Annotated in this window: 40 protein-coding genes, 1 pseudogene and 2 riboswitches (1 of these 43 running past the window's edge); of the genes and pseudogenes, 27 read left to right on the top strand and 14 right to left on the bottom strand. The window is 64.1% G+C overall.

Going from position 1 to position 50237, the window contains the following annotated elements:
• From VNT00_RS12140 to VNT00_RS12115, 6 genes are all read right to left on the bottom strand, one after another.
• Window positions 1–391, bottom strand: a 391-nt coding sequence (locus tag VNT00_RS12140) for an FAA hydrolase family protein (protein ID WP_491700832.1), incomplete at its 3' end; no start/stop codon positions are given.
• 14 nt (window positions 392–405) lie between these two features.
• On the bottom strand, window positions 406–819 hold the full coding sequence (locus tag VNT00_RS12135) for a 5-carboxymethyl-2-hydroxymuconate Delta-isomerase (protein ID WP_325587792.1): 414 nt from the start codon (window positions 817–819) through the stop codon (window positions 406–408).
• A gap of 9 nt (window positions 820–828) precedes the next feature.
• Window positions 829–1704 (bottom strand): 3,4-dihydroxyphenylacetate 2,3-dioxygenase, encoded by an 876-nt coding sequence (gene hpaD / locus VNT00_RS12130; RefSeq protein WP_325587790.1) that lies wholly within the window; start codon window positions 1702–1704, stop codon window positions 829–831.
• Window positions 1705–1748: 44 nt separating this feature from the next.
• The gene (hpaE, locus tag VNT00_RS12125) at window positions 1749–3206 is read right to left on the bottom strand and encodes a 5-carboxymethyl-2-hydroxymuconate semialdehyde dehydrogenase (protein ID WP_325587807.1); all 1458 of its coding nucleotides are present in this window, start codon (window positions 3204–3206) and stop codon (window positions 1749–1751) included.
• Between the two features lie 11 nt (window positions 3207–3217).
• Window positions 3218–3985 (bottom strand): fumarylacetoacetate hydrolase family protein, encoded by a 768-nt coding sequence (locus VNT00_RS12120; protein ID WP_325587788.1) that lies wholly within the window; start codon window positions 3983–3985, stop codon window positions 3218–3220.
• Window positions 3982–4659 carry a fumarylacetoacetate hydrolase family protein gene (locus VNT00_RS12115; protein ID WP_325587786.1) on the bottom strand — a complete coding sequence of 226 codons (678 nt, stop codon included), beginning with the start codon at window positions 4657–4659 and terminating at the stop codon, window positions 3982–3984. The genes VNT00_RS12120 and VNT00_RS12115 overlap by 4 nt, the downstream gene beginning before the upstream one ends.
• 198 nt (window positions 4660–4857) lie before the next feature.
• On the opposite strand from VNT00_RS12115, the gene hpaR reads away from it, so the two are divergent.
• From hpaR to hpaC, 4 genes are all read left to right on the top strand, one after another.
• A complete protein-coding gene (gene hpaR / locus VNT00_RS12110) occupies window positions 4858–5415 on the top strand; it encodes a homoprotocatechuate degradation operon regulator HpaR (RefSeq protein ID WP_325587784.1) in 558 nt (185 codons plus the stop codon).
• Entirely contained in the window at window positions 5415–6329 is a 915-nt protein-coding gene (gene hpaA, locus VNT00_RS12105) for a 4-hydroxyphenylacetate catabolism regulatory protein HpaA (protein WP_325587783.1), read from the top strand. Before hpaR ends, hpaA begins: the two co-directional genes overlap by 1 nt.
• A gap of 99 nt (window positions 6330–6428) precedes the next feature.
• Window positions 6429–8018 carry a 4-hydroxyphenylacetate 3-monooxygenase, oxygenase component gene (gene hpaB / locus VNT00_RS12100; protein WP_325587781.1) on the top strand — a complete coding sequence of 530 codons (1590 nt, stop codon included), beginning with the start codon at window positions 6429–6431 and terminating at the stop codon, window positions 8016–8018.
• A gap of 36 nt (window positions 8019–8054) precedes the next feature.
• Window positions 8055–8588: a 4-hydroxyphenylacetate 3-monooxygenase, reductase component gene (gene hpaC, locus VNT00_RS12095; RefSeq protein ID WP_325587779.1), complete on the top strand. Its 534-nt coding sequence runs from the start codon at window positions 8055–8057 to the stop codon at window positions 8586–8588.
• Between the two features lie 172 nt (window positions 8589–8760).
• On the opposite strand, the gene VNT00_RS12090 is transcribed toward hpaC, so the two are convergent.
• Window positions 8761–9702, bottom strand: coding sequence for a cation diffusion facilitator family transporter (locus VNT00_RS12090; protein WP_414650928.1), 942 nt, complete (start codon window positions 9700–9702; stop codon window positions 8761–8763).
• A gap of 122 nt (window positions 9703–9824) precedes the next feature.
• On the opposite strand from VNT00_RS12090, the gene kch reads away from it, so the two are divergent.
• Window positions 9825–11036 (top strand): voltage-gated potassium channel protein, encoded by a 1212-nt coding sequence (kch, locus tag VNT00_RS12085; RefSeq protein WP_325587777.1) that lies wholly within the window; start codon window positions 9825–9827, stop codon window positions 11034–11036.
• On the opposite strand, the gene metG is transcribed toward kch, so the two are convergent.
• Both metG and VNT00_RS12075 read right to left on the bottom strand, forming a co-directional pair.
• On the bottom strand, window positions 11029–13098 hold the full coding sequence (gene metG, locus VNT00_RS12080) for a methionine--tRNA ligase (RefSeq protein WP_325587775.1): 2070 nt from the start codon (window positions 13096–13098) through the stop codon (window positions 11029–11031). The genes kch and metG overlap by 8 nt on opposite strands.
• 161 nt (window positions 13099–13259) lie before the next feature.
• On the bottom strand, window positions 13260–13508 hold the full coding sequence (locus tag VNT00_RS12075; RefSeq protein ID WP_325587773.1) for a hypothetical protein: 249 nt from the start codon (window positions 13506–13508) through the stop codon (window positions 13260–13262).
• A 92-nt stretch (window positions 13509–13600) separates the two neighbouring features.
• On the opposite strand from VNT00_RS12075, the gene apbC reads away from it, so the two are divergent.
• The 9 genes from apbC to gcvP all read left to right on the top strand — a co-directional run bounded on the left by apbC (window position 13601) and on the right by gcvP (window position 29378).
• Window positions 13601–14683 (top strand): iron-sulfur cluster carrier protein ApbC, encoded by a 1083-nt coding sequence (apbC, locus tag VNT00_RS12070; RefSeq protein WP_325587771.1) that lies wholly within the window; start codon window positions 13601–13603, stop codon window positions 14681–14683.
• A 7-nt stretch (window positions 14684–14690) separates the two neighbouring features.
• Window positions 14691–16466: an autotransporter assembly complex protein TamA gene (locus VNT00_RS12065; protein ID WP_325587769.1), complete on the top strand. Its 1776-nt coding sequence runs from the start codon at window positions 14691–14693 to the stop codon at window positions 16464–16466.
• Window positions 16463–20311, top strand: coding sequence for a translocation/assembly module TamB domain-containing protein (locus VNT00_RS12060; protein WP_325587767.1), 3849 nt, complete (start codon window positions 16463–16465; stop codon window positions 20309–20311). The genes VNT00_RS12065 and VNT00_RS12060 overlap by 4 nt, the downstream gene beginning before the upstream one ends.
• An 84-nt stretch (window positions 20312–20395) precedes the next feature.
• The gene (gene dcd / locus VNT00_RS12055) at window positions 20396–20962 is read left to right on the top strand and encodes a dCTP deaminase (RefSeq protein ID WP_325587765.1); all 567 of its coding nucleotides are present in this window, start codon (window positions 20396–20398) and stop codon (window positions 20960–20962) included.
• Between the two features lie 31 nt (window positions 20963–20993).
• Window positions 20994–23255, top strand: coding sequence for an arginine/lysine/ornithine decarboxylase (locus tag VNT00_RS12050; RefSeq protein WP_325587763.1), 2262 nt, complete (start codon window positions 20994–20996; stop codon window positions 23253–23255).
• Window positions 23256–23278: 23 nt separating this feature from the next.
• Window positions 23279–24562 (top strand): BaiN/RdsA family NAD(P)/FAD-dependent oxidoreductase, encoded by a 1284-nt coding sequence (locus tag VNT00_RS12045; protein WP_325587761.1) that lies wholly within the window; start codon window positions 23279–23281, stop codon window positions 24560–24562.
• Window positions 24563–24621: 59 nt separating this feature from the next.
• A riboswitch (glycine riboswitch) is annotated at window positions 24622–24708 on the top strand.
• A gap of 15 nt (window positions 24709–24723) precedes the next feature.
• Window positions 24724–24837: riboswitch (glycine riboswitch) on the top strand.
• Between the two features lie 51 nt (window positions 24838–24888).
• The gene (gene gcvT, locus VNT00_RS12040; RefSeq protein ID WP_325587759.1) at window positions 24889–25983 is read left to right on the top strand and encodes a glycine cleavage system aminomethyltransferase GcvT; all 1095 of its coding nucleotides are present in this window, start codon (window positions 24889–24891) and stop codon (window positions 25981–25983) included.
• A gap of 53 nt (window positions 25984–26036) precedes the next feature.
• Entirely contained in the window at window positions 26037–26417 is a 381-nt protein-coding gene (gcvH, locus tag VNT00_RS12035) for a glycine cleavage system protein GcvH (RefSeq protein WP_325587758.1), read from the top strand.
• Window positions 26418–26495: 78 nt separating this feature from the next.
• A complete protein-coding gene (gene gcvP, locus VNT00_RS12030; RefSeq protein WP_325587757.1) occupies window positions 26496–29378 on the top strand; it encodes an aminomethyl-transferring glycine dehydrogenase in 2883 nt (960 codons plus the stop codon).
• A gap of 116 nt (window positions 29379–29494) precedes the next feature.
• Here the strand turns inward: gcvP and aptA are convergent, their stop codons facing one another.
• From aptA to VNT00_RS12010, 4 genes are all read right to left on the bottom strand, one after another.
• The gene (aptA, locus tag VNT00_RS12025) at window positions 29495–30823 is read right to left on the bottom strand and encodes an omega-aminotransferase AptA (RefSeq protein ID WP_491700831.1); all 1329 of its coding nucleotides are present in this window, start codon (window positions 30821–30823) and stop codon (window positions 29495–29497) included.
• 31 nt (window positions 30824–30854) lie between these two features.
• Window positions 30855–31352, bottom strand: a complete 498-nt coding sequence (locus VNT00_RS12020; RefSeq protein ID WP_325587755.1) for a dihydrofolate reductase — start codon at window positions 31350–31352, stop codon at window positions 30855–30857.
• Window positions 31353–31420: 68 nt separating this feature from the next.
• A complete protein-coding gene (locus VNT00_RS12015) occupies window positions 31421–32215 on the bottom strand; it encodes a thymidylate synthase (RefSeq protein ID WP_325587753.1) in 795 nt (264 codons plus the stop codon).
• Between the two features lie 42 nt (window positions 32216–32257).
• Window positions 32258–32695 carry an OsmC family protein gene (locus tag VNT00_RS12010; protein WP_325587751.1) on the bottom strand — a complete coding sequence of 146 codons (438 nt, stop codon included), beginning with the start codon at window positions 32693–32695 and terminating at the stop codon, window positions 32258–32260.
• A gap of 230 nt (window positions 32696–32925) precedes the next feature.
• Between VNT00_RS12010 and coq7 the strand changes: the two genes are divergently transcribed.
• The 10 genes and pseudogenes from coq7 (at window position 32926) to VNT00_RS11960 (ending at window position 45659) form a co-directional block, all read left to right on the top strand.
• Window positions 32926–33558 carry a 2-polyprenyl-3-methyl-6-methoxy-1,4-benzoquinone monooxygenase gene (gene coq7, locus VNT00_RS12005; RefSeq protein ID WP_325587749.1) on the top strand — a complete coding sequence of 211 codons (633 nt, stop codon included), beginning with the start codon at window positions 32926–32928 and terminating at the stop codon, window positions 33556–33558.
• A 429-nt stretch (window positions 33559–33987) separates the two neighbouring features.
• On the top strand, window positions 33988–35130 hold the full coding sequence (locus VNT00_RS12000; protein ID WP_325587748.1) for an MraY family glycosyltransferase: 1143 nt from the start codon (window positions 33988–33990) through the stop codon (window positions 35128–35130).
• Between the two features lie 78 nt (window positions 35131–35208).
• On the top strand, window positions 35209–36483 hold the full coding sequence (tviB, locus tag VNT00_RS11995) for a Vi polysaccharide biosynthesis UDP-N-acetylglucosamine C-6 dehydrogenase TviB (RefSeq protein ID WP_325587746.1): 1275 nt from the start codon (window positions 35209–35211) through the stop codon (window positions 36481–36483).
• A 27-nt stretch (window positions 36484–36510) separates the two neighbouring features.
• Entirely contained in the window at window positions 36511–37536 is a 1026-nt protein-coding gene (locus VNT00_RS11990) for an SDR family oxidoreductase (protein WP_325587744.1), read from the top strand.
• A gap of 58 nt (window positions 37537–37594) precedes the next feature.
• Window positions 37595–38887: a murein biosynthesis integral membrane protein MurJ gene (murJ, locus tag VNT00_RS11985; protein ID WP_414650930.1), complete on the top strand. Its 1293-nt coding sequence runs from the start codon at window positions 37595–37597 to the stop codon at window positions 38885–38887.
• Between the two features lie 35 nt (window positions 38888–38922).
• Window positions 38923–40059 (top strand): glycosyltransferase family 4 protein, encoded by a 1137-nt coding sequence (locus VNT00_RS11980; protein WP_414650927.1) that lies wholly within the window; start codon window positions 38923–38925, stop codon window positions 40057–40059.
• 59 nt (window positions 40060–40118) lie between these two features.
• The gene (asnB, locus tag VNT00_RS11975) at window positions 40119–42047 is read left to right on the top strand and encodes an asparagine synthase (glutamine-hydrolyzing) (protein WP_325587740.1); all 1929 of its coding nucleotides are present in this window, start codon (window positions 40119–40121) and stop codon (window positions 42045–42047) included.
• On the top strand, window positions 42044–43189 hold the full coding sequence (locus VNT00_RS11970) for a glycosyltransferase family 4 protein (RefSeq protein ID WP_325587738.1): 1146 nt from the start codon (window positions 42044–42046) through the stop codon (window positions 43187–43189). The genes asnB and VNT00_RS11970 overlap by 4 nt, the downstream gene beginning before the upstream one ends.
• Before the next feature lie 73 nt (window positions 43190–43262).
• A pseudogene (locus tag VNT00_RS11965) lies at window positions 43263–44285 on the top strand (glycosyltransferase family 4 protein); the annotation flags it as partial.
• 222 nt (window positions 44286–44507) lie between these two features.
• Window positions 44508–45659 (top strand): glycosyltransferase family 4 protein, encoded by a 1152-nt coding sequence (locus VNT00_RS11960; RefSeq protein ID WP_414650929.1) that lies wholly within the window; start codon window positions 44508–44510, stop codon window positions 45657–45659.
• On the opposite strand, the gene VNT00_RS11955 is transcribed toward VNT00_RS11960, so the two are convergent.
• Window positions 45648–47039, bottom strand: coding sequence for a phosphomannomutase/phosphoglucomutase (locus VNT00_RS11955; protein WP_325587736.1), 1392 nt, complete (start codon window positions 47037–47039; stop codon window positions 45648–45650). The two genes, VNT00_RS11960 and VNT00_RS11955, sit on opposite strands and share 12 nt — an antisense overlap.
• Window positions 47040–47264: 225 nt before the next feature.
• Here VNT00_RS11955 and VNT00_RS11950 point away from each other — a divergent pair, with 225 nt between their 5' ends.
• The 3 genes in view from VNT00_RS11950 to VNT00_RS11940 are tightly spaced (at most 19 nt apart) and all read left to right on the top strand, a layout consistent with a single transcriptional unit that may run on beyond the window.
• A complete protein-coding gene (locus tag VNT00_RS11950) occupies window positions 47265–48683 on the top strand; it encodes an FAD-binding oxidoreductase (RefSeq protein WP_325587734.1) in 1419 nt (472 codons plus the stop codon).
• A gap of 1 nt (window position 48684) precedes the next feature.
• On the top strand, window positions 48685–49380 hold the full coding sequence (locus VNT00_RS11945; RefSeq protein WP_325587732.1) for a response regulator transcription factor: 696 nt from the start codon (window positions 48685–48687) through the stop codon (window positions 49378–49380).
• A gap of 19 nt (window positions 49381–49399) precedes the next feature.
• On the top strand, window positions 49400–50237 hold the 5' portion of the coding sequence (locus VNT00_RS11940; protein ID WP_325587730.1) for a sensor histidine kinase. 485 nt of this gene lie beyond the right edge of the window; 838 of the gene's 1323 nt are visible here — the first part of the coding sequence; the start codon lies at window positions 49400–49402; its stop codon lies beyond the right edge, outside the window.

Raw genomic sequence — 50237 nt, 5'->3', positions numbered from 1 at the left:
TGGCGGCCAGCACGTCGAATATCGTAATGCCGGGCCCTTTGAGCGGCTTGCCGAGAACGAAGGCCAGCTCCACCTCGACGCGCGGGGCGATGAAGCGCGAGAACGGAATATCGCTGCCCTGTTCGAAGAACATGTCGTCCAGCAGCGGGGCGTAGTCGGGTTCGTCGATTTGCGACGACTGCTGCATGGCGCGGGAGGTCAGGCCTATTTTGCGGCCCTTGACCACGCGGCCTTCGGCCAGCCGCAGCTTGACCCATTCGCGTTGTATGGCGTAGCCGTCCTCGATGGTCATCTCGGGGTGGGCCTGGGAAAAATGGCGCACCTGGGTGCGGGTTTTTTCGGCCTGGTTCAGTTGCTGGGCGAGGGCCTTGACGGTGCTTTCAGGGAGCATGTTTTCTTCCGGTGTTATTTTTGCTCGGCGGCCCGGAACCGGGCGTGCAGATTGTTGTGCTTCCAGGTGCCTGTTTCGCTGAACTCGGAGATTTCCAGCGACAGCGCCAGGCCCTGCTGTTCGTAGAGCGGGGCGAAGTGCTCTTTCATGATTTCGAACAGAGCGTCGCCGGTGGATTTCTTGGTTTGCTCGCTGCGCCCGGCGGCGATTTTCAGGGCGCCGTGCACGAAGGCGCCTTCCTGGCTGCCGTCGCCGATGCAGTAGTCCTCGGCCGGCAGGGCGCGCACGCGGATGCCGCCGATGGGGTAGACGATCTTGCCGTCGTCGGTGCGCTGGGCGACGAGGCAGCGCGCCAGCTTGCCGCAAAGCGCCTTCATGTCGCTTTTCCGGCGGATGTCGGCGGAGTATTCAAGAGTAAGGTGGGGCATGGCGTGCTCCTAGGCGTTGACGGCGGACTTCAGCGGCGTGACCGGGAAGATGGCGTTGATCTGCCCCGTTCCCGAGCTGCCGAAGTAGGGGGTGATGATTTCCACCCCTTGGTCGTAGTCCCGGCCGCCCAAAAGGCCCAGCAGCATGGCGGTGTCGTGCATGCCGCCTTCGCCCCAGCACTTTTCGTTGTACATGGGCAGCATGTCCAGGAAGGTGTTCCAGTCGCCCTGCTTCCACATTTCGACGACTTCGTGGTCGACTTTTTCGAGGAAGGGGTTGAAGACCTTGTGCATGTACTCGGGAGCCGTGCCGTTGGTGGCGAAGTGGTGCGAAAGCGAGCCGCTGGCGAACACGGCCACGGTGCCGTCGTAGTGCTCTTCGATGGCCTTGCGCACGGCCAGGCCGAAGCGGGCGCTTTCGTGCAGGTCGTGCCACATGCACCAGCCCGAGACGCCGATGACCTTGAAATGCTGGTCGGCGTTCATGTAGCGCATGGGAACCAGGGTGCCGTATTCCAGCTCCAGCGTGGTGTCGGTGTGGGCCCGGCTGACCACGCCCATTTTGTTGGCGGTGTCGGCGATGATCTTGCCGAGCTCGGGGTTTCCCGGGTACTCGTAGGGCAGGTTCTTGATGAAATGCGGCAGTTCGTTGCTGGTGTAGACACCCTTGAAATTGGGCGCGCAATTGATGTGGTATTCGGAATTGACCAGCCAGTGCACGTCGAAGACGACAATGGTGTCGACCCCCAGCTCGCGGCAGCGCCGGCCGATTTCGTAGTGGCCGTCGATGGCCGCCTTGCGGCAGCCTTTGTGCGGGCCGTCCAGTTCGGACAAATACATTGACGGAACGTGTGTGATTTTTGCTGCCAGTGCAAGCGTACCCATGATATGTCTCTCTGTGATCGTTGTGTGTGCCGGTTGCCGCGCGCCTAGACGCCCCAGCGCGGAATGGGGTGGCTGCCGTACGAAAGGCACACGTTCTTGGCTTCGGCGAAGACTTCGAAGCTGTAGTGATTGCCCTCGCGGCCCGTGCCCGAAGCCTTGACGCCGCCGAAGGGCTGGCGCAGGTCACGCACGTTCTGGCTGTTGATGAACACCATGCCGGCTTCGATGCCGCGCGCCATGCGCAGGGCGCGCCCGGTGTTCTCGGTCCAGACGTACGACGACAGTCCGTACTGGATGTCGTTGGCGATGCGCAGCGCGTCCGCCTCGGTGTCGAAGGGGATGATGCAGGGCACCGGCCCGAAGATCTCGTCCTGGGCGATCTGCATGCGGTTGTCGACGTCGGCGAACACCGTGGGCTGGATCCAGTTGCCGTTCTTGAGGTGGTCGGGCACTTGCGCCGCGCCGCCGCCGAACACCACGCGCGCGCCTTCCTTCTTGCCCAGTTCGATGTAGTGCGCCACCTTTTGCTGGTGGGCGCGGCTGATCATGGGGCCGATGATGGTGTTGGGATCGAGCGGATCGCCCACGGCAAGCTTGGCGGCCCGGGCGGCGTAGTCGGCCACGAACTTGTCGTAAATGCCTTTTTGCACCAGGATGCGCGAGCCCGCCGTGCAGCGTTCGCCGTTGTTGGAGAAGATCATGAACAGGGCGGCGTCCAGGGCGCGCTCGTAGTCGGCGTCGTCGAACACGACGAACGGCGACTTGCCGCCCAGCTCCATCGAGAATTTCTTGAGTCCGGCCTGCTGGACGATGCGGTTGCCGGTGGCGGTGCTGCCGGTGAACGACACGGCGCGCACGTCGGGGTGGCGGATGAGGGGTTCGCCGGTTTCGGGGCCGAAGCCGTGCACGATGTTGAAGACGCCCGCGGGAATGCCGGCTTCGAGCACCAGTTCACCCAGGCGGGTAACGGTAAGCGGCGAAAGCTCGGACATCTTCATGACGGCGGTGTTGCCCAGGGCCAGGCAGGGCGCGGTTTTCCAGGTGGCCGTCATGAACGGCACGTTCCAGGGCGAAATAAGCGCGCACACGCCGACCGGCTGCCACAGAGTGTAGTTAAGGTGGCCGGTGTCGGACTGGTAGCTTTCGCCGTCCATGTGGGCGGCGATTTCGGCGAAGAAATGGAAGTTGTCGGCGGCGCGCGGGACGAGCGCCTTCTTGGTCTGGCCGATGACCTGGCCGGTGTCGCGCGTTTCCATCTCGGCCAGTTCGGGCACGTTCTGGGTGATGAGCTCGCCCAGCTTGCGCATGAGCTTGGCGCGTTCGGCGGCCGGCTTGCCGGCCCAGCCCGGAAAGGCTTCCTTGGCGGCTTGCACGGCGGCGTTGATTTCGGCCTCGCCGCCGCGGGCGACTTCGGCCAGGACTTCGTTGGTGGCGGGGTTGAGGGTTTCGAAAACCTGCTTGCTTTCGACCTGTTTGCCGTTGATGAGGTGCTTGATCATGATTTGCCTGCCAGTCAGAGTGCGGGGTTCAGATAATTCCGGTCGTCGGCCAGGTGGTTGACCAGGCGGCCCACGTTTTCGATTTCGGTAACGACTACATCGCCTGCCACGACATTGGTGAGTCCTTCGGGCGTGCCGGTAAGAATGAGGTCTCCAGGCGACAGGGTCATGATGGCGGACAGGTATTCGATAAGCCAGGGAATGCTGAACACCATGTCGCGCGTTGTGCCCTCTTGCGTTATTTTACCGTTCACGGACGTGCAAAGGCGCAGGTTCATGGGGTCGGGAATGTCGGCGGCGTCGACCAGCCAGGGGCCGATGGGCGTGCAGGCATCGCGGTTTTTCACGCGCAGGTTGGGGCGGTAGTAGTTTTCCAGGTAGTCGCGGATGGCGTAGTCGTTGGCCACGGTATAGCCCGCCACGTACTCGTAGGCGTCGGCCTGCCTGACGTTCTTGGCGTGCTTGCCGATGACCACGGCCAGTTCGCATTCATAGTGCATGTAGTCGGCGCCGGCGGGGCGGGGCGTGCGGGCGTTGTGGCCGACCAGCGCGTTGGGGCCCTTCAGGAAGACCAGCGGCGTTTCGGGCGCCTTGAAGGCGAGTTCGCGCGCGTGATCGGCATAGTTCAGGCCCAGCGCGAAGATCGTGCCGGGCTCTATCGGTGGCAGCCAATGCGCCTGGTCTTCGGCCAGGAGCTGGCCGTCGGCCAGGCGGATATGGCCGTCTTGCGCCGGCCGGACTTCGTGCACGGCGCCATTGAGGAATATGCGGCCTCGTTTCATGCGGCGCTCCCTGTGGTGGATTCGATGGAAAATTCAAGCCTGCCCACGCCGGGGACGGCAACGGCCACCTGGTCGCCAGGCGCGGCGGCGGGCGCCTGCCACTTGACGCCGAGCAGAAGCACGTCGCCGGGGGCGAGCGTCATGAACTCGGTGACGTCTTGCAGCAGTTCGGGCGCGCCGCGCACCAGCTCGGTCAGCGACCATTGCCCGGCTTGCTTGCCGTTGATGAAGGTTTCCACCTGCAGGCCGGCCAGGTTCGGGACGCTGGCCAGCGGCGCTACGGTGTCGGCGAAAACGCAGGAGCCGTCGAAGCATTTTTCGCGGATGGCGGGGCGGTAGTAGCTGGTGTGCGGCAGGCTGAGATCGGCCACGACGACGCAGCCCTGCACGGCGGCCAGGGCATTTTGGGTGTTCAGGCGGGAGGCCGGGGCGCCGATGACCAGCCCGACCGCGGCGCCGATTTCGACCTGGCCGGCGCCTTTGGGCAGGGCAACCGCCGAACCGCTGGCGCTGAGCGTGTTGCCGGGCTTGATGTACATGACCGGGGCCTTGGGCGGAGCTTTGTAGGGAGCTTCCTGCAGGGCGGAGCCCATGGCCTCGATGGAGCCGCGATCGTTCAGGACGACGCCGTATATGGTGCCCCGTACAGACGTTGGAAAATTGTGTGCGCGCATGTTCAGCCGGTGGCCTCCGTCCTTGTGGCTGAAGCGTTTCAAGTGCCCGTCGCGAGGAAAATTGAAACAGCTTCGAAAAATTAACTAATATATTCTATAATTTAATTGCTAACATATTAGATGTCAATGGGCGCGGGCATGAGATTGCATACTTGCCGGCCCGGGGCAAGACGCCGAACCCGGCGCGGGATGAAAACAATGGACGATTCGCTCAAACACCGTAACCTGGCCTTGTTGCTGCTGCAGGCGCGCGAATGCGTCATGGGCAATTTTCGCCGCATCCTGAACCATTATGGGCTTACCGAGCAGCAGTGGCGCGTCATCCGTGCGATCAGCGACAACGGCGCGCCCATGGAGCAGTGGCAGATCTGCGCAACCTGCCATATTCTCAGTCCCAGCCTGGCGGGCGTGATGGCCCGCATGGAGGAAATGGAGCTGGTCGACCGCAATCGGGTCGATACCGACCAGCGCCGTATCCTGGTCGCGCTGACCGCGCGCAGCCGCAGCCTGATCCGGAGTATTGCGCCGCTTATCGAGCAGCAGTACGCTAATCTGGAACAGGGCATGGGCAACGACGTCGTACGCAACCTTTACGAGGCGCTCGACTTGTTCCTGGCTCATCGGCAAGAGCCGGTCGAGTTGGTGGATTTGCCCGAATCCGGCAGGCGGGCGGCCGCCAAGTCCACCGCCCGTAAACGCTCCGCCGCTCTTGTTGCCACCCGACGCGGCAGAGGAAACGCTTCGACCAAGACCTGATGACCGCCGCCATACCGAATCTCGACCTGGGCCGCAGCTACGACCTTCGCTACGAAGACGCCGACGTGCATTGCGAAGGCCTGGGCCGTCTGGCGGATTTTTTCGGGCGCAATATGGTGGCGCACCGCCATGCCAGGGTGTATCAGGTGCATTTGCTGTGGCAGGGCGAGGTGCGCCTGAAGCTGGACGAGTCCTATTACCATGCCAAGGCGCCCCTGTTCTTCCTGACCCCGCCTTCGGTCACCCACGCCTTCGTGCTCAGCGACGATGCGCAGGGGCTGGTGCTTTCGGTGCGGCAGAACGTGCTGTGGAGCCTGTTCAACGAAGAGCCGGCCGGTGTGCTGAGCCGGCGCCTGAACCAGCCTTCGTGTATAGAAATGAAGGCTGCCGGCAACGGCAGCGGCGACGAAAACGAGGCGCAGCGGCTGTTCGACTATTGCCGGCTTTTGCGCGCGGAGTGCGCCGGCGAGGGGGTCGGGCGCGACCTGGGCCTCATGGCCCTTACGCGGCTGGCCTTCATCACCATGGCCCGACTTGCCGATTCGTTTTCGCAATCGCCGAACAGGACGCTGCGGCAGGTGGACGTGCGCGTGTTCCAGGAGTTCAACCAGCTAATCGAAGACCATTACCGCGAGCACTGGACGTTGACGCAATACGCGGAACGGCTGCGGGTCACCGAGACCCGCCTCAACGACATCTGCCGGCGGGTGGCCGACATTCCCTCCTTGCGGCTGGTGCACGACCGCCTCCTGCAGGAGGCCAGGCGCCTGCTGCTTTTTTCGTCGGCGCCGGTCAGCGAAATCGCCTACAGCCTGGGCTTCGTGGATGTTTCGTATTTCAGCCGCTTCTTTCGCCGGCATGCGCACGCGGCTCCCAGCGAATGGCGCGAGCAGATGCAGGCCCACAGCCCATGAAAAGTACCAGTGATTCCTGCATACGTGCATTGGCCGGGCCGCGATAACGGAGCATCATGCTGCCATAACCTCAAAACATGACATGATCAGGAGACAGGCATGAACCCAGCCGATTTGCCTCGCACTTACCCGGAAGACCTGCGCGCCGAAAAAAACCGTCCGTTCACCGGCGCCGAATACCTCGAGTCGCTGCGCGACGGCCGTGAAATCTATATCTATGGCGACCGCGTCCACGACATCACCACGCATCCGGCGTTCCGGAACGCGGCGGCTTCCATGGCGCGCCTGTACGACGCCCTGCACGATCCCGCGCACAAAGACGAACTGTGCTGGGAAACCGATACGGGCAACGGCGGCTACACCCACAAGTTCTTCCGCTATGCGCGCAGCCCGCAGGAACTGCGCGAGCAGCGCGACGCCATTGCCGCCTGGTCCAGGCTGACCTACGGCTGGATGGGGCGCACGCCCGACTACAAGGCGGCGTTCGGCAGCGCGCTGGGCATCGTGCCCGAGTACTACGGCAAGTTCGAAGGCAATGCGCGCACCTGGTATCGCCGCATCCAGGAGGCCTGCCTGTACCTGAACCACGCCATCGTGAATCCCCCCATCGATCGCAACCGGCCCGTCGAAGAGGTCAGCGACGTGTTCATTTCGGTCGACCGCGAAACCGAAGCGGGCATCTACGTAAGCGGAGCCAAGGTGGTGGCCACGGGCTCGGCGCTTACCCATTACAACTTCATCGGCCAGGGCTCGGCCGGCCTGCTGGGCGACAACACCGACATGGCGCTGATGTTCATCGCCGGCATGAATACCCCGGGGGTCAAGCTGGTGTGCCGGCCTTCGTACGAACTGGCCGCCGGCGCCATGGGCGCGCCCTTCGACTATCCCTTGTCCAGCCGCTTCGACGAAAACGACGCTATCCTGATCTTCGACAATGCGTTCATCCCCTGGGAAGACGTGCTGATCTATCGCGATCTCGAACGCTGCCGCAGTTGGTTCCCGCAAGGCGGCTTCGGGCGGCTGTTCCCCCTGCAGGCCTGCACCCGCTTCGCCGTCAAGCTGGATTTCATCTCCGGCCTGCTCGTCAAGGCCCTGAAATGTACCGGTACCCTGGATTTCCGCGGCGTGCAGGCGGCGGTGGGCGAGGTGCTGGCCTGGCGCAATATGTTCTGGTCGCTGACCGAAGCCATGGTCGGCAACGGCTATTCCTGGCATCACGACAGTTGGGCTCCCGGCCAGGAGGCCCAGCAGGCCTATCGGGTGCTGGCCTCGCAGGTGTATCCGGCCATCAAGAAGACCATCGAGGAAATCGTCGCCAGCGGGCTCATTTACCTGCCTTCCGGAGTGCGCGACCTCAACAATCCCGCGCTCAACGAGTATCTGTCGCGCTATGTGCGCGGCTCGGACGGCATCGACCACGTGGAGCGCATCAAGATCCTGAAGCTGCTGTGGGATGCCATCGGCACCGAGTTCGGCGGCCGCCACGAGCTGTACGAAATCAACTACGCGGGCAACCAGGACGAGGTGCGCATGCAGTGCCTGCGGCACGCCCAGGGTTCCGGTACACTGGATAAAATGACCGAGCTGGTGGATCAGTGCCTGTCGGATTACGATCAGAACGGCTGGCTTGTCCCGCATCTGCATAATAACGACGACATCAACGTCCTGGATCAGCTGCGCCAGAAATAGCGCCTGTTTCGTGCCTGGTTTCGTCCGGAGGCCCCCATGACCAATACCGATATCGCCGATAGCAAGCGCACCGACTTTCGCCATGCCATGGCGCGTCTGGGTGCCGCCGTCAGTATCATCAGCAGCAACGGCAAGGGCGGCCGTTGCGGCGTCACGGCCACGGCCGTGTGTTCGGTCACCGATTCCCCGCCCACGCTGCTGGTCTGCATCAACCGCTCCAGCGCCATGAACGCCGTCTTCAAGGCCAACGGCATGGTGTGCGTCAACGTGCTGTCGGCCGAACAGGAAGACCTGGCCCGCGATTTCGCCGGCATGACGGGCATTTCCATGGAAGAACGGTTTGCGCGGCCGGGCTGGGTCGAATCCGAATACAGCCTGCCGGTCCTGCAAGAGGCCCTGGCCAACCTGCAAGGGCGCATCGTGCGCGCCGACGAACTGGGCAGCCACACGGTCATGATCGTCGAGCTCGACGCCATCAGCCTGCTGGCCAACGGCGGCGACGGCCTGGTGTATTTCAGCCGCCAGTTCCACCGCGTGCCCGGGCACAAGGCGGTGGAGCATCACGGTTGACAGGCCTTGATTGTTGACTGGCCGTGCAAGAATCAAGCCGCTCTCGGGCGGCTTGTTTTTTTGCCGCCGGGCCGCTCCCAAGGCAAAAAGCGCCTCCTTGGGAGGCAGCAAGCCGTGTTAGCGGCGCAGCGTGGGGGCATTTTGGCAGCGGGTTGCGCGCTCTGGACGGGCTTTATGCGGCCACTTCGACCGGATCGAAGTGGGTCATCACGTCCAGCACCGGCTCGTTGTCCATGACGCGGCGGCGGGCTTCGACGGCAATGGCGTGTCCCTGGGCGATGGTCAGCGAGGCATCCATTTCCAGGTCCACCTCCACCCAGATCATGTCGCCCATTTTGCGGGTTTTCAGGTCGTGGATGCCCTGCACGCCCGGTGTGGAAAGCAGGTGGCCGCGGATGCGGTTCTCGGTTGCCTTGTCGACGGCGCTGTCCATGAGAATATTGAACGAAGCCAGGAAGAACTTCGCGCCCATGCGCGCCACCATGGCGCCCACGATGATGGCCGCCAGGGGGTCGGCCATCGGGAAACCGGCCATGTTGGCAATAATGCCTATCGCCACCACCAGCGAGGACGCGGCGTCCGAGCGTGCGTGCCAGGCGTTGGCGATGAGCATGGAGGAGCGTACGCGCTCGCCCACGCGCCGCAGGTAGTGAAACAGCGATTCCTTGATGACCAGCGCCGCCGCGGCAACGACCAGGGCGGCCGAATGCACGGTGGGGATGGATTGCGGGTTTTGCAGCCGGCTCAGCGCGGCCCAGAACATGCCCACGCCCACCGATACCAGCAGCACTCCCAGAATCAGCGAGGCGGCGTTTTCAAAGCGCAGGTGGCCGTAGTGGTGGTCGGCATCGGGCGCTTTGTGGCTGTGCTTGTTGGCGATGAGCACGGTGAAATCCGACAGCAGGTCGGACAACGAGTGCATGGCGTCGGCGACCAGCGCCTGGGAGTGCGCCATCAGGCCGATTGCGGCCTGCAGGATGCAAAGGCAGACGTTCACGGCCACGCTGGCAAGGGTGCTGCGCCGGCCAGCGGCGCGCCGGGCCGTATCGTTGGAGGGTTGGTTTTCGGGACGGTTGGGCCGGGGGCCTGGCGTCATGGCGGCGGGGGGAGGCATGATGCCGGGATTTTACTTTATTTGACGTAGCCGGCGCTTCGTGGGCTAAACTTGTAGCCCTTGGCTTATGCCGTTTTTCTTTATCGGATTCGCAGGCGCGGTCCTCTTTGTGCGAGGTTTTCTTGACGGCAGTTTCGCTGCGCAATCGGATTCGGCGGCTGTGTGCGGTCTTTCAGCCGCACTGGTTCGTGGCCGTGCTGGTGGCGGTGGACGGCTTCCTCTTTCTGCAGCCGGGGGTTTCGGCAGTGCGCGCGGCTCAGCCGCATGATTGGCTGTCGTGGTTTTCGGTCGAGAGTCTGCGCACCATGCTGGACTCCGCGGGGTTGGTCAGCCTGCCGCGCCTGGTTCTGGGCGTCAGCTTGCAGGTCATGGCTATTGGCCTGCTTCTGCGCGCGCGCATTGCCTGGGCATTTTCCCTGCTGCTTCTGATCGCCACCGGCACCATCGCGCTCTGGAGCGAGCATGGCCGTGCCGGTCTGGCTGTCTACACGCTGGTGCTGGCGCTGATGCTGGTCGCCTACTGGCGGCGGTTCGACCGTTCCAGCCTGGCCGCCGGCAGTTTGTTTGCCGTCCTGAGCATCCTGTCGCTGTTGGTCTATTCGGTCTTCGGCGCTTTGTACATGGGCGACGAGTTCCATCCCGCCATCCACGACATCGTTTCGGCGCTGTACTTCGCGGTGGTGTCGATGTCCACGGTGGGATATGGCGACATCACACCGCAGACGGCGTCCAGCAAGCTGTTCACGGTTTCCATCATCATCATGGGCATCACCGTGTTTGCCACGTCGGTAAGCGCGATAATCGGGCCGATCATCGGCGGCAACCTGAAGCGCCTCGTCAAGGGGCGGCTGACACACGTCATGAGAAAGAACCACATCATCATTGCCGGGGCTACGCCTCTGGCCCAGAGTGTCTATAACGCCATGCGCGAGCGAGGCTTCGACGTCACGGTCATCGTGCCGCAGGACGTCGCCCACATGTACCCCGAAGGGGCGGATCTGATCATGGCCGATCCCTCCGAAGAGTCGGTGCTGGCCGACGCCGGGGCGAGCAAGGCCCGGTACATTCTGGCCTTGCGCAACGATGACGCCGAAAACGCATTCATAGTGCTGGCGGCCAAGGAAGTGGGAGGGGCCGAGACCAGGACGGTGGCGCTGGCCAATACCAGCACCCACCTGGACAAGATCAAGCGGGTTGGCCCCGATATGGTGTTGTCCCTGCAATTGCTGGGCGGCGAGGTTTTGGCTCGCACGCTTAGCGGCGAACCCCTGGACAGCGACTTGATCGCCCGGATGCTGTTCGCCGATACGGCCTCGCCGCGTGTAGTCAGCTGATGCGCATGCCCGGCTGCGCGCCCGCCACGGGTTCGAGAATATAAATGCCCGAATCCACGCCGGCATCGTTGTGGCTGGCGGCCAGGACCATGCCTTCGGAAATGCCGAAACGCATCTTGCGCGGCGCCAGGTTGGCCACCACCACGGTGAGTTTGCCGACCAGGTCGCCGGGCTTGTAGGCCGACTTGATACCCGAGAAAACCTGGCGCAGGCGGCCTTCGCCGACATCCAGGGAAAGGCGCAGCAGTTTGTCGGAGCCGTCGACCTCGGCGCAGTCGACGATGCGCGCGATGCGCAGGTCGATCTTGGCGAAATCCTTGATGTCGATGGTTTCGGCAATGGCTTCGCCGCCTGGTTCGGGGGCAGGCTGGGCGGGGGCTTCGAACAGGGCGTCGAGCATCTTGGGGTCGACGCGCTGCATCAGGTGCTTGAAAGCGGCGATTTGCGTGGGCAGCGTGCCCGCGTCGGCCCAGCGGTAGGGAGCGGCCTCGCCAAACAGGTTTTGCGCCACAGTGGCGGCCAGCTTCGGCAGCACGGGGCTGAGCATGACGGTCAGGGCCCGGAAGCCCGCCAGGGCGCGGGAGCATACGTCTTGCAGCGCGGCCTTCTGGGCGGCATCGGCCTGGGCGATGCCCTTGGCCATGACCCAGGGCTGAGCGGCGTCGAAAGCCTGGTTGATGCCGTCGGCGCAGGCCATGATCTGCCGTATGGCGCGGCCGTATTCGCGCGCTTCGAAATCGGCGCGCACGGCCTCGGTGACGCGCAGGGTCTCGTCCAGCAGCGCCTGGGTGTCGCCCAGGTAGCCCAGTTTGCCTTCGAAATGCTTGCCGATGAAATTGGCGGCCCGGCTGGCGATGTTGATGTATTTGCCCACCAGGTCGCTGTTGACGCGGGCCACGAAGTCGTCGGGGTTGAAGTCCAGGTCTTCGACGTGGGAATTGAGCTTGGCGGCGATGTAGTAGCGCAGCCATTCGGGATCCATGCCGATTTCCAGATAGCGCAGCGGCGAAATGCCGGTGCCGCGGCTTTTGGACATTTTTTCGCCGCTTACCGTGATGAAGCCATGCACGTGCAGGCCATCGGGCGTTTTGCGGCCGGAGAACTTCAGCATGGCCGGCCAGAACAGGGCGTGGAAATACACGATGTCCTTGCCGATGAAGTGGAATTGCTCGGTGTCGCTGCCGGGCGCCATGAGGGCGTCGAAATCCAGGCCGATCTTGGCGCAATAGGCCTTGAGCGAGGCCAGGTAGCCGACCGGCGCGTCCAGCCACACATAGAAGTACTTGCCCGGCGCGTCGGGGATCTCGATGCCGAAATAGGGCGCATCGCGCGAGATGTCCCAGTCGGCCAGGTTGGCCTCGCCGCCTTCTTCGGCGCCCAGCCACTCGCGGGTCTTGCCCAGCACCTCGCTTTGCAGGCGCTTGTGGCCCAGCTTGTTGCTGCCCGTGGTCCAGGACTGCAGGAATTCCACGCAGCGCGGATCCGACAGCTTGAAGAAGAAGTGTTCCGACGACTTGAGCACCGGCGTGGCCTTGGTGAGCGCCGAATACGGGTTGATGAGGTCGGTGGGCGCATAGACCGAGCCGCAGACTTCGCAGGAGTCGCCGTACTGGTCCTTGGCGTGACAGGTGGGGCACTCGCCCTTGATGTAGCGGTCTGCCAGGAACATGCCCTTGACGGGGTCGTAGAACTGCTCGATGTTGCGGGTGGCGATGAAGCCGGCGGCTTTCAGGCGCTTGTAGATGTCTTGCGACAGCTCGGTGTTCTCGGGCGTGTCGGTGGAGTGCCAGTGGTCGAACTGGATCTGGAAGCCATTGAGGTAGCGCGGGCGCTCGTTGGCGTAGCGTGCCACGAGCTCTTGCGGCGTGATGCCCTCGCTTTGCGCCTTGAGCATGATGGGCGCGCCATGGGCGTCGTCCGCGCCCACGAAGTGCACGGTATGGCCCGCCATGCGCATGGCGCGCACCCAGATATCGGCCTGGATGTATTCCATGATGTGGCCAATGTGGAAGGAGCCGTTGGCGTAGGGCAGGGCGGTGGTGACGAAAATCGTGCGCGACATGGGCTATGCGAGAAATTTTGGGGTAGACGGAAGGCTTGCGCAGAGCCGGGCGGGCTTGCCGCCCGGGCGCGAAAACGGAAACGGTCTATTGTAATGAATAGCGCGCGGGTTTGGCGCGGCAAGAAGAAGGAGCCCCCACGCCGCGCCGCTGACGCGGCTTGCTAGGGAATTTCGCGCATTTCGACGTCGACGACGTCTTTTTTATTGAAGCTGCGGACCGGCGAGGCCTGCTTGCGGCGTTCTTCCCAGTAGGCGCGCACGCCGAACGGCCGGCCCTTGATGCGGGCGACCACGTACAGAATAGCTACGGCGATTGCCGTCGAGGCCATGAAAACAAGCGCCATGATCATGCCGAAGACAGCCAGCACGATAAAGAGTACGCCGCGAAGTATCTGGTTAAATGTATTCATCTTGATGTTAAGGCCGTCTGTGGCCGAAAATAGTTCCGCGAATCCGCTATTCTTTAGGCTGCATCATGAAATTCTTTACGCGAGGCACGAAAATGAGCATCACCCCGGAACAATTGCGCGCGACGCTTGCTGAAGTTGTCGATCCGAACACCAACGGCAAACTGGGGACCGTGCTGAAAGACAGCGAGCTGCGCCTGGATGGCAATGCGCTTACCCTTACTTTAGCGCTGGGCTACCCTTTGCACAATGGGCAGGACGAATTGCGGAAACGGATTGAAACGGCCGTGGCCGGGCTGGGGGCCACCCTTGCCCGGCTCGATTTTACGTTAAAGGTGGCAACCCATGCCGTGCAGCGCGGGCTCAGGCCGCTGCCCAATATACGCAACATCATCGCCGTGGCGTCGGGAAAGGGCGGCGTGGGCAAAAGCACCACCGCCGTCAATATCGCCCTGGCGCTGCAGGAGCAGGGGGCTTCGGTGGGCCTGCTGGATGCCGACATCTACGGACCCAGCGTGCCCATCATGCTGGGCGTGTCGGGCAAGCCGCCCAGCCTGGACGGCAAGACCATGGAGCCTTTGGTGGGCCATGGCCTGCAGTCCAATTCCATAGGCTTTTTGCTCGACGACGACGCGCCGGCCATCTGGCGCGGCCCCATGGTCAGCCAGGCGCTCGAGCAATTGCTGCGCCAGACCAACTGGAAAAGCCTCGATTACCTGATTGTCGACATGCCCCCCGGCACCGGCGACATCGCCCTCACCCTGTCCCAGAAGGTGCCGCTTACCGGCGCCGTCATCGTCACCACGCCGCAAGACCTGGCCCTGGCCGACGCTCGCAAAGGGTTACGCATGTTTCAAAAAGTCGAAGTTCCGGTATTGGGAATTGTCGAAAATATGTCCATGCACATTTGTTCCAATTGCGGGCATGCCGAGCCCATCTTCGGCCAGAATGGCGGGCGCGACATGGCCGCCCAGTTCAATACGCCCTGGCTGGGTTCGCTGCCGCTGGCCATGGACATCCGCACCCAGACCGATTCGGGCTCGCCCACCGTGGTGGCCGACCGTGGCGGGCAAATTGCCGGCCTGTACCGCGACATCGCCTGGAATCTTGCCGTCCAGGTCGCCATGCTGCCCCCCGATACATCGGGCGAGGGGCCCAAAGTCGTCGCGCGCAAGTAAGCTCTTCATGAGGGGCGCCGTTCCTTGCCTTGTTCTGCTTGCGTTCGGGTGGGTGCAAGGGGCTCAGGCGGCCGCGCCCGAGGTCACCATCGATCCGGGCGGGGTCTCGCCCCAGGCCTTGCAGGCCATCGTGGGGGCCGTGGACGTCATTACCCGGCTTGCCGAAGACCAGGACGGCGGCGAGCTCTCGCGGCTGCGGCGCCGCGCCCGCGAGGCCACGCTGTCGGCTCTTGAAACCCAGGGCTATTTTTCGCCCACGGTCGTGCTCGAAGTGGGCGAGGACGCCATGGGCGAGACCTGGGACATTACGATAAAGCCCGGCGAGCGCACCAAAGTCGATGCGGTGGACCTGGATTTTTCCGGGCAGATTGCGGACCCGAGGTTTCGCGCCCGCGTCGACATGCTCAAGAAGTCCTGGCCGCTGACCCAGGGCATGCCCTTCATCAACGAACAGTGGCACGATGCCAAGACCGACCTCATCGACAGCGTAAGCCGCAAGGATTTCTACCTCGCCCGCGTCACGCAGTCCCAGGCCACCGTCATGGCCGACGAGGCCAAGGCCGACCTGCATGTGGCGGTCGATAGCGGTCCCAGGGTGCGCATGGGCGAGGTCGAGGTCATCGGCCTGAAGCGCGTGCCGCGTGAGCTCATCGACCGCTATGTGCAATACAAGCCCGGCGAGCCCTACGACCAGGAAAAGCTCGACGAGTGGCAGCAGGCCCTGCAGTCCACGTCGTTTTTCCGGGGCGCCTTCGTTTCCCTGGACAGCGCGCCCGAGCATCGCGTGACGCTGCCCGACGGCGAAGTCCAGATGCCCTTGCAGGTACGGGTGTCGGAAGCGCCCGCGCGGCGGTTTTCCACGTCGCTGGGCGTGGACAGCGACAACGGCGTCCGGGCCGAGGCGCTGTACCGGCAGAACGTGGTGTTCGGCCAGCCCATCTGGATAGAAACCGGCGTCGGCGTCGACAAGAACCGCCAGCGCGCTTTCTACGACGTGAACCTTGCGCCCACGCTCAGCGGCTACAAAGACAGCGTGGGCGTGCTTCTGGATCATTCCGATATCGAAGGCGTGGACAACCGGCGGGCTGGGCTGGGCTGGACGCGCACGCGCGAGAGCAAGGCCGGGGGCCGCAGCCGGGTGGAATACGAAACACGCTGGGGCCTGGTCGCCGCCTACGACAAGACCGCCATCGACGGCGCCGAAACCTACGAAGTGCCTTCGTTGGTGGGAACCTGGCAGGGGCTGCGGCGCGACGTCAACGACAAATACGATCCGCGCGAAGGCAATCTGGTGGTTCTTGGCCTGGGTTCGGGGGTCACTCTGGATCGCGGCGAAGGCTTTTACAAGGCCGGCCTGCGCGCGCAGCAATGGTGGCCCGTCGGCAAGTGGGACGTGCTGACGCTGCGCGGCGAGGTTGGCAAAGTGTGGTCCAAGACCTCCCGGTTGCCGGACGATTTCGGCTATCGCACAGGCGGGGCGCGCAGCATACGGGGCTACCGCTACGACAGCCTGGGCCTCAGCCGCGGCAGCGCGGTGGTGGGGGCGCCGGCCCTGGCGGTGGGCAGCATCGAATACATGCACTATTTCACCAAGCAGTTCGGCATGAGCGTATTCGTGGATGCCGGCGATGCCGCCGAGTCCTTCGGCGCCATGAAAATCGCGGTGGGCTATGGCGTGGGCGCAATCATGCGCACGCCGGCCGGTCCGTTCGAGGTGGACGTGGCGTATGCGCAGCGCGATCGCAAGTTGCGCATCCACTTTTCCATGGGGATCGCGTTTTGAGCCGGGCCCTGCGTTGCCTGCGCAGCCTGCTGCTGTGGCTGGGGCCCGCCTTGATCCTGCTGCTTGCCGTGGTCTGCGGTTTTGTGGCCTGGTGCGTCGGCACCGAGCCCGGGACGCGCTGGGCTCTGGATACGGCCATGCGGCAGGTGCAGGGCGAGGCGCGGGGCATACAAGGCACCATATGGCATGGCCTGACGGTGCAAAGCCTGTCGGTCAAGGTGCCGGTGGTGGAAATCCACCTCGAGTCCCTGCACCTCGAGGTCGACTGGCGCGAGCTGGCGCATCGCCGCCTGCATGCCCAGGATATTTCGGCCGGCAAGCTGGACATCAACCTTCTGGAATCCAATAAGGCGTCGTCCGAAGAGCCGTTTTCCATGCCGGCCCTGCCCGTGCGGGTGCAACTGGATCGCGTGGCGCTGGGCGCATTGAGCCTGAGTGTCGGCGGCGAGCCGGTTTTGCTGAATGTCCAGAACCTGCAGGCCAGCCTCAAGCTGTCCGATGAAAACGCCGCGCTGGTATTCAAGAGCCTGGAACTGGGCCGGGACGCCATCCAGGCCAAGATCGAAGGCGAGTTGAACGTCTTCAAGCTGGCCGATCCCTGGCCTTTGTCGGTGCACTTGAAAACCCGCGCGCAAACCTCCCGGGCCGAGTCGCCGCTGTGCCTGCGCAACTTCCTGCCGGCGTTGCCGGCGGGCGGCAAGCGGGGGGCGGCTGCCCAGCCGGTTTCGGCGAAAGGCGCGGCAGCGCCGAAATCGCCTGCCGCAAACGGCGGCAAGTCGGGGGCAAACGCGGCTTCAGCGCTTTCGGACAAGGCGCTGCCGATGTCCGGTCAGGAGCTATCCGACGAAGCGGGCCCGGATCTCTGCGCCATGGATGTGGCCGCCGACCTGGCGGGCTCGCTGGACGCCATGAGCCTGAACGTCGATGGCGACGGCCAGGATGTGCGCTTCAACCTGAACGCCGACCTGCAGCCGCGCAAGGCCTTGCCGGTAAGCAAGGCGAAGCTGGATCTGCATCTGGGGGACGGTTCGTCGCTCAAGACCGTGCTGAACGTGGACTCCACCGGCAGCGGCGAAGCCAGCCGCCAGCACGTCGTCGGCTCGGTCACGGCCGATAAATTGAACCTCGGCAAACTGGTGGGCCCGGCGATCCCCCGAGCCCTGCTGACCAGCACGCTCGACCTGGACGCGCAACTGCGGGATTACAAAGATCTGCTGTCCGCGACGGTAGGCTTGAATATTGCCGAGGGATCGCGCTGGAACGGACTGCCGGCTTCGGGCCGCATCAAGGCCGACATCGTCAATGCGGAAGGCCGGGCGGACTCCGGGCCGGCGGGCTCGCCTGCCGTCAATGGCGCGCGGATCGAGCCCGGCGCCGCATCAACAGGCCTTCCGGTTTCCGATGGCGCCGCCGCTTCGGCCGATTCCGCTTTGGGCGATATATGGCGCGGGCTGCAATTGGCCAGCCTGGATATGAATGTGCGGCTGGGCGCCGGCCGCATCGAAGGAAAGGGGGCGTTTGGCGCGCCGGGCAGCCAGTTGGCGCTGACGGTCGCCGCGGCCCGCCTGGCCGATTTCTGGCCGGGTTTGCCCGGCGGCTTGCAGGCCCGGGCGCGTCTGGCCGGCACGCTGGCCAGGCATCGGGTGGGGCTCGATGCGGTGTATTCACCGCAGTCCGGCAAGGCGCAAGGCATTGGAAAGGCGCCCGTCAAGCTCGGCGTCGAGGCCGATGGCGGCTGGAGCGGCCAGCCGCTGGCCCAATCGGGGCAACGGTCGAAGGCGGCGCCTCAATCGGGGCGGGCGCTGGCGGATCCGGCGGCGCCGTCGCCCCAGCCGCTGGAGGGCTGGCGAGGACGTGTGTCGGCATTCAGCGTCGAGCACGCAGGGGTGGGCGCGCGGCTGCAGTCGCCGGTAGCCGTGTCGTATGTGCCGCAGGCGGTTGCCCCGGCCTGGCAATGGCAGGTTGGCCCGGCCGCGCTGGGCGTGAAGCTGCCTTTGAACCAGACGGCGACAATCCGCCATCTGGGCTCCCAGGGGCGGGCAGGCGCGTGGGAAACGCGCGGCGCCATCGACCATCTTGCGATGTCGCGGCGCCTGCTGGCCGAGCTGCAGAAAACCATGGCGTTGTCCGGCAAGCAGGACGGACGTGGAGGCGTCATCGTGCACAAGGACAAGGCCAACGACGACCAGCAGATCGTTTATGCGGCCGACTGGAATATGAAGTTCGCCGGCGCCCTGGAGGGCCAGGCCCATATCAAGCGGCTGTCGGGCGACCTGATCGTGCCGGGCAGCCCGGATTTCCCTCTGGGCCTGCAAACCCTGAGCGTTGCCTTGAATGCCAAGCCCGCCGGCGAAGGGCTGAGCCTGCTGACCGCGGACGTGAATGTGGCGACGGCCAAGATGGGCCAGGGCAAGGCCACGGCCAGCTCCTTGCTGCACAGTCCGCCGGGCGGCGGCTTCTTCATGGATCCCAAGGATGTGAAGAAGGTTGCCGTGGATGCGGAAATCAAGGATCTGGGCTGGCTGAGCATTTTGACCGGCGATGCAATGGACATCGGCGGGTCGGTTCAGGCCAGGCTGACGGCGCAAAGCCGTCCCGACGGCAGTTGGGCGGCCGGCGGTACCGTGAAAGGGCAGAACATCCGGATCGTGCGCGTGGACGACGGGGTGCGCCTGCTCGACGGCACGCTGGCGGCGCATTTCGACGGCGACCGTTTCATTCTGGACAGCCTGCGCTTTCCGGCGCGCCTGCGCGTCACACCCAAGGAGTGGCGCACGGCCGAGTGGGTGTCCAGCAATCCGGATGCCCGCGACGGCAGCATGACGCTGAAGGGCTCCTGGAGCCTTGCCGACATGACCGGCGTGGCCGACGTCGAGTTGTACCGCTACCCCATTTTGCAGCGCTCGGACCGCTACGCCATGGTAACGGGCAAGCTGCACGTGGATCTGCCGCCCTCGGCCCTGTCGCTGTCGGGCAAGATCACCGCCGACGCCGGCTGGGTGGACCTGGACATGCTCAGCAGCGTGCCGACCCTGGACAGCGACGTGGTCGTGCTGCATAAAGGAGAAACCCAGAAGGCCAGCGCGCCCATGGCCGTCAGCATGGACATGGAAGTCGATCTGGGCCCGCGCTTCTACATCACGGGCTACGGCGTGGATTCGGGCTTGGTCGGCAGCATGCGCATCACCATGCAGGACGGCAAGCTGACGGCGCTTGGCGCGCTGCGCACCCGCGGGGGCGCCATCAATGTCTACGGCCAGCATTTGCAGTTGCGGCGAGGCACCATCACGTTCCAGGGGGATGTGGCGAACCCCGTGCTGAACATCGAGGCCTTGCGCACGGGGCTGTCGGTGGAGGCGGGGGTTCGTGTGGCCGGCACCGCGAGGCGGCCGCGCATCGACCTGGTCTCGTATCCGGACGTCAGCGACGTGCAGAAGCTTTCGTGGCTTTTATTGGGCCGGGGGCCCGACGACTCGGGCGGCGATGCGGCCCTGCTGTTCTCGGTGGGCACGTCGCTCATCAGCGGCGATGAGCCCTTTTATCGCAAGTTCGGGCTGGATGAAGTCAGCATGCGTTCCGGCACACTGGGCAGCACCGGCAGCATTTTGCCGGTGGAAACCGTGGTGCGGGGCCTGGACGACAGCGACAGCGACATCGAGAACAAATTCGTCGTGGCCAGCAAGAATCTGTCCAAAGGCTTTACCATAAGCCTGGAACAGGCGCTGTCCGAAGTCGGGACGGTCGGGCGGATCAGCTACCAGTTGGCCAGGGGGCTGTCGGCCGATTTAAGCATCGGGACGGTCAATGGCATAGCCTTGATTTACCGGACTTTTTTCCGCGACTGAATATAATCCGCCCAGGCCCTGGGTTCCGCGCCCATTCATGCCGTGTAAGCGATAAAATAGGCGCCCACGAAATAAGGTTGAGTTATGAGCATTAAAAGCGATCGCTGGATCCGCCGCGTGGCGACGACCGAAGGCATGATCGAGCCCTTCGAGTCCGGCCAGGTGCGCAGCACCGAAAAAGGACGCATCGTCAGCTACGGCACCAGCAGCTACGGCTACGACGTGCGCTGCGCCGACGAGTTCAAGATATTCACCAACATCAACTCCACCATTGTGGATCCCAAGGACTTCGACGAAAAATCGTTCGTCGATTTCAAGGGCGATGTTTGCATCATTCCGCCCAACTCGTTCGCGCTGGCGCGCACGGTCGAATACTTTCGCATTCCTCGCAGCGTGCTTACCATTTGCCTGGGCAAGAGCACGTATGCGCGCTGTGGAATCATCGTCAACGTGACGCCGCTGGAGCCCGAGTGGGAAGGCCACGTCACGCTGGAGTTCTCCAATACCACGCCGCTGCCCGCCAAGATCTACGCCGGCGAAGGCTGCGCCCAGATGCTGTTTTTTGAAAGCGACGAAGTTTGCGAAACGTCGTATCGCGATCGGGGCGGCAAGTATCAAGGCCAGCAGGGCGTGACCCTGCCCCGCACTTAGCCGAGCCAGTTCGGCAGCAGGAGCCATCCGCATGAAATTCCGCTTTCCCATCGTCATCATCGACGAAGACTACCGCTCTGAAAACGCGTCGGGCCTTGGCATTCGCGCCCTGGCCGAGGCGATCGAGGCCGAGGGCGTCGAGGTGCTGGGCGTCACCAGCTATGGCGACCTGAGTTCGTTTGCGCAGCAGCAAAGCCGCGCCAGCGCCTTTATCCTGTCGATCGACGATGAGGAATTCGACGTCGCCTCGCCCGAAGACGTGGCCAATGCCATCAAGAACCTGCGCTCCTTCATCGGCGAGCTGCGGTTCCGCAACGAAGACATCCCCATCTACCTGCATGGCGAGACCCGCACATCGCAGCATATTCCCAACGACATCCTGCGCGAGCTGCACGGCTTCATCCACATGTTCGAGGACACGCCCGAGTTCGTGGCGCGCCACATCATCCGGGAGGCACGAGCCTACCTGGACGGCCTGGCGCCGCCGTTTTTCCGCGAGCTGGTCAAGTACGCCTCGGACGGCTCGTATTCCTGGCACTGTCCGGGGCACTCGGGCGGCGTGGCGTTCCTGAAGAGCCCGGTGGGCCAGATGTTCCACCAGTTCTTCGGCGAAAACATGCTGCGCGCCGACGTCTGCAACGCCGTCGACGAACTTGGGCAACTGCTGGACCACACCGGCCCGGTGGCCGAATCCGAGCTCAACGCCGCGCGCATCTTCAATGCCGACCACTGCTTCTTCGTGACCAACGGCACGTCCACCTCCAATAAAATCGTCTGGCACGCCAACGTCGCCATGGACGACGTGGTGGTGGTCGACCGCAACTGCCACAAGTCCATCCTGCACGCCATTACCATGACGGGCGCGATACCGGTGTTCCTGCGCCCCACGCGCAATCACCTGGGCATCATCGGGCCCATTCCCTACGAGGAATTCGAACCCGAGAACATCCGCCGGAAAATCGAAGCCAATCCCTTCGCCAGCAAGCTCAAGAACAAGAAGCCGCGCATTCTCACGCTTACCCAAAGCACCTACGACGGCGTCAGCTACAACGTCGAGATGATCAAGGAAAGGCTGGGTTCGGAAATCGACACGCTGCACTTCGACGAAGCCTGGATTCCGCACGCGCCGTTCCACCAGTTCTACGAGCAGATGCACGCCATCGGCAAGAACCGCCCGCGCAGCGAAGACGCCCTGGTGTTCGTCACGCACTCCATCCACAAGCTGCTGGCCGGTTTGTCGCAAGCCTCGCAGATTACGGTGCAGGATTCGCAAAGCCGCAAGCTCGACCGCAATGTGTTCAACGAGGCCTACCTCATGCACACATCCACGTCGCCGCAGTACGCCATTATTGCGTCCTGTGACGTGGCCGCGGCCATGATGGAGCCGCCGGGAGGCACGGCCCTGGTCGAGGAAAGCATCAGCGAGGCCATGGATTTTCGCCGCGCCATGCGCAAGGTGGAATCCGAATACGGCAAGAACGACTGGTGGTTCAAGGTGTGGGGCCCCAACCGCCTGGCTTCCGAGGGCATCGGCAACCGTGACGACTGGCTGCTCGAGGCCAACGACGAATGGCACGGCTTCGGCGACCTGGCTCCTGGCTTCAACATGCTGGATCCCATCAAGGCCACTATCGTCACGCCGGGCCTGGACATCTCCGGCACGTTCGCCGAAACCGGCATCCCCGCGGCCCTGGTGTCCAAATACCTGGCCGAGCACGGCGTGGTCATTGAAAAAACGGGGCTGTATTCGTTCTTCATCATGTTCACCATCGGCATTACCAAGGGCCGCTGGAACACGCTGCTGACCGCGCTGCAGCAGTTCAAGGACGACTACGACCGCAACCATCCCATGTGGCGCATTCTGCCGGACTTCTGCAAAGAGCATCGCCGCTACGAAAAAATGGGCCTGCGCGATCTGTGCCAGGAAATCCACGAGGCCTATCGCGCGCACGACGTAGCTCGCCTGACCACCGAGATGTACCTGAGCGAAATGGTGCCGGCCATGAAACCGTCCGACGCTTATGCCAAGATGGCGCACCGCGAGGTCGAACGCGTGGCGATCGACGACCTGGAAGGGCGGGTTACGGGCGTGCTGCTCACGCCGTATCCGCCGGGCATTCCGCTGCTGATTCCGGGCGAGCGCTTCAACCAGCGCATCATCAATTACCTGCGTTTCGCGCGCGGCTTCAACGAGCGCTTCCCGGGCTTCGAAACCGACGTGCACGGCCTGGCCGAAGACATCGGGCCCGACGGCAGCCCGCGCTACTATGTCGACTGCATCCACGAGGACTGAGGCGGGGCGCGGCGAACCGGCTCATGCCTGCCGCAGCGAGCCCGGGTTCCTCGGCGTCGGGGCCGGGCAAACCGGGCCATGGCGTGGCCGATAGCTTCGACGCGGTAGTCATAGGCGCCGGGGCCGCCGGCATGATGGCGGCTTCGGTGGCGGGCCAGCGCGGCCTGCGCGTGCTGCTGCTGGATCATGCCGAAAAGCTGGCCGAGAAGATCCGAATATCGGGCGGAGGGCGCTGCAACTTCACCAATATCGGTACGTCGCCCGCCAATTTCCTCTCGCAGAACCCCAATTTCTGCCGTTCGGCGCTGGCGGCGTACACGCCGCGCGATTTCCTCGGCATGGTCGAGCGGCACGGCATAAGCTGGCACGAGAAGCATCGCGGCCAGCTCTTTTGCGACGACTCCAGCGAATCCATCATCGCCATGCTCAGGCGCGAATGCGATGCCGGCAATGTGGCGTGGCGCATGTCCTGTCCGGTGCAGGGCATAGAGCAAAGCCCGGCCGGCGGCTTTGCGTTGCGCACGTCGCGGGGGCCGGTGCGGGCGCGGCAACTGGTGCTGGCCACGGGTGGCATGGCCGTGCCGCAATTGGGCGCCACCGATTTCGCCCTGGGCGTGGCCCGTCAGTTCGGGCTGAAGGTCGTGGAGCCGCGCCCCGCGCTCGTGCCGTTGACCTTCGACGCGCAGCAGTGGCAGCCGTTTGGCGCGCTGAGCGGCGTGGCGCTGGAGGCAGACGTCGGCTGCGGAACGGGCAAGGGCCGGACGAGCTTTCTGGAAGATCTGCTGTTCACGCACCGGGGCCTGTCGGGCCCCGGCATATTGCAGATATCGAGCTACTGGAATCCGGGCGAGCCCATTGCTCTGGATCTGGCGCCGGGCCGCAGGCTTGCCGAAGAATGGATAGCCGGCAAATCCGGCAACCGCCAGACCCTGGCCTCGGTGCTGGCCGCCTTGTGGCCCCGGCGGCTGGCCGAACAGTGGCTGGCCGGCGAAGACGGCCAGCAAGCGGGGCTTGGCGCCATGCGCATGGCCGACATGCCCGACAAGACGCTACGCCGGCTGGCCGAGCGGATCCATGCCTGGATCCTGCATCCCACGGGCACCGTGGGCTATAAAAAGGCCGAGGTCATGCGCGGCGGCGTGGACACGCGGGGCATCGATCAAAAGACCATGCAGGCCAAAAGCGTGCCGGGCCTGTATTTCATCGGCGAGGCGCTGGACGTCACCGGCTGGCTGGGCGGCTACAACTTCCAGTGGGCCTGGGCCTCGGGCGCGGCCTGCGGCCGGAGCCTGCAAAAAGCGGCGTAACTGGCGATAAACCGCATTTTGTATTTGCCGGTTTTCGATGTATGCTTTCACGCTGCTGTTCCCGCAAGGTGGGAGAGAGCCAGTCATGGCCGCCGAAGGCGCAATTCGCCCAGAATCGCTCAGGCAAACCGTACCATCTTGCGTTGTCCATTTTCATGGCAAGACAGCGTTCTGGAGAGATCCGCGCCTACATGCATATTGCAAGGCGGCGGGCGCCGAAGGTGAATCCCCCTACAAAGGGGCAACTCTCAGGCACAAAGGACAGAAGGGCGGTTTCAGCTGCTATATCGTTGCATTCCGTCTTCGTCCGCCACCCAGGAGCCTCCATGTCCGCTGCGCTTGCACGCACCCCCTTGTTCGATGCCCACATCCGCGCCGGCGCCAGAATGGTCGATTTCGGCGGTTGGGAAATGCCGGTTTCGTACGGCTCGCAAATCGAAGAGCACCACGCCGTGCGGCGCGACGCCGGCATGTTCGATGTCTCGCACATGCTGGCCATCGATATCTCCGGGCCCGGCTCCAAGGATTATCTGCGGCGTCTTCTGGCCAATGACGTGGCCCGCCTGGCGGCGCCGGGCAAGGCACTGTACTCGTGCATGCTCAATCCCGAAGGCGGCGTCGTCGACGATCTCATCGTTTATTTCTTCAGCAACGAATCCTGGCGGGCGGTCGTCAACGCGGCCACGGCCCAGGCCGACCTGGCCTGGATGCAGCGGGTGGCCGACAGCGAAAACTTCGCCGTGCACCTCGAGCCTCGCCGCGACCTGGCCATGCTGGCCGTTCAGGGACCCAACGCGCGCCAGAAAGTGTGGGATGCGCGGCCGTCCTGGCAGGCGGCCACTGAAGCCTTGAGCCCTTTTTCGGGCGCCTTGATCGATGAGCCGACCATGGTGGCCCGCACCGGCTATACCGGCGAGGACGGCTTCGAGATCCTGCTGCCGGCGGCGCAGGTCCAGCGCCTTTGGGACGATCTGCTCGGCCTGGGCGTGCGCCCCTGCGGCCTGGGCGCGCGCGATACCCTGCGCCTGGAAGCCGGCATGAACCTGTATGGCCAGGACATGGACGAGTCCGTGCTGCCCGCCGAATCCGGCCTGGGCTGGACGGTATCGCTCAAGGACGCCGAACGGCGGTTCATCGGCCGCGATGCGCTGGAGGGGGCGCCCAGCGAGCGCGTCATGGTCGGCCTGAAGCTGCTCGAACGCGGCGTCATGCGGGCCCATATGGCTGTCCGCACCGGGCAGGGCGAAGGGGAAACCACCAGCGGCACCATGTCGCCGACCATGGGCGTGTCGATCGCCATGGCGCGGGTTCCGCAGGGCGCGGCGCCCGGCGATAAAGTCCAGGTGAAGATCCGCGACAAGTGGATGCCCGCCGAAATTGCGACAATGCCATTTGTGCGCCATGGCAAGGTGCTTGCCTGAAGCGCCGCGAATTCTTCAGTTACCGAAACCAAATCCATTTCACGAGGTTAATCATGAGTCTTCCCAACGATCGCAAGTACACGTCCTCTCACGAATGGGTCAAGCCGGAAGGCGATGCGTTCCTGGTCGGCATTACCGACAATGCCCAGGATCAGCTGGGCGACCTGGTCTTTGTCGGCGATTTCAAGGTGGGGGCCCAGCTTGCCGCCGGCGATGTCGCCGGCGTGGTCGAGTCGGTAAAGGCCGCCAGCGACATCTATGCGCCCGTGGCCGGCGAAGTCGTGGAATTCAACGAGGCCCTGGACGGCCAGCCCGACCTCATCAACCAGGCAGCCTTCGACACCTGGATCTTCAAGATCAAGCCCGCCAATGCGGCCGATGCCGATGCCCTGCTGGACGGCGAAGGCTACCAGTCGCTGGTCGACGCCGGCTGAGCGTCGGCTGTCCGGCCTGGCCCGCGGCAAACAGTGCGCCCCTGCGCGCTTCCACTCTTTGTATGAGCTTTTTCAACTATGCGTGAACTAGACCCCAGCTTCGATTTCGTGCCCCGCCACATCGGGCCCAATGCCGCCGACCAGGAAAAAATGCTGGCGGCCATCGGCGCCGAAAGCCTGGACGCCCTCATCCGCGAGGTCGTCCCGGCCAGCATTCTCAAGACCGAGGCGCTGAATCTGCCTGGGCCGCGCAGCGAAGCCGACGTGCTGGCCGAACTGAAGCAGATGGCGCAGCGCAACCGCGTGTTCCGCAACTATATCGGCCAGGGCTACTACGGCACGCATGTGCCGAACGTCATCCTGCGCAACATCCTTGAAAACCCCGCCTGGTATACGGCCTACACGCCCTACCAGCCCGAGATATCGCAGGGCCGGCTCGAAGCGCTGCTCAATTTCCAGACCATGGTCGCCGACCTGACGGGGCTGGATATCGCCAATGCCTCGCTGCTGGACGAAGCAACGGCCGCGGCCGAGGCCATGGGGCTTGCGCGGCGCGCATCCCGCTCCAAAAGCAAGGTCTTCTTTGCCTCGGTGCATTGTCATCCGCAAACACTGGCCTTGTTGCAGACGCGCGCGGCAGGCCTGGATATCCACGTCGAGGTGGGCGACGAAGCGCAGGGCCTGCCGGATTGCTTCGGCGTGCTGCTGCAGTATCCGCACAGCTTGGGCGGCATTGCCGACTACCGCGAACTGGCTGAGCGCGCCCATGCGCAGGACGCCGTGGTGGCGGTGGCGACCGACCTGCTAGCCCTGGCCTTGCTGGCCGCGCCGGGCGAGTGGGGCGCCGACATCGCCGTCGGCTCGGCGCAGCGCTTCGGCGTGCCCATGGGCTTTGGCGGGCCGCATGCGGGCTTCATGGCCTGCAAGGATGCCTTCAAGCGCAATATGCCCGGCCGTCTTGCCGGCGTTTCCAAGGATGCTCAAGGGGCGCCCGCCTTGCGGCTTGCGCTGCAGACGCGTGAGCAGCACATCCGCCGCGAAAAGGCCACGTCCAATATCTGCACGGCGCAGGTGCTGCTGGCGGTCATGGCGGGCATGTATGCGGTTTGGCACGGGCCGGCCGGCATTCTGCGCATTGCCCGCCGGGTGGCGCATTACACAGGTTATCTGCGCGAATCCCTGCTGGCCCTGGGCCTGGGCGTTGCCAACGACAGCTTCTTCGATACGCTCCTGATCGACAGCGGAGCCCATACCGCCGCCGTCGTGAAGGCGGCCCAGGGGGCGTCCATCAACCTGCGCCAGGCGGGCGGCGGCCAACTGGCGGTTTCCCTGGACGAAACCGTCGATACCGACGATCTGGATGGGCTGCTGCGGGTGTTTGCCCAGGCGCTGGGCAAGCCCTGGACGGCGCGCAGCGCCGATCATCCAGGCCTTGCGCCAATGGGCATTCCCGCGGGCCTGCGGCGGCAGTCGGCCATTCTGGCCCATCCCGTGTTTTCACGAGTCCAGTCCGAAACCGATATGCTGCGCTATCTGCGCAGTCTGGCCGACAAAGACCTGGCGCTCGATCGAACCATGATTCCACTGGGCTCGTGCACCATGAAGCTCAACGCCACGGCCGAGATGATACCCATCACCTGGCCCGAGTTCGCCGATCTGCATCCCTATGCGCCAGCCGATCAAAGCCTGGGCTATCAAGAGTTGATCCAGCGCTTGTCCAGTGCCTTGTGCGAAATCACGGGCTATTCGGCCGTAAGCCTGCAGCCCAATTCGGGCGCCCAGGGTGAATTTGCCGGCCTGCTGGCCATCCGCGCCTATCATCAGGCATCCGGACAGGCCCAGCGCAACGTCTGCCTGATACCGGCCTCGGCGCACGGCACGAACCCGGCTTCGGCCCAGATGGCGGGCATGGAGGTCGTGGTGGTGGCGTCGGATGATCACGGCAACGTCGACGTGGCCGACCTCGGGGTCAAGATCGCCCAGGCGGGCGACCGTCTGGCGGCCCTGATGATCACCTATCCCTCCACACATGGCGTGTTCGAGGCGGCCATTACCGAAATCTGCGCCCTGGTGCATGCGGCGGGCGGGCAAGTCTACCTGGACGGCGCCAATATGAACGCCATGGTGGGGCTGGCGCAGCCGGGGCTGTTCGGGTCGGACGTCTCGCACCTGAACCTGCATAAAACCTTCTGCATTCCGCATGGCGGTGGCGGTCCCGGCGTGGGGCCGGTGGCGGTGCGAGAACACCTCGCCCCCTTCCTGCCTGGCGTGCTGAGCGACAGGGGCGAGCTGCCGTCCGGCGCTTGCGGGCCGGTGTCGGCCGCGCCTTACGGGTCAGCCGGCATTCTGCCCATTTCGTATGTGTATATTGCGCTGATGGGCGCGCAAGGCCTGCGCCAGGCTTCCGAGGCGGCCATCCTCAATGCCAACTACATTGCATCCCGCCTTGGCAAGCACTATCCCATCCTGTACGCAACGGCCAACGGCCGGGTGGCGCACGAATGCATTCTGGATACCCGCCCCATCAAGGACAGTAGCGGCGTCAGCGCCGAGGACATTGCCAAGCGCCTGATGGATTACGGCTTTCATGCCCCGACCATGAGCTTTCCGGTGGCGGGGACGCTGATGGTCGAGCCGACCGAATCCGAAGGCCTGGCCGAACTCAATCGTTTCATCGATGCCATGATCGCCATCCGCGCCGAGATCGCCCAAATAGAAAGCGGTGCGCGCGATGCTCAGGACAATCTGCTGAAGAACGCGCCGCATACCGCGCAGATGCTCCTGGCTTCGCAATGGCATCACGACTACGAGCGCGAAGAGGCAGCGTATCCGCTGGCCAGCCTGAGGGCCGGCAAATACTGGCCGCCTGTGGCCCGCGTGGATAACGCTTACGGCGACCGGAACCTCGTGTGCTCCTGCCCGCCCATGGAGGCCTATGCGGCCGACGCGCTGAGCGTGTAGACCCGGCTGCCGGAATTTAACGACGGCCGACGCGGGAGCTTCGGCCGTCGTTGTTTGAACTTAAGGGGCCGGCGGCCTGACGCGGCGCATGCGATTCGCGCGGCCGCAAAGCCAGGTCAGTCCAGCTTTTCCAGCACGCTCTTTATGGTGCCGAAGAGCTGGTCGATCTGGTCTTCCTCGATGATTAGCGGCGGCGAGACGGCAATGGTGTCGCCGGTGTAGCGCAGCAGCACGCCTCGGTCGAAGCAGGTCTGGAAGGCCTCGGCGGTGCGGGCTCCGGGGGCGCCGGGCCGCGAGGCCAGCTCGATGCCGGCGACCAGGCCCAGGTTGCGGATGTCGACGACGTGGCGAGTGCCCCGCAGTGCATGCGCGGCGGCCTCGAATCTGGGCGCCAGTTTATGGGCGCGGGCGAACAGCTTGTCGCGCTCGTAGATGCCCAGCGTGGCCAGTACGGCAGCCATGGCCAACGGGTGGCCCGAGTAGGTATAGCCGTGGAACAGCTCGATGCCGTCGGCGGCCGAGTCGATGACGCTGTCGTGGATTTCGCGCCGTATGGCGACGGCGCCGCAAGGCACGCTGGCATTGCTGATGCCCTTGGCCAGGGTGATGAGGTCGGGCGTGACGCCAAAGAATTCGCTGGCGGTTGCCGCGCCCAGGCGCCCGAAAGCAGTGATGACTTCGTCGAAGATCAGCAGAATGCCGTGCTTTTCCGTAATGGCCCGCAGCCTTTCCAGATAGCCCTTGGGCGGCAGCAGCACGCCGGCCGATCCGGCCATGGGCTCGACGATGACGGCGGCGATGGTCGAGGCGTCGTGCAGGTTGACCAGTTCTTCGAGTTGATCCGCAAGGTGCCCGCCCCAGGCCGGCTGGCCTCGGCTGAATGCATTGTGTTCCAGGTCGTGGGTATGCGACAGGTGATCGACCGACGGCAGCAGGGCGCCTGAATAGGCCTTGCGGTTGGGGGTGATGCCGCCCACCGATATGCCGCCGAACCCCACGCCGTGGTAGCCGCGCTCGCGGCCGATGAAGCGCGTGCGCTGGCCTTCGCCGCGCGATCGGTGGTAGGCCAGCGCGATCTTCAGCGCGGTGTCGACCGACTCCGAACCCGAGTTCGTGAAGAAGATGCGGTCCAGGCCCTTGGGCATGATGGCGGCGACGGCGGCCGCGGCCTGGAACGCGCCGGGATGCCCCATTTGAAAGCCCGGCGCATAGTCCAGTGTGCTGGTCTGGCGGCTGATGGCGTCGATGATTTCCTGGCGGCCATGCCCCGCGTTGACGCACCACAGCCCCGAGGTGCTGTCGAGTATCTGCTTGCCGTCGACGTCGGTGTAATACATGCCCTTGGCGCTGGCCAGCAGGCGCGGATGCTGCTTGAACTTGCGGTTGGCCGTAAACGGCATCCACAAACTGGAAAGATCGGGAATGTTGCTGGCTTTGTCTTTCATGATGATCTCCGCGCTACAGAACTCATGATCATTATGGCTCTTTGCGGCGCGTGTAGACAACGAAGTCGTAGCGGTAGCCGTTTTCCTCGGGCTGGGCGAGACGTTCGGTTTCTTCCCATTCGGATTCGGGCAGCGGCGGAAAGAACACGTCGCCGTCGACCTGCGCGTGAACCTCGGTGGCGATGATTTCATCGGCCAGGGGCAGGGCCCGCTCGAAGATTTGCGCGCCGCCGATGATGCACGCCGAGGCTTGCCCGGCGCAGCTTTGCAGGGCCTGCTCGACCGAGGTGAACACCTGGGCGCCTGGCGCCGCATAGCCCGCATCGCGGCTGACGACGAGGTTGGGGCGGCCGGGCAGCGGGCGGCCCAGCGATTCCCAGGTCTTGCGCCCCATGATGATGGGCTGGCCCATGGTGCTGCGCTTGAAGTGGGCCAGGTCGCCCGGAAGGCGCCAAGGCAGCTCGTTGTCGCGGCCTATGACGCGGTTGTCGGAATAGGCGACGACGAACTTGATGCGGGGTTTGCTCATGGCTGGTCCTGCGTGGAAGCTGTTGGCGCTTTTCAAGGATGTTGCGTGAGGGCTGCGGGCGCAGCGCCCTAAACCGCCACGGGAGCCTTGATGTGCGGATGCGGGTTGTAGTCGAGGATCTCGAAATCCTCGTAGTCGTAGTCGAACAGGCTGGCCGGTTTGCGCCGGATGTTCAATCGGGGATAGGGCCGGGGTTCGCGCGAAAGCTGCAGCTGCACTTGGTCGAAGTGATTGCTGTACAGATGGCAGTCGCCGCCCGTCCAGATGAAGTCGCCCACTTCGAGATCGCACTGCTGCGCCACCATGTGCGTAAGCAGGGCGTAGCTGGCGATATTGAAGGGCACGCCCAGGAAGATGTCGGCGCTGCGCTGGTACAACTGGCACGACAGCTTGCCGTCGGCCACATAGAACTGGAAGAAGGCGTGGCAGGGCGGCAGCGCCATATTGGGAATGTCGCCGACGTTCCAGGCCGAGACGATCAGGCGGCGCGAATCGGGGTTGTTGCGGATTTGCTCGACCACCTGCGTTATCTGGTCGATGTGGCCGCCAGACGGCGTGGGCCACGAACGCCACTGCACGCCGTACACCGGCCCCAGGTTGCCCTGTTCGTCGGCCCATTCGTTCCAGATGCTTACACCGCGTTCCTGCAGCCACCTTACGTTGGAGTCGCCGCGCAGGAACCAGAGCAGCTCGATGAAAATGCTTTTGGTGTGCAGCTTCTTGGTGGTTACCAATGGAAAGCCTTCGGCCAGGTCGAAGCGCATTTGATAGCCGAACACCGAGCGGGTGCCGGTGCCGGTGCGGTCTGTCTTGGCTTGGCCGTGCTCAAAGACATGGCGCATGAAGTCTTCGTATTGGTGCATGAGGTAACGGTAGTCGATAAGGGTAGTCGTGGGCGTTGGTGATTAATTTGCGGGGGCCGATGTGTCCACGATAACGATGGAGTGCGTGATCTCGGCGGTCTTGCTCAGCATGGCGGTGGCCGAGCAATACTTGTCGTGCGAAAGCTGCACGGCGCGCTCCACCGCGGCTTGCGGCAGGGCCGAGCCCGTCACGGTAAACGCGAAGTGGATTTTCGTGAACACCTTGGGGTCTTCGGCGGCGCGCTCGCTGGTCAGCTTGACCTGGCAGCCGCTTATCTTGTGTCGGCCGCGCTTGAGGATAAGCACCACGTCGTAGGCGGCGCAGCCGCCGGCCCCGGCAAGCATCATTTCCATCGGACGGGGGGCAAGATTGTTGCCGCCGCCGTCGGGGGCGCCGTCCATGGCGGTGACGTGTCCGCTGCCCGTGCGGGCTGTGAACAACATGCCGTCGGGTCCGCCCCAATCGATAATGCATTCCATTTGGTGAGCCTCGTGCGTGAATCTGAAAGAGTATGGGTTTGAAGAAGGAGTATAGAGCAGGCGGATACCGGCCCGCCTTTTCCGGTTTTTTTGTATTATTGAATCGGGGTTGACACGGACTTGATTCCGTTTCCAGCCCCTTTCGGATTTTATCTTGCGGCTTTACCTGGGACATCATGCGCGCACAAGAACACGATACTGACTCGAATAACAGCGGCTTGGTCCGACGCATGAGCGGCGTCGACGCGCTGTTGTCCGAGGTGGGCAGGGCTTTGGAAGTGTTGGGCGGCTTTGCGCATGCCAGCCGTCCGAATCCGGCCGGCCGGCCCGGCCCGGATGCCGAGCCGCTGTCGGCGGCCGAGCAGAAGCACGCCGCCGGGCTGATGCGGGTCAATCACGTAGGCGAGGTGTGCGCGCAGGCCCTGTACCGGGGCCAGGCCGTGCTCAGCCGCGACGACGGGGCGCGTGGTGTGTTCCGCAAGGCGGCGGCCGAAGAAGTCGACCATCTGGTGTGGTGCGGCCAGCGCCTGGCCGAATTGCAAAGCCGTCCCAGCTACCTGAATCCGCTTTGGTACTCGGGCTCGTTCGCGCTGGGCATGCTGGCCGGCCTGGCCGGCTCGGCCCGCAACCTGGGCTTCATGGCCGAAACCGAGGCCCAGGTCGAGCGTCACCTGGAGTCCCACCTGAAAGCGCTGCCTGCCGCCGACGCGCGGTCGCGCCGCATTGTGGAGCAGATGCGCGACGATGAGGCACGGCACCGCAAGACGGCCCAGGATCAGGGCGGGAAAACCCTGCCGGGCCCGGCAAGGCTGGCCATGCGCCTGATGTCCAAGGTGATGACGACGACAGCCTATAGAATCTAATTGAAAACAAACGAAACAATTGAGACAAATCAATTCAAAACGCGGGTTTTTACTAGTTGCGAAGTACTATTTTCATAGGGAGGAGCTGTAAAAAAGCAACAAATCGGGTTTTCCCGGTTGATTTTCAAAAATTTCTTGCGTTGCACCATCAAGTTCTATACAATTTAGTTATCGGATGTCGAAACGTGATTGCAGAGGGAAAACCCCAATCACGCGGTCTCAAGCAAATATGCTTTGGTAGCCCGACATGCCACGGTTGTCTCCTCCACCCTCCTCCTTTGGTGGATTTAACCCGAGATCTTTTGATCTCGGGTTTTTTTTTGCCGGATTTCACGTAACATCTTTGGTTGCATCTTTTTCCCGCTGTCGAGCCGCGTTGTTACAAATTCGGCCGATAATAAATGCTTGACCAATTGCGCAGGGGGTTGTGTGGCTTCGCCTCAGACCTGGGACTCGTTAACCTGGATTTATATCTGTATTGTGGCGTTCACCGTCGGCGGCCTGATTGTCGCCTCGGAGCGCTGGCATGGCGCGTTTACGGGCGACTCCGACCTCGATAAGCCGCAGGCCTCGCATTCGCGCGCCACACCCCGGGTAGGCGGGCTGGCGGTCGTCGCCGGCAGTCTGGCGGGCCTGCTGGTTCTGGGGCCCAGCAACATGACGTTGACCTGGCTTTGGCCCGTGCTGTTCATCGCGGTCATGCCGGTGTTCGTGGCGGGGCTGCTTGAAGACATCACCAAGGACGTCGGATCCGGCAAGCGGCTGGTGGCTGCGTTCATATCCGCCGCCATCGCCTGGTGGCTGCTGGGCGGGGTGTCGCGGGTGGGCTTTGCCGGCATTGACTGGGCCTTGTCGTTCTGGCCCGTGTCGCTGGTGTTCACGGTGGTGGCGGTGGGCGGCTGTACGCATGCCCTCAACATCATCGACGGCATGAACGGCCTGGCGGGCATGGTGGCCACCCTCATGGGCGCCTCCATTGCGCTGGTGGCCCTGCAAGTGCAGGACTTTCCCATTTTCATCATCGCCACGGCCCTGGCCGCCGCGACCCTGGGCTTCCTGGTCTGGAACTTTCCGTTCGGCCGCGTCTTCCTGGGCGACGGCGGGGCGTATTTCCTTGGCTTCATGCTGGCCGAACTGGCGGTGCTGCTGGTCATACGCAATCCAAGCGTCTCGCCGTTCTACGCGCTGGCCGTGCTGTTCTACCCGGTATTCGAAACCATGTTCTCCATCTGGCGCCGGCGCTTCAAGCGCGGCACGCCGGTGGACCAGCCCGACGCCCTGCATCTGCACCAACTGGTGTTCAGGCGCCTGGTTCGCGTCACGTTCAGCCGCGACCGGCGCCATAGCGTGCCGGCCCTGTGCAATGCCATGGCATCGCCGTATTTATGGCTGTTGACGCTCATCGGCTTGGTTCCCGCCACCATCTGGTGGGACAACGCCTGGGCCTTGTGCATCAGCCTGGTCGTGTTTGCGTCGGTCTATATCTGGATTTATTCTAGGCTGGTGTCCTGGCGCGGCCCGTCCTGGCTGCTTTTGCCTTCGCAGGGGCGCCAGCACCGGAACAAGAAATAAGCCCTTTGTCCGACCCGCCCAGGCCGGGCAGGGTTTTCGAATTCTTCATATATCAGCAAGCAGCGTGGGAGATTCAAGTTGCAAATTCAAGACGTGAAATTAGCGATAGTCGGTTTGGGCTACGTGGGCCTGCCGTTGGCTGTGGAGTTCGGCAAGAAGCGGCCGGTGCTGGGATTCGACATCAATGCGCGCCGCATCGCCGAGCTCAAGGAGGGCAAGGACCACACGCTGGAAGTCGATTCGCAAGAGCTGGCGCAGGCCGCCAATCTGCGCTTCACCCATGAAGCGGCGCAATTGGCCGAGGCCAATGTCTTCATCGTTACCGTGCCCACCCCCATCGACGAGTACAAGCAGCCCGACCTGACCCCGCTGGTGCGTGCCAGCGAAACCCTGGGCAAGGTGCTCAAGCGCGGCGACATCGTCATTTACGAGTCCACGGTGTACCCGGGCGCCACCGAGGAAGTCTGCGTGCCGGTGCTGGAACGCATATCGGGCCTGCGCTACAACGAAGACTTCTATGCAGGCTACAGCCCCGAACGCATCAATCCGGGCGACAAGTCGCACCGCGTCTCCACCATCAAAAAGGTGACTTCCGGCTCCACGCCCGAAGTGGCCGAACTCGTCGACGCGCTGTACGGCCAGATCATCGTGGCCGGCACGCACAAGGCGCAGTCCATCCGCGTTGCCGAGGCGGCCAAGGTCATCGAGAACACGCAGCGCGACGTCAACATCGCGCTCATCAACGAACTGGCGCTCATCTTCAACAAAATGGGCATCGACACCCAGGCCGTGCTGGAAGCCGCCGGCACGAAATGGAACTTCCTGCCGTTTCGCCCGGGCCTGGTGGGCGGCCACTGCATCGGCGTCGACCCCTACTACCTCACCCACAAGGCGCAGTCCATCGGCTATCACCCCGAAATCATCCTGGCCGGCCGCCGGCTCAACGATTCCATGGGCGGCTACGTGGTGTCGCAACTGGTCAAGGCCATGACCAAGCGGCGCATCCAGGTGCAGGGTTCCAAGGTGCTGGTCATGGGCCTGACCTTCAAGGAAAACTGCCCCGATCTGCGCAATACGCGGGTCGTCGACATCGTGCGCGAGCTGGGCGAATACAACATCCATGTCGATGTGTACGACCCTTGGGTCGATACGGCCGAAGCCGAGCACGAATACGGCATCACGCCGGTCAAGGCGCTGGCCCAGGGCGCCTACGACGGCGTCATCATTGCGGTCGCGCACCATCAGTTCGTCGAGCTCGGCGCCAAGGGCATCCGCGCCCTGGGCAAGCCCGAGCATGTGCTTTACGACCTCAAGTACGTCCTCACCGCCGACGAGTCGGATCTGCGTCTGTAAGCCGGCAATCGATAAGGATCAGTAGACATGAGCAATCGCTATCAGGAAGTTCTGGCCGAACTGCGCACCGAGCCCAAGCGCTGGCTGGTCACCGGCTGCGCCGGCTTCATCGGCTCCAATTTGCTGGAAACCCTGCTGCAGCTGGACCAGACGGTCGTCGGCCTGGACAACTTCGCAACCGGCCATCAATACAACCTGGACGAAGTCCAGAAAACGGTGGGGCCCGAAAAATGGGCGAACTTCACTTTCATCAAGGGCGATATCCGCGATCCGGCTGCCTGCGAGCAAGCCGTGCAGAACGTGGATTACGTTTTGCACCAGGCTGCGCTGGGCTCGGTGCCCCGTTCGCTGAAAGACCCCATCACCACCAACGACGTCAATGTCTCGGGCTTTCTCAACGTGCTGGTGGCGGCGCGCGATGCCAAGGTCAAGTCCTTCGTGTACGCGGCGTCAAGCTCCACCTACGGCGACCACGAGGCGCTGCCCAAGGTCGAAGACCGCATCGGCCGGCCGCTGTCGCCGTACGCGGTGACCAAGTTCGTCAACGAGCTTTACGCTGACGTATTCGCGCGCTCCTATGGCTTTGGCAGCATAGGCCTGCGCTACTTCAATGTGTTCGGCAAGCGCCAGGACCCCAACGGCGCCTATGCGGCGGTCATCCCGAAGTGGGTGTCGGCGATGATCCGCAACGAAGATGTCGTGGTGAACGGCGACGGCGAAACCAGCCGCGACTTCTGCTACGTGGAAAACGCGGTGCAGGCCAATATTCTTGCGGCCCTGGCCCAGCCTGAGGGCGTCAACCAGGTATACAACGTGGCGGTCAATGCGCGCACCTCGCTGAACGAACTCTTCCAGTACCTGGCCAAGGCCCTGGGCAATAACGGCGTCGTCTACGACAAACAGCCCCTGTACGGCGATTTTCGCGCGGGCGACGTGCGCCACTCCCAGGCCGACATCAGCAAGGCCCAGCACCTGCTGGGATACAAGCCCTTGTACAACATCGTCCAGGGCCTGGAAGTCGCCATGCCGTGGTACACGCAGTTCCTGCGTTAACTTGAAGACATTCTCGCAAAGGCTGTCGCGCCTGCACTCCGACCATCGGCGCATAGCCATGGGGGCGGCGCGAGTCGCCTTTTTTCTTCTGCTGGGCAAGGCCGCCGGCGCCGTCAAGGAGATGGCGGTGGCGTATCGCTACGGCGTCAGCAACGCCGTCGATGCCTACCAATTCACGCTGACGATGGCAAGCTGGCTGCCCCTGACCATAGTCGGGGCGCTGTCGGTCGTCCTGATCCCGGTGCTGGTGCATACCCGCTACGAAGACCGCGCGGCCCGAGCCCGTTTCCTGGGCGAGCTGCAGGGCTGGACGATAGGCGGCGGCGTTGTCCTCGCGGTGCTTACCTATTTGCTGTGGCCGTTCGTGCTGGATTGGGCGGGCATGGGCCTGACGCCCGAGGCCCGCAAGATGAGCCTGGAGCTGAACCTGGCTTTCGCGCCGGCCGCCTTGCTGACGCTGGTGACCGGCATCAGCGCGGCCCGCTTGCGGGCTCACGAGCGGCACATCAATACCTTGCTCGACAGCGTGCCGGCGGTGGTCATCCTGGTGTGGGTCATGCTGGCCGGGGCCGTGACCGACGTGGGACCCTTGATGTGGGGCACCTTGGTCGGCTATTTCATCCAGTCGGTCTGGCTGCTGTGGCTGGCCGCCAAGGCCGACGGCATGTGGGGCAGGCCAAGGTTCGCCCTGAGCGCCCATCAGTGGCCGGATCTGGTCAAGGCCGCCGGCGTCATGCTGCTGGGCCAGGTTGCCATGAGTTTCGTGGGGCCCATCGATCAATACACAGCAGCCAACCTGGGTTCCAACGCCAACGCGACCCTTGGCTATGCCAGTCGCCTGCTGTCGCTGGTGCTGGGAATCGGGGCGGCTTCGGTCGGCCGCGCCGCCTTGCCGGTGCTGGCCGACATACAAAGCCGCGGCGACGCGCTGCGGGCGCGCTCGATGGCCCTGAAGTGGTCCGCGCTGATGCTGGCCGCGGGGGCGGCGGCGACCCTGGTCGGCTGGATTCTGACGCCATGGGGCGTGGCTCTGCTGTTCGAACGCGGCGCCTTCACCGCCCAGGATACACAGTTGGTGGCGCAGGTGCTGCGCTGGGGGCTGCTGCAGTTGCCGTTCTATTTTGGCGTCCTGGTGCTGGTGCAATTGCTGGCCAGTCAGAACCGCTACCGCCTCATGGCCGTGATCGCCATTGCCAATTTCGGGCTGAAGGCGGTCATGAATTACCTGTTGGCGCCCGTCATGGGCACGGCCGGCATCATGCTGGCCACCAGCTTGATGTATGCCTTGTCTTACACCTGTTACGCTGTGGTTGCCCTTAAATCGGCGCCCGGCGGGCATACTGCCAGCTAGGTCAACAAGCATCAACCAGTCACTGCTTCACGACTATGAGTAAAGTTTCGTCATCCATGCCGCCCGCGCCTCATTTGCTGATCGTCATCCATTCGCTTAGCGGAGGCGGCGCCGAGCGCGTGGCGGCCGACTTGAGCGCCTATTGGGTTCGGCGGGGCTATCGCGTTTCGGTGGCAACGCAGACGCAGGCCGACACCGACGTCTATACCCTGGATCCCTCGGTGCAGCGCATCGTGCTGGGCACGGCCGCCGCCAGCTCCGGGCGCTTGTCGGGGCTGCTGGCCAATTTGCGCCGGGTCTGGAAATTGCGCCGCGTCATCCGCAAGCAGCGGCCCAGCGTGGTGCTGGGCATGATGACGACGGCTTCCATCCTGGCGATCGTGGCGGCCCGCGGCCGCGGCTGCCGGGTCATCGCCACCGAGCACACGCATCCGCCTTCCCAGGAATTGTCCGGCTTGTGGCTGCGCTTGCGGCGCTGGGCGTATCCCCAGGCCGACAAGGTGGTGGCCCTGACGTCGGGCACGGCGGCCTGGCTGGAGCAGCATGTGCCGGGTTCGAAGCTTGCCGTCATTCCCAATGCCGTCTGCTGGCCTTTGCAGGCCGGCGAGCCCGTGCTGGAGCCGCCGCCAAGAAACGGAAGGATGCGCCTGCTGGCCGTGGGGCGCCTGCACCCTCACAAAGGCTTCGACCTGCTCATCGAGGCCTTTGGCAGCATGGCCGGCTACTTTCCCGACTGGGATCTGGTTATATTGGGAGAAGGCGACGATCGCGAGGTGTTGCAGGCCAGGATCGACGATGCGGGGCTGGGCGACAGAATCACCCTGGCCGGTCGGGCTGGCAATGTCGGGCAGTGGTACGAAGAGTCCGATCTGTACGTCCTGAGCTCGCGGGTCGAGGGCTTGTCGAATTCATTGCTGGAAGCCATGGCCAGCGGCCTGGCGCCGGTGGCCTTCGACTGCGAGACCGGGCCCAGGGAAATCATCCGCGACGGCATAGACGGGGTGCTGGTGCGTCCGGCGGAAGATGCGGAAGCCCTGGCGGCGCATCTGTCCGATCTCATGGCGCACGAGGCCAGGCGCCAGGCGCTTGCCAAGCGCGCCGTCGACGTGCTGGACAGGTTTTCCACGGCGCGGGTCATGGCGTTGTGGCGGCAGGTGTTCGAAGGGCGCTGAACATCGCTGAGGGTGTGCGGCCGCGCAGCGGCAATGTAATAAACAATGAGGCGTAAGCTATGTGTGGAATCATGGGGACGTGGGGCCCCCTGGCGGATCGGCGGGCGGTCATCGAGCGGGGCTGCCGCACTATGCGGCATCGCGGCCCGGACAGCGACGGGTATTGGGAAGACGCGGATGCGGGGCTGGCGCTGGGGCATGTGCGCCTGGCCATCGTCGACCTCAGTCCGGCCGGCCACCAGCCCATGGTGTCCGAGTGCGGGCGCTATGTCCTGGTGCTGAACGGAGAAATCTACAATCACCTGGAACTGCGCGAACAGCTGCAGGCGCAGGGCAGGGCGCCGTCCTGGCGCGGGCATTCCGATACCGAAACCCTGCTGGCCGCGCTGGCTGCATGGGGCCTGGAACGCAGCCTGCAATCCGCGGTGGGCATGTTCGCCTTTGCCTTGTGGGACCGCCAGGAGCGCAGTCTGGCGCTGGCGCGCGACCGCCTTGGAGAAAAGCCGCTGTATGCCGGGTATGCCGGCAATGTCTTCATGTTCGGTTCGGAGCTCAAGGCCCTGGTGCAGGTGCCCGGGCTGGATACCGACCTGGATCGCGGCGCGCTGGCGCTGCTGATGCGGCACAACTACATTCCCGCTCCGTTCAGCATCTACAAGGCGGTGCGCAAGCTGCTGCCGGGAACCTGGGTGGTTCTGAGCGAAGCCGACCGGCAGCGGCGCAGCATCCCCCAGGCCCATGTGTATTGGTCGGCGCGCGAAACCGCCATGCAGGCCGACAGGAATCGCCTGTCGTTCAGCTCGGACAAGCAGGCGGTGGAGGCGCTGGAAAAAGTTCTGTCTTCGTCGATCAAAGGCCAGATGATGGCCGACGTGCCGCTGGGAGCATTCCTGTCGGGAGGCGTGGATTCGTCCGTCATCGTGGCGTTGATGCAGGCGCAAAGCTCTCCGGCGGTGAATACGTTTTCCATCGGCTTTCATGAAGAGGCCTTCAACGAGGCCGAGCACGCCAAGGCCGTGGCCGCGCACCTGGGCACCCGGCACACCGAGCTTTACGTCACGCCCGACGACGCGCTGGACGTGGTGCCGCAGCTGGCCGCCATGTACGACGAGCCGTTTGCCGATGCGTCGCAGATTCCCACGGCCCTGGTCATGCGCATGGCGCGCCGCCATGTGACGGTGGCGCTTTCGGGGGATGGCGGCGACGAGCTGCTGGGCGGCTATTCGCGCTATTTCCGGGCAGCGGGCTGGTGGCGCAGGCGGCAATCGCTGCCGCCGGGCCTGCGCGGCCCGATGGCGCTGTTCGGCCGCACCGCCGCCGGCCTGTTGCCGGCCGGCTATAAAAAAGACCAGTTCACCAAGCTCGCCGAGGTTGCGTCGGCAAGCACGGCGAGCCAATTCTACCGGCAGTTCGTGTCGTACTGGAAGGATCCGGCGCAGGTGGTGATCGACGCGCAATTGCCGGCAACGGTGTTCGATCAGGAATCGGGGCTGCCGTTTTTCGAGAACATGATGCTGCTGGATGCGCAAAGCTATCTGCCGGACGACATCCTGGTCAAGGTGGACAGGGCGGCCATGGCCGTGAGCCTGGAAACCCGCGTGCCGCTGCTCGATCACCGGGTCTTCGAGTTCGCGCAGCATCTGCCGTTCGATTGCAAGGTGCGCGATGGGCAGGGCAAGTGGTTGCTGCGCCAGCTGTTGTACAAGCATGTGCCAAGGGCGCTCGTCGACCGTCCCAAAAAAGGATTCGGCGTGCCGTTGGCCGCCTGGCTGCGCGGCCCGCTCAAGGACTGGGCCGCCGCCTTGCTGGACGAGCGCCGCCTGCGCGGCGAGGGCGTGTTCCACGCCGATCCGGTATTGCGCAAATGGCGCGAGCACAGTTCGGGCCGGCGTGACTGGAGCACCCATTTGTGGGGCATCTTGATGACGCAGGCCTGGCTGGACTACACCCGGGCGCTGGCGTCAGGCGGAACCCCGGAGGCGCCGTGAAAATCGTTTTCCTGGTCAGCTCGATGAACGCCGGAGGGGCCGAGCGCGTGGCGGCCACGCTGGCCAATGCCTGGGCGCAGCGCGGCGATTCCGTCACGCTGGTGGCCACTTTTCCGCAGAAGGGCGCCAGCTTCTACCCCTTGGCCGATGGCGTGGAATTCGTGTGGCTGGCCGACCGGATGGGGACGTCGCGCAATCGTTTGCTGCTTGGCCTGAACAAGCTGCTGGCCCTGCGCCGCCTGGTGCGCGAGGCGCGGCCCGACCTGGTCGTTGCCTTCCTGACCAACGTCAACGTCATGGCCTTGCTTGGCCTGAAGGGCATGAACGTGCCTTTCATTGCGTGCGAACGTACCAATCCCGCGGCCAGCGCAAGCTGCGGCACGGTGTTGAAAGCATTGCGGCGCTGGACGTATCCCTGGGCGGATGTCGTGACGGTGCAGGCACAGGCCAGCGTCGCCGCGTTCCGCAAGATGGTGCCGCGCATTCGCCGCCTGGAGGTCATTCCCAATCCGTTGCCGCCGGCGCTGCTGGAAGCGCCCGTGGCTTTGGGCCGGCCCGATGAGCATGGGAGGCGCAAGCTGGTGGCCATGGGGCGTCTGGTACCCGACAAACAGTTCGATATACTGATCCGCGCCTTTGCCCGGCTCGCTCTTCAGCATGCCGATTGGGATCTGGTCATCTGGGGCGAAGGGCCGCTGCGCCCCGTGCTGGAAAAGCAGGTGGCCGATGCCGGCCTGGCTTCCCGCATTGCCTTGCCGGGACGCACCGAAGCGCCTTGGGACGAATTGTCGCGGGCGCATGCGTTTGCCCTGACTTCCGCCGTGGAGGGCTTTCCCAATGTGTTGCTCGAGGCCATGGCGCTGGGCCTGCCTTGCATCGCGTTTGATTGCCCCAGTGGCCCGCGCGAGATGACGCGCGATGGCGAAGATGCTTTGCTGATACCGGCCGGCGATGAGGCTGCCTTGCGCGAAGGGCTGGCCAAGCTGCTGGGCGACGAGGGCTTGCGGGCCGATCTGGCCCGGCGGGCCGCCGAGTCGGTGCGCCGGCGGTACGCCTTGCCGGAAGTCCTGGCCCAATGGGACAGCCTGATGGCCAAGGCCGGGGCGGGCCCGGCCATTTCCGGCGGACACGGGCCTGCTTGACCGTGCCCGTCTTTTTTGAACCGATGCGAATCAACTTTTTGCCAGCCGCAAACGATACCTTTATTCTGGATCAATGCCTACCTCAGCCATGACCAACACTTCTTCCCTGCATATCGTGCATGTCATTTCCGGGCTGGGCCAGGGCGGCGCCGAAACCGTGCTGTATCGCCTCGTCACGTCGCCGGGGCAGAACAACCGCCATACCGTCGTTTCCATGACGGATGAAGGCGTGTTCGGCCCCCGCCTGCGCGCGGCGGGCGTCACCGTGCTGACGCTGAACATGTCGGCGGGCCGCCTGTCGATTTCGGGTTTGTGGCGCCTGTATCGCTTGATGCGTACCTCGGCCCCCGACGTGGTTCAAACCTGGATGTACCATGCCGATCTGGTCGGCGGCCTGGTGGCGCGTCTGGCGGGCGTGCGGGCCGTGTCCTGGGGAATACGCAATTCGGGCGCCAACCTGGGCAAGAGCAGCCGCGTTGCCCGGGTCGTGGCCTGGGCCTGCGCCCGGCTGTCGGGCTTCGTGCCGGCCACCGTAGTGGCATGCGCCGCGGATGCGGCCCGCAACCACCAGGCCTGGGGCTACAAGGCGGACCGCATGGTGGTGATTCCCAACGGCTACGATCTTGCGCGCTGGCAGCGCAGCCAGGAGGCCCGGGAAAAATGGCGCCGGCAGTGGGGCGTGCCGCCGTCCGCGCCCGTCGTCGGCAGCGTCGCCCGCTGGAACCCCTTGAAGGATCATGCCAATTTGCTGGGCGCGTTCGCGCAAAGCGTCGCTTTGCGTCCGGACATGCGCTGCGTGCTGGTGGGCCCGGGCATGACGGCCGACAATCGCGAACTGATGGTCTTGCTGGAGCGCTGCGGCGTGCGCGACAAGGTCGTGCTGATGGGCATGCGCGAAGACGTGCCCGACATCATGAGCGCGCTGGACATCCACGTGCTGTCCAGTTGCGCCGAAGGTTTTCCCAACGTGGTGGCCGAGGCCATGGCCTCGGGCGTTGCCTGCGTGGTGACGGATGTCGGCGATGCGGCGCTCATCGTCGGCGAAGACGGCTGGATCGCGCCGCCGCAAAACGCCCGGCTTCTGGCCCAGGCCCTGGATGCGGCGGTGGCCGAACTGGGAACGCCGGCCATGCAGACACGCCTGCGGCTCGGCCGCGAACGGGTGGGCCGCCTGTACGGCCTTCAAACCATGGTGGACGCCTACGATGCCGTGTGGCGCAAGCTGGCGGGTCGATTCCCGCGGCGCGGCTCGGGCATGTCCGAACCGGCGGTTCTTGAGCAACCGCCATCGCCCGGCGCGGCGCCTGCGTCGGGCGGCATGTTGGAACGGAAAAAGACCCTCCTGTTCGTCGTGAACAACCCGGCGTTCTTTCTGTCGCACCGCCTGCCCGTGGCCCTGGGCGCCGCGGCCGCGGGCTACGAGGTGCATGTGGCGACCATGGAGGGCCCGGCCGCGCGCGCGATACAAGAGCACGGTTTCACGCATCATGCCATTCCCATGACGCGCAGCGGCAAGAATCCCTTGCAGGAACTGCAAAGCCTGCTCGCCCTGTGGCGCTTGTATCGCCGCGTCGATCCGGATGTGGTGCATGCCGTCACCATCAAGCCCGTGCTGTACGGCGGCATTGCCGCCAGGCTGGCGCGGGTGCCTGCGTATGTGGCGGCGGTGTCGGGCCTGGGATTCATTTTTACGCGGCGCAAGCGGGGCCCCGATTTTTTGCGCTGGGCAAGCATGGCGCTTTACCGCTTGGCCCTGGGCCATTCGAACAGCCGCGTCATTTTCCAGAATGCCAATGACCGCGACGTGCTGATGCAGGCGGGCGTGGTGCGCGCGGCGCAGATCGTGATGATCCGTGGTTCGGGCGTGGATCTGGAAAAATTCAGCGTGGCGCCCGAACCGGCGGGGACGCCGGTTGCCGTCATGGCCGCAAGGTTGTTGCGGGACAAGGGCGTATGTGAATTCGTGGAGGCTGCCCGGCTGGCGGCGGGGCATGGCGGCGGTTTGCGCTGGGTGCTGGCGGGCAGCACCGATGCGGGCAATCCGGCCAGCGTTACGGAAGACGAAGTGGCCTTGTGGAAGTCCGAAGGGGTGGTGGAATGCCTGGGAGAACAAGCTGACGTCGCGGGCCTGTACCAGCGCGCGCACATTGTCGTCCTGCCTTCCTACCGCGAAGGTCTGCCCAAGTCCTTGATCGAGGCGGCTGCTTGCGGCCGCGCCGTCGTCACCACCGATGTGCCGGGCTGCCGGGACGCCATCGAGCCCGGCCGCACGGGCGTTCTTGTGCCGGCCAAGAATGCCCGCGCGCTGGCGCGGGCGGTTCAGGAACTGGCCGACGACGCCACGCTGCGTCACAAACTGGGAGCCGCCGGTCGCGAGCTGGCCGAACGTGCATTCGATGTGCGCCTGGTGGTGGCCAGGCATCTGGAAATCTACGGGGAATTGCTGGCGGACGCTACGTCAAAACGGTAATGACGCCTCGGGAGCCAGCGCCTGCAGAGCCGAACGGAACTCGGCCTGTATGCGCTCCAGCGCCTGGGGCGTGTCGGCCTCGAAACGCAGCACCACCACCGGTGTCGTGTTCGAGGCCCTTGCCAGGCCGAAGCCGTCGCTGTATTCCGCCCGCACGCCGTCGATGGTGATCAGGCTTTCCGCCTGGGGAAACTTGCCTTCGTTTTGCAGCCGCCGGATGAGCGCGTGGGGTTCTCCCTCGCGCATCTGCAGCTTCATCTCGGGGGTGGAGACGCCTTGCGGCAGGGCTTCCAGCAGTGCCGAGGGATCCATGCTGCGCGACACGATCTCCAGCAGGCGGGTTCCGGTGTACAGGCCGTCGTCGAAGCCATACCAGCGTTCGTTGAAGAAGGTGTGGCCGCTCATTTCGCCGGCCAGGGGCGCGCCGGTTTCGGCCAGCTTGGCCTTGATCATGGAGTGTCCGGTTTGCCACATCAGCGGCTTGCCTCCGGCCGCGGCAACGGACTGCGCCACGTAGCGGCTGCATTTCACGTCGAAGATAATGGTGCCGCCCGGCACGCGCTGCAGGACATCTTGCGCATACAGGATCAACTGGCGGTCGGGCCAGATGATTTCGCCCGATTTGGTCACGACGCCCAGGCGATCGGCGTCGCCGTCGAAAGCCAGGCCCAGCTCGCAGTCGCTGGCCGCGACGTGACGGATGAGGTCCTGCAAATTGTGGGGGTCGGCGGGGTCGGGATGGTGGTTGGGAAATTTGCCGTCCACTTCGCAGTACAGCTCGTCGACCTGGCAGCCCAGGGCCTTGAAGAGCTTCGGCGCCACGGCTCCGCCCACGCCGTTGCCGCAGTCGATGGCGATTTTAAGAGGCCGGGCGAGCTTGACGTCGGAGACGATGCGCTGGATGTAGCTGTCGATCAGGTCGAGCCGGGTGCGCTTGCCGCGCGCGATGCCGGCGGGAGGGCTGGCCGTGCGCATGATTTCCTTCAGGGCCTGCACACCCTGGCCATGCAGGGTCTTGCCGGCCATCATCATCTTGAAGCCATTGTATTGGGGAGGATTATGGCTGCCGGTAATGGCCACGCCGGAGCCGGTTTTTTGCGTGTAGGCGGCAAAATACACCAGCGGGGTGGGCACCATGCCCAGGTCGATGGTGTCGATTCCCCCGGCCAATATGCCTTCCTGCAGGGCTTGCGCCAGCTCCGGGCTGCTGAGGCGCCCGTCGTAGCCGACGGCCAGCGCCGCAACATTTTCCTGGCGCGCCAGTTGGGCCAGGGCCAGCCCCAGCTTGCGGGCGAATTCGGGGTTGAGCTGTTCGGGAACGGTGCCGCGAATGTCGTAGGCTTTGAAAACGGCGTCGGGTAGCGGGCTGGGCGATGTCACGGTGCTTCCTTTCTGGATTGTTCGGTTTTGGCTATTGTATAGGGGCCGTGGATTGCGGCGCACGCGCAGGCATGGACGGCGGTGACCGCCCCGGCTTCGAATCGAGCCGCCCTGGGGGAGGGCGGCAACGCCAGTGGTGAAGCGCCGGCGGTTGGTTTCGCCGCCGCGCAAAGCGCGACTAAAATAGGGGACGCTGCGCTTTGGCGGCATTGATAAGGGTTGGCAATGGAGTTTCTGAACGAACTGGTGCAAATACTGGGCCAGCAGTATGTCCTGACCGGCGAGGATGCCGAGTCCTATCTGGCCGATTGGCGCGGGCGCTACAGCGGCAAGGCCGTTGCCGTGGTTCGGCCCGGTTCTGTTCAGGAAGTAGCCGGCGTTGTGAAATGGTGCGCGGCCAACAAAGTGCCCATTGTGCCGCAGGGCGGCAACACCGGGCTGTGCGGCGCGGCCACCCCCGATTCCAGCGGCACGGCGCTGGTCGTATCCCTGGGGCGTTTGAATCGCGTACGCGGCATCGATACCGACAACGACACCATGGTGGTCGAGGCGGGGTGCATTCTGCAAAACGTGCAGCAGGCCGCCCGCGATGCCGATCGCCTGTTTCCCTTGAGCCTGGCCGCCGAAGGCAGTTGCACCATAGGCGGCAACCTGGCGACCAATGCGGGCGGTACCCAGGTGCTGCGGTACGGCAATGCGCGCGAACTGGTGCTGGGCCTGGAGGTGGTAACCGCCGAAGGAGAAATCATGCACGGCTTGCGCGGGCTGCGCAAGGACAACACCGGCTACGACCTGCGCGACATCTTCATTGGCAGCGAAGGCACGCTGGGCATCATCACCGCCGCCACCATCAAGCTCTACCCCCAGCCCGTGGCGCAGTGCACGGCCCTGCTTGGCCTGAATTCGGTCGACGACGCGGTTGCGCTGTTGTCGGCGGCGCGCAAGGGTTTCGGTCCCGCGTTGACCGGCTTCGAACTCATCGCCGGCGACTGCCTTCATAACGTCGTGCAATGCTATCCGCAGCAGCGCATTCCGTTCGAGGGCGAGTCGGCCCAGCTGCCGTGGTACGCCTTGCTGGAGCTTTCCGACAGTGAAAGCGCCGAGCATGCGCGCGAGCGGTTCGAAACCATTGTGGGCGACGCCATCGAGGCGGGGCTGGTGGCCGATGCGGTCATCGCCGAGAACATTGCGCAAAGCAAGGCGCTGTGGCATTTGCGCGAAAGCATACCGTTGGCCGAAAAGGACCTGGGCAAGAGCATCAAGCACGATGTCTCGATTCCCGTTTCGCACATGGCCGAGTTCGTCGAGACCACCAACGCGGCGTTGCAGGCGAAATTCCCAGGAATCCAGCACATCATCTTCGGCCACCTGGGCGACGGCAACCTGCACTACAACGTGGCGCGCGGCCAGTATTCCGAAGATCAACTGCTGGCCAAGCAGGACGCCGTCTACGAAGTCGTGCACGAAAGCGTGCACAAATTCAGCGGTTCCATCAGCGCCGAGCATGGCGTGGGCCAGCTCAAGCGCGACGTCCTGCCGCGCTACAAGGATCCGGTGGAAATGGACCTGATGCGGCGCATAAAAAAGGCGCTCGACCCGCAGGGCATCATGAATCCCGGCAAAGTGCTGGCCGGCCCAACGTAATATGTCCGCTGCGAAGGCCCGCATCCTTATCGTGGAAAATGATTTCACGATTGCAGCGAATCTCTACGATTTTCTCGAGATGCGGGGGTTTCTGCCGGACGTCGCCTACGAAGGCCATGAGGCGCTGGCCTTGCTCGATGCCCACCACTTCGATGCGGCGATCCTGGATATCGGCCTGCCAGGGCTGGACGGCTATGGTGTCTTGCGGACTTTACGGCAAGAGCGCAAAGCGTCTATTCCGGTGCTGATGCTGACCGCGCGGGATCAACTGGACGACAAGCTTGCCGCATTCGGCCTTGGCGCCGACGACTACCTGACCAAGCCGTTTGCCTTGGCCGAGGTCGAGGCCAGGCTGCTGGTCATGCTGCGCCGGCAGTCCGGCAAGGATGGTGAGCAGGTGCTCGAGTTCGATGGCCTGGTGTACGACCCGGCCAGTCAGTCCGTAACCGTGGATGGCAGGCCGGTCGCGCTGGCGCGCAAGGCCTTGCTCATCCTGGGTCTGCTGCTGTGCAGTCCGGAAAGGGTGGTTGGGCATCGGGCGCTCGAACAGGCGCTCTGGCCCGATGGCCCTCCGTCAGCCGATGCCTTGCGCAGCCAGGTGCATTTGCTAAGAAAAAAACTGCTCGAAGCGGGTTTCGACGGCGTGGTAACCGTGCATGGCCTGGGCTGGAAGCTGGTTCGGCCTTCAAGGTCATGAGCGGAATGCGGGGGGAGCCATGAAACCTGGATCGTCGCTGACCTCTCGCGTGATATGGGCGTTGACCGGCCTGGTGGCTTCGTTCGTGGCGGCGTTTTGCCTGGCAGCCTATATTATTTTCGACCAGATGGAGGACGATCTGGTGGACGCGGTGCTGACAACGCAGGCGCAGCAGATTCAAGAGCAGATGGGCAAGGGCGAGATCATTCCCAAACAGTTGAATCCGGCGGAGCTGGGCGCTTCGATTCAGGGCTGGATAGTCGCCGATCGCGACGACGCCAGGATGCTGCCCGAACTCTTGAGGCCCTTGGGCGCGGGTTTGCACTTGCTGTCCCCCGAAAAGCAGACCTGGCATGTTCTGGTTCAGGATACCCCCGAGGGAATGCTTTATTTGCGTTACGATGCAACGGCGCATGAAGACCGCGTCACCGAATTCGGTTTGATCATGGCCGCCCTTGGGTTTTTCTGCGTATTGGGGGCGCTGTTCCTGGCCCGCTGGCTGGCGCGGCTCGTGGTGGAGCCCATGCTGGATCTGACCGACCGCTTGTCCACCTGGGCGCCCGGAGCGCCGAATCTGAGGGTGGCCAGGGACGACGAAATGGGGCGGTTGGTGGAGGTGTTCAATCGCGTGCAGAACCGGGTGGAAGAATCCATTGCCTTCGAGCGTGAGTTCGCCTCGAACCTCAGCCATGAAATCCGCACGCCGCTGTCCGCGATCCGCAGCGATGGCGAAATGGCTTTGTTCGATCCGGCGCTGTCGCCGGATACCGCCATGCGCCTGAAACGGATTATCGCCAGCACCGATGCGGCAACCAGCAGCCTGGCCAGCGCGTTGGCATTGACCCGCCCGGAACTCA

The sequence above is a fragment of the Eoetvoesiella sp. genome, assembly GCF_035555955.1.
In the GTDB taxonomy this organism is placed as follows: domain Bacteria; phylum Pseudomonadota; class Gammaproteobacteria; order Burkholderiales; family Burkholderiaceae_B; genus Eoetvoesia.
Note: the sequence above shows the minus strand (reverse complement) of the source record. Positions and strands in the feature narration are given on the sequence as shown.

Excerpts from the sequence above, each read along its gene's own strand:
- VNT00_RS12135 (WP_325587792.1), bottom strand. The coding sequence starts at position 819 with ATGCCCCACCTTACTCTTGAATACTCCGCCGACATCCGCCGGAAAAGC.
- hpaD (WP_325587790.1), bottom strand. The coding sequence starts at position 1,704 with ATGGGTACGCTTGCACTGGCAGCAAAAATCACACACGTTCCGTCAATG.
- VNT00_RS12120 (WP_325587788.1), bottom strand. The coding sequence starts at position 3,985 with ATGAAACGAGGCCGCATATTCCTCAATGGCGCCGTGCACGAAGTCCGG.
- VNT00_RS12115 (WP_325587786.1), bottom strand. The coding sequence starts at position 4,659 with ATGCGCGCACACAATTTTCCAACGTCTGTACGGGGCACCATATACGGC.
- hpaR (WP_325587784.1), top strand. The coding sequence starts at position 4,858 with ATGGACGATTCGCTCAAACACCGTAACCTGGCCTTGTTGCTGCTGCAG.
- hpaA (WP_325587783.1), top strand. The coding sequence starts at position 5,415 with ATGACCGCCGCCATACCGAATCTCGACCTGGGCCGCAGCTACGACCTT.
- hpaB (WP_325587781.1), top strand. The coding sequence starts at position 6,429 with ATGAACCCAGCCGATTTGCCTCGCACTTACCCGGAAGACCTGCGCGCC.
- hpaC (WP_325587779.1), top strand. The coding sequence starts at position 8,055 with ATGACCAATACCGATATCGCCGATAGCAAGCGCACCGACTTTCGCCAT.
- VNT00_RS12090 (WP_414650928.1), bottom strand. The coding sequence starts at position 9,702 with ATGCCTCCCCCCGCCGCCATGACGCCAGGCCCCCGGCCCAACCGTCCC.
- metG (WP_325587775.1), bottom strand. The coding sequence starts at position 13,098 with ATGTCGCGCACGATTTTCGTCACCACCGCCCTGCCCTACGCCAACGGC.
- VNT00_RS12075 (WP_325587773.1), bottom strand. The coding sequence starts at position 13,508 with ATGAATACATTTAACCAGATACTTCGCGGCGTACTCTTTATCGTGCTG.
- apbC (WP_325587771.1), top strand. The coding sequence starts at position 13,601 with ATGAGCATCACCCCGGAACAATTGCGCGCGACGCTTGCTGAAGTTGTC.
- VNT00_RS12065 (WP_325587769.1), top strand. The coding sequence starts at position 14,691 with ATGAGGGGCGCCGTTCCTTGCCTTGTTCTGCTTGCGTTCGGGTGGGTG.
- dcd (WP_325587765.1), top strand. The coding sequence starts at position 20,396 with ATGAGCATTAAAAGCGATCGCTGGATCCGCCGCGTGGCGACGACCGAA.
- VNT00_RS12050 (WP_325587763.1), top strand. The coding sequence starts at position 20,994 with ATGAAATTCCGCTTTCCCATCGTCATCATCGACGAAGACTACCGCTCT.
- VNT00_RS12045 (WP_325587761.1), top strand. The coding sequence starts at position 23,279 with ATGCCTGCCGCAGCGAGCCCGGGTTCCTCGGCGTCGGGGCCGGGCAAA.
- gcvT (WP_325587759.1), top strand. The coding sequence starts at position 24,889 with ATGTCCGCTGCGCTTGCACGCACCCCCTTGTTCGATGCCCACATCCGC.
- gcvH (WP_325587758.1), top strand. The coding sequence starts at position 26,037 with ATGAGTCTTCCCAACGATCGCAAGTACACGTCCTCTCACGAATGGGTC.
- gcvP (WP_325587757.1), top strand. The coding sequence starts at position 26,496 with ATGCGTGAACTAGACCCCAGCTTCGATTTCGTGCCCCGCCACATCGGG.
- aptA (WP_491700831.1), bottom strand. The coding sequence starts at position 30,823 with ATGAAAGACAAAGCCAGCAACATTCCCGATCTTTCCAGTTTGTGGATG.
- VNT00_RS12020 (WP_325587755.1), bottom strand. The coding sequence starts at position 31,352 with ATGAGCAAACCCCGCATCAAGTTCGTCGTCGCCTATTCCGACAACCGC.
- VNT00_RS12015 (WP_325587753.1), bottom strand. The coding sequence starts at position 32,215 with ATGCACCAATACGAAGACTTCATGCGCCATGTCTTTGAGCACGGCCAA.
- VNT00_RS12010 (WP_325587751.1), bottom strand. The coding sequence starts at position 32,695 with ATGGAATGCATTATCGATTGGGGCGGACCCGACGGCATGTTGTTCACA.
- coq7 (WP_325587749.1), top strand. The coding sequence starts at position 32,926 with ATGAGCGGCGTCGACGCGCTGTTGTCCGAGGTGGGCAGGGCTTTGGAA.
- VNT00_RS11990 (WP_325587744.1), top strand. The coding sequence starts at position 36,511 with ATGAGCAATCGCTATCAGGAAGTTCTGGCCGAACTGCGCACCGAGCCC.
- murJ (WP_414650930.1), top strand. The coding sequence starts at position 37,595 with ATGGGGGCGGCGCGAGTCGCCTTTTTTCTTCTGCTGGGCAAGGCCGCC.
- VNT00_RS11980 (WP_414650927.1), top strand. The coding sequence starts at position 38,923 with ATGAGTAAAGTTTCGTCATCCATGCCGCCCGCGCCTCATTTGCTGATC.
- asnB (WP_325587740.1), top strand. The coding sequence starts at position 40,119 with ATGTGTGGAATCATGGGGACGTGGGGCCCCCTGGCGGATCGGCGGGCG.
- VNT00_RS11960 (WP_414650929.1), top strand. The coding sequence starts at position 44,508 with ATGTTGGAACGGAAAAAGACCCTCCTGTTCGTCGTGAACAACCCGGCG.
- VNT00_RS11950 (WP_325587734.1), top strand. The coding sequence starts at position 47,265 with ATGGAGTTTCTGAACGAACTGGTGCAAATACTGGGCCAGCAGTATGTC.
- VNT00_RS11945 (WP_325587732.1), top strand. The coding sequence starts at position 48,685 with ATGTCCGCTGCGAAGGCCCGCATCCTTATCGTGGAAAATGATTTCACG.